Source organism: Parasphingorhabdus sp. (genome assembly GCF_036963805.1).
Taxonomy (GTDB): Bacteria; Pseudomonadota; Alphaproteobacteria; order Sphingomonadales; family Sphingomonadaceae; genus Parasphingorhabdus.
This window is the reverse complement of the sequence record NZ_JBALUN010000009.1, coordinates 1-54,001: the sequence shown is the minus strand read 5'-3', so window position 1 is coordinate 54,001 and position 54,001 is coordinate 1. Positions and strand designations below refer to the sequence as shown.

The window sequence follows — 54,001 nt, the reverse complement described above, 5'->3', positions numbered from 1 at the left end:
GCCGGTTCAAAAAGAAAACGCATGCGCCCTGAATCACTTATATCCGCCTTGGTTGTTCAGCTTCTAGAAATCCTGACAGGTGTATTTTTGCGTTTAGGTTTCCATTTAGTCTAGGGAGAGACAGTATGAAGCTATTCGCTCCGATCCTCATCGGCTCGATTCTCGCCTTAGCTGGCGTCGCCTATGCAGGCGAAAAACGCTCGAATGACGATAATTATGTTATCGAGACAGTTGGCGATGCTAAAAGCTGTATCAACCGCTCCCAGATTCGCTCGACCAATGTCATCGATGACCAAACAATTGATTTTGAAATGAATAATGGCGACATATACCGAAATGAATTGCCCAATAAGTGCAGCGGCTTGGGCTTTGAAAAAGCATTTTCCTATAGCCCGTCGAACAACCAACTCTGCAGTGTTGATATTATACATGTGCTCAGTAGCTCCGCAGGTCGGCTTGATACGCGCGCGGCATGCGGTCTTGGGAAATTCCAAAAGATAACAAAGACCAAGTTGGAAAAGACCAGCAAGTAAAATAGACCCACTATCTTCCAAATTAGTGATTGGCAAAGCGGCATCCCCGCTGCTAAGCGCTTTTACTTGGCAGATATGCCTCAGCACCCGTAGCTCAGCTGGATAGAGCGCTGCCCTCCGAAGGCAGGTGTCAAGCTGAGAGCTGAAAATAGAAAGGAATTTTTTTCGTTTGTTTTACGTAACTTACAGGTTTTGGCCATATTGTCTTCACACCGCCAAAATTTCCGCGTAAGCACTGCGTAAGCAGTATGCACCCGTAGCTCAGCTGGATAGAGTGTCGCCCTCCGAAGGCGAAGGTCACAGGTTCGAATCCTGTCGGGTGCGCCACAGCTTTTTGATTTCGGTTCTATGGCCAACTTTCCATTTCTAGTCGATGCGAAAAAATCCAAGACTCTCATCCGCAGGATGACAACACGGCCCTGAAGATGCGCGGGTTGCTGTCCAGACACTAACCTGACAGGGGCGCTTTTTAGTCATGAAAGGGGGTGTGGCTTTGGACGGTCACCAGCTATCGATTGGGTTCCTGAAACACCTTGCAATTGTGGTTTTTGGATGGCCATTTGGAGTTCTGAAATCAATGCCGAGAGTAGGAACGAATTGGCTAAGCGTAAACCTAAAGTGATCAAGACAAACAGCAAAATGTGGACCGTTTTCGGACAGTTTGGTCGACCACTTCGGGTGCACAACCAGACGTTCTTTCTGTCTCGCATCAAGTCTTTCTGTAAGCACATCGGAACTTTTTCACTCCAAGTCCGACATTCGCTATCGAAATGAGATTCTATGTCGGAACGGCGCAGGCGGATTTCGCAAAATTCGTGCCAGGAAAAAACCCTCTTGATGAAACGAACATTGAATAGCTTGGTTTAACCCCTATCATCTACGATCTAGTTTCATGAACCCGCTCCGAAACCGCGGTCAAACTCAGAAAGTCCTGTACAATGCTGGCGTTCAAAAAATTCATTTTTCGACTGCCCGAAAGAATATGGTTTCGGGCATTGTTGTTCTGCCTGGCCGCAATTGTCGCGGTGGTCGCGGCCAGGTGGATCGGTCCGCTCATTCCCTATAATTATGATCTGGAGCTCGCGAGCGGATCGGTCGGTGATTTGCTGACGATATTGGCGTCGAGCATGCTGGCGGTGATCGCCTTTTCCGTTTCGATCATGATTGCCGCCTATAGCTCCGCAACCAATACGGCCACGCCGCGGACCATTACGCTGATGCTGGCCGACGACCGATCACAGAATGCTCTGTCGACTTTTCTGGGAACCTTTCTGTTCAGTATCGTGGGCATCATCGGATTGTCTGCGAATTTCTATGGTGACAAAGGCCGTGTTCTGCTGTTTTTCGCGACTATTGCGGTGATCATCATCATTACGGGCACGCTGATCAGCTGGATCCAGCAGCTGTCGACCTTTGGACGAATGCGCGACCTGATTGAACGGGTGGAAAAGGCGGCATCAAAAGCGCTGAAATGGCATGGTGAAAACCCTTACCTGGGCGCGGAACCAGCGGTGGCTGTACCGGAAGATGCGGTGGCTGTGAGCTGCGAGACGGCAAGCGGGCTGGTGACCACAATTGATATGGCCGCGTTGCAGGAAGCAGCAGACAAGCATGACGTGACGGTTCATCTGGCAGTGTATCCCGGCCAACTGATTTATCCCGCCCGGGAGCTGCTCTATCTGGAAGGGGGCGAACCGCTCGAGATTGATCCACAGCCATTCCGGGACACAATCCTGATCGAACGCGACCGGAGTTTTGAACAGGACCCCAGATTTGGTCTGGTTGTGCTTTCCGAAATCGCATCCCGCGCGCTGTCACCCGCAGTGAATGATCCGGGTACTGCGATCGCCGTCATCAACAGTGGCCTGCGCTGTTTTGAGGCTTTCGCCGAAACGCGCGCGGAACTATCAGATCCTGATGTTCGCTATTCCAGGCTGCATTGTGCTGAAATCGAGCTCACCAGCTTGTTTGATGATTTTTTCACGAAGATTGCAAGGGACGGACGCGGCAATATTGAGGTGCAACAGCGAATCCAGCTGGTATTGCTCGCGCTTAAAAGTTCGTGGCCGGAAATATTTTCTGACACTGCAGACGATACCAGCCGCGATGCACTGGTGAGAGCCGAGAGTTCGATCACGCACGAAAAGGACATCAATGACCTGAAAGCGCGATCAAGGAAGGTTGTCGGTGCCAATAAATAGCAAAAGGGCCAACCGAATTGCTCGATTGGCCCTCCTCTAGTTCCCCAAAAGGGAAATTCTGAATTATTGTGCGAGAACGCCTTCTTCTTCGTCGGCTTTCTCTTCAAGAACATCGGCCTTGTCTTCCAGCGCTTCGGCTTTTTCTTCCATGGCTTCTTCGCCAGCTTCGGTCGGAGCTGCATCCGCGGCGGCTTCCGCCTCATCGGCTGCTACTTCAGCTTCCTGCGCTTCTACTTCCGTTGCTGTTTCTGCGCCGCTTGTGTCTTCTTGCGCACATGCGGTCAAAGCCAGAGCTGCTGCCGTCGCGGTGAAAATGGTTAGTTTACTCATTTTGTATTCCTTCATTCCTAGATGAAGAGACAACAAATTGCCCCTCTGCAATCACCAACAAGCGACGTCCGGCATGGTTCCAAAATAGTCTAGGGATGCAATTTACCACTGCACCGAAACCGACGGGTCAATCCCTGCCCGGCAGAATTTCATTATCCGGTTCCCCGCCATGGAGCACCGAAATATCACCAGTGGGTTCGAGGATGATACCGTGAACATCGGAAATCTTGAGCGCGTTTGCCTCGCGCATTTTCCCGAAAAGATCGTCTCTGGTAATCCTTGCACAGTCCATGTTGTCTTCCAGAAATTCCCCCTCCCTGAACAGCCAAACGGGATCATTGGATATAGCGTCTTTGGCGCTATCCGATGCCCTGCGAAATTTGCTGATGACAAATTGGGCAAGCAGCAAGGCACTGATTCCGCCCACTGCCTGCAAATAGCCCGGCCAGGAACTAGCCGTCATCGCGGTCGCCAGCAGTGATCCGATTGCCACCGTCGTTACAAAATCGAAGGCGGTCATTTTGGAGAATGAGCGCAATCCGACAACACGCACGTTGATCACTACCCAGACCAGCGCGACCGGTCCAAGGATTGCGATCTTGAGGATCAGGTTGATTGTTGTGTCATCTGAAAACATTTGGCTTTTTCTCCCCGATCTCCCGCAACAACCGACGACAGGCGGAATAGTTGCCACCGCATGACGTTTTGTTGGAACATATCATGAACATGTGATAATGCTAGCGGATGCCCAAAATGAATCGCGCCGAAAAGCTGGCGATCCTCGCGGACGCCGCAAAATATGATGCTTCCTGTGCTTCCAGCGGGTCGGTGAAGCGCAATAGTCTGAAATCCGGCGGTATCGGATCGACGACAGGCATGGGCATCTGCCACAGCTATGCGCCGGATGGTCGCTGTATCTCGCTGCTCAAAATCCTGATGACCAATTACTGCATGTTCGATTGCCTCTATTGCATCAACCGGACGTCGAGCAATGTCCGCCGCGCGGCGTTCACCGTGCAGGAGATTGTCGATCTCACGCTGGATTTTTACAAGCGAAATTATATCGAGGGGCTTTTCCTGTCGTCGGGGATTATCCGCAGTCCGGACCACACGATGGAGCAACTGGTCGAGGTCGCACGCAAATTGCGGGTCGAGAACCGGTTCTGGGCAGCACGGCGGCACATTGCTTGATCGGGAAAAAGATCACGCTGTCGCGATATCGCGGGCAGTTTTTCGATCTGGAGGACAATCAGAGATTGCTGATCACCGTCCATCCCTCCTATTTGCTCCGTATTCCGGACGCGGCGGGACGGAAAATCGAATATGAAAAATTTGTCCGTGATCTGGCGCTGGCAAGAGCAAACCCCCTAACTTGAGTCTGCTGGTCATAATGTTCGCGAATATTGCGCCCTGACGCCGTTTTCCTGGAACCTTTTCCATCCCCATTCGTTGATGCACAAGCTATCAATGAAAGGAACTACCAATGGGAAATACCAGATTTCCGAAAGACAGCCTCGTGGTGGTCGCCACCGGCGCGGGCGCGAAGATGTTCCGGAACACCGACAAGACCGGCGATGTAAGTCTCAAATCAGAGGGTGAACTGGAGCCGAAGGATTTGGCGTTAGAGGGACCCTCTGGTTCCTATGTTCCGGAATCCTCTCAGCAGGAGACTGATGAAGCGACCTTCTCGAAGCAGTTGGCGCACCATCTTTACAATCGCGCGCATGACGGAGATTATGATCATCTTGTTTTCGTCGCAGACCCCGATACGCTCGGCGAAGTACGTCCGGTTTTACATCAGGAAGTGAAAGACAAGATCATTCTTGAACTCGACAAAACCCTGACCAACTCGCCGATCGATCAGATTGAGAAATCCCTCCGCGCGGCGTGACGAAGCTAGCGCACCCCAAACCCCCAACAAAAGGAAAACTAAATGACTGATATTTTTATTCGTCTGAAAGAAGACCATGACAAGCATCGCGAGATGCTCGAGCGTGTTGCCGATACGAGCGGCGACGCCAAGGAACGGCGAGAGGCATTCGAAACACTTCGCATAGACGTGTCCGCGCATGCCAATGCGGAGGGGCAGTCTCTATATGCCGAAATGCTGGGCCGTCCGGAAATGCAGGATGAAGGCCGCCATTCGGTTGCCGAGCACAAGGAAATCGACGATTATTTCGAAGAATTGTCCGACAAGGATTTCGACGATACCGGCTGGCTGACGCGGTTCAAGACGCTGAAACATCGGCTGGAACACCATATGGAAGAAGAAGAGAATGATATCTTCCCGGTGGCGAAAAAAGGTTTGAGCGAGGAAAAGGCCAGCGAACTTCTCCGGAAGTTTGACGAGCGCAAACCGGCGGAAATGGACAAGGTCGCGTAGTACCTTAAACAACACCGCCGCACGCTTGATGCAACGAAATCAAACGTGCGGCGTTGATCAGGCATAACCAAGGAGATGCTATCATGGCAAAACGCTATATTATCAGAACCCTCGCAGCCGCTGCCGTATCAGCCGCTGCGAAAATGATCATCAAGAAGATACAGGAAAATCGGAAAGACGGTGACGAGCGTGTCGACGAAGACAGTTACACGACGGCTTATCCACCGCAGACTGCCTGATTAAAGCCAAACGAATAAAGGCTCCCGGCCCGTTAAAGGCCGGGAGTTTTTTTATGTCAATTGGTACGCATCGCCCTCAATCATTGGAAGCGAGTGGGATCTTCTCCTTGAAAGTATGCGTGATGTACGGGAACGGAATTTCAATGCCTGCATCGTCAAGCGCTCGCTTGATGTTGCGGACCACCTGATCGCGGCTGTCATGCATCTCGCGCTGCCCGGATCCGGACCACCACCTGACCTTGTAGTCCACCGAACTTGAATTGAACTCGCAGGCGAAAACATCAATCGTTCTGTTCGTGTCCACGACTTCGGTTTCCTCAACGGCTTTTCTGATGACTGCCTGCGCGTTTTCCAGATCGGTATCATAGGACACGCCGACAACGACATCGTGGCGACGCTGGTCCTTATCAGTGAGTATCTCAACCGGATTTTTAAAAAGGATGGAATTCGGCACGATGTTCAATTCATTGGATAGCTTGCGAACATGCGTTTCGCGCAGCAGTATCTTTTCAACCCTACCTTCAATATCGTCACATTTAATATAATCACCGATGCGCATCTTTTCGCGCAACATAATCAGAATTCCGGCGAGGAAATTCTCGAAAATATCCTGGAACGCGAAACCGATAGCGACGGTACCGATACCAAGCCCGGCAACAAGACTGCCCGGCGTCAATCCCGGAAGCAATATCGTCAATGAGACCAACAAGCCAACCGTCCAGATACTGATCCGGACGAGAGTGTCGATCAATTCCTGGAGAGAGGGCCGCATATTGGTCTTGGCAGTGATGCGATCTGCGATTTTGCTCGCAAATCGGGCGATGATCCAGGTCACAATCAGGAACAGGATCGCAATGACAAGGCTGGGCATTAGCTGGACCAGCCCCTCCCACATGGATTTGAGCTGCTCAATCAGGATTTCGAGCGTGTTTAGTGATGTGTCTACCGAGTTTTCCATTCTCGACATACGCTGGAACCAGATATTGGTTCCGTTCCGTATCTGATATCATCATAAAAAACCCCGACAGCGAGGCTGCCGGGGCTAAGTTTGTGATCCAGGTAGATCACCCACAATGTGGTTATAGTTTGCTATACAGCAGCAGCACTACCTTTTGGTCCAATAAAGTACCATAAAATTAGTCCGACTAGCGGAAGGATCAGGATGATCGCGCTCCAGATAATCTTGCTTCCGACAGATGACCCGCTACCCCAAACGCTCAGCAGCGCCCAGATATCCAAAGCAAGGATGACTAAACCAATAATACCATATTCGATGTTAAATTCCTTTCATTCGTGGGGTTTTGCGCGGTTGGATTACGCAGCGTCTTCCAGTTGATCGATCAGCCGGCCATCAGCGCGGAGTTCGCCCTGATATTTCTTCAGCAAAGCGCGCGCGGACGGGCTCAGGTCATCGTTTTCCAGTGCGTCTTCAAATTGTTCGCGCAGATGTTTTTCGCCATTGTCGACCGCTTCGATCGCGGCATTGTCATTGTCCTGCACCGCAGCACGGATTGACAGAAATGTCCTGTGCATGTTCGCCAGGATCGAACCATCGTCATCAGGCGTTCCGCCAAGTTCGACAATGTGGTTGCGTACATCAGCAGCCATCGCACGACGTGAGGCAGCACGGCGCCCAAAAAGTTGCTTAAAAGCCGGGCGATCAGCTACTTCGGCGGCTTTTTCATAGCCGTCGGTTGAATCGATCAGCGTTTCCAGAACGTCGTTCAGGATGGTGTTGGTTTGTTCGTTTGTCATAATGTCCTCTTTTTTTGGAAGTCTACCCAATCAACCGCCAGCCCCTATGAGCGTTCCCAAATATATTTTATTTTTGACCCGGAACTTTTCTTTTGGAAGAGCGTTAGGAACAAATTCGGGAGGCGCGTATATTCAACAAATTTCCAGATTTTTTCATGTTCGCCGCGGCAGTTGCGATACTTGGCGCTCCTACTCAAAAGCTTGCCGCTCAAGTTGACGCGGAAGAGGCAGCAGCACCCACGCAGCCAGCGATAGACGCGGAAACTGTTGGGGAAGATGATGAGGTTATAGCCGAGCGCCTCCGGGGAATTTTTGGCGAGATTGACGGTTTTGACAATATCAGGGTCGCGGTCGATTCCGGTGTGGTGCGCCTTTCCGGAACGCTCGAAGATCAGGCTGCGATAGACCGGGCCAGCGCTATTGCGCAGCGCGTGTCCGGTGTTGTCACTGTCGAAACTGATTTCGAACGCGATTTGTCTGTCGGCTCCAATGTCGAGCCGGTTGTTGATGATCTCAGCAGCAGTTTCGACCAATTTCTTGCTGCGCTGCCGTTGATAGGTGTTGCACTGCTGGTGGCAATACTGGTTGGATTATTTGGCCATTTCATCGCCTCGCTGAAATCGTTCTGGCAAAAGATCACGCCCAATGTCTTTCTGGCCGAACTCGTTGCCAGTTCGGTGCGGGTGATTTTCATTGGCCTGGGGATATTCATCGCACTAGACATACTCGGGGCGACTGCCGCGATTGGCGCAGTACTTGGCGGTGCCGGCGTTATCGGCCTCGCGGTTGGCTTCGCGCTGCGCGATACCGTAGATAACTATATCTCCAGTATCATGCTGAGCATCCGGCAGCCATTTCGCGCAAACGATCATGTCCTGGTCGGTCAGCAGGAAGGTCGCGTAGTTCGTCTGACGTCCCGCGCGACGATATTGATGACGCTTGAGGGCAATCATTTGCGCATACCCAATGCAACCGTCTTCAAAGCCGAAATACTAAACTATACCCGCAACCCGCAAAGGCGTTTTACCTTTGAGCTGGGCGTGGACGCTGATGATGACCCGGCCGCGGCGGTCGATACGGGCCTGCGCGCGATTAACGGTCAGGACTATGTGCTCGATGATCCCGAAGCCACGGCGGAAATCAGGGAAGTGGGCGATTCCAACATTATCATCGCTTTTCACGGCTGGGTGGATCAGCGCGAAAGCGATTTCAAGAAAGCACGGGGCGCGGCAATCCGCGTAACGAAAAATGCGCTGGAAGATGAAGGTTTTGCTCTGCCGGAGCCGATTTACCGGCTGCGTTTTGACGGCGGGTTACCTGATCAGGTAGTACAAAGATCTGGCTCCAAAAAGGGTGCCTCTGCCCCCAAACAAACGAAACCAACCGCGTCCGAAACCGATTTCGACGTTTCACCAGAAGATCACGTCGAACATCTGGTGGATTCCGAACGATCCGGGCAGTCCGAACCAGATTTGCTGGACAATAACCGCCCGGTTGAGTGACGGTATCGCCCCCTAACCTATGTTAGTGTAAAATGTAAAATCCTGTGCTAGCAGGCGTTACGGTTTAGCATGGCATACCGTGCGCTGGGTGTAAGGAAGTATCGGTTGTCGCAAAATTCCATCAGATCGCTGGTCTACATCAGCACCGCCAAGGCGGGCCTGCAAGAGGCTGACTTCTTGAAAATTGTTGAATCCGCCCAGCGCAATAACGAACTAAACGAAATTACAGGTCTACTCGTTTTCAATGGCACCAATTTCATGCAGCTGCTCGAAGGTGCGCCGGAAAGCGTGAACAATTGCATGGCGATCATTGCCAATGATCCGCGTCATAATGGTATCGTCATTCTCTCCAAAGACGGCAAACCAGAACGCGAATTTCCGGATTGGCATATGGCCAACATATTATTTCAATCTGGCAAAATTTCATCGGATAATCCGTTGGATAAGATACTTGGTCGCAAAGATGTGAGCAACGAAACGAGCGAGATTTTCAGAAATTTTTGCAGCCTGGGTTTGCCCACGAATAACGTGATGAAACCGGAATGATGGCATTTATCGGTTGTGACTGACATTCATTGAGTGGAAATTTTTCTGCTTTGCCTCTATGGAACTTTCTTCTAGGACATGTGTTGACTTCACATGAGTTTAGTAAAACGAGGCAAAATTGTCGGATCCAACCAACAAAGATGAACAACCTGGGCAAGCGAAGCAGGACGAAGAGCAAGATATGATTCACGTTGAAGCACAGGAAAGATTGGGAGCAGGTCTGAAGACCATGTATCACAACGTGCTTCAGGAACCATTGCCTGAGGACATGCTCGCCTTGCTGGACAAGCTGGACGACAGCGACAGTTCATCAGGTTCCGGATCCCCATCGAATGAGTGATCACAAGCAACTCAGCGCTGCAGATTTCAAGAAGGAACTGGCAGAGACCATCCCGCACCTGCGTGCATTTGGCCGCAGCCTGTCCGGCAACGCCGATCTGGCAGATGATCTCGTGCAAGACACTTTGCTCAAAGCATGGGCGGCGCGCGAGCGGTTCAAGGCAGGTACTTCGATGCGGGCCTGGACCTTTGTCATCCTGCGCAATACCTATTTTTCCAATATGCGGCGGAAGAAGTTTACCGCCAACTATGATGAGATTGTGGCCGAACGGATATTATCTGCGCCTGCTCCGCAGCAGGACCCGCTCCACCTTGCCGATTTGCAGCGTGGGTTGATGGAACTTTCTGATGATCAGCGCGAAGCAATTATTTTGGTCGGCGCTGGCGGATATGCTTACGAAGAGGCCGCAGAGATTGCTGGCTGCGCTATCGGAACGATGAAAAGCCGTGTTTCACGTGCCCGAAAAACGCTTGCAGGCATTTTGAAAAATGGCCGTTTCACTGCAGCGTCCGAAGGTGAAATAAATCCCACGGAAACCGCTTTGGAAAATATCATCGGCGCAGTTGATGAAATCGTCTCGGAAGTGCCCTGAAATCTCGATTATGCGGCTTCCGTCTGTTGGGAGAAGAATAGCGCTTGGCTGATGGCTGCGCGAATTGCATTTGATTGAAAAGGCTTGGTGATTAGGAAAGTTGGTTCCGGCCTCTCGCCCGTTAGCAATCGCTCCGGGAAAGCGGTTACGAAAATGACCGGAACTGAAAACTGATCCAATATATCTTTAACGGCATCAATGCCCGAGCTTCCGTCGGCAAGTTGAATATCGGCGAGCACCAATCCGGGTTTTGCTTTATCCACCGCCGCTAGCGCAGCTTTGTGCGTAGTTGCTGTGCCGCAGACATTATGTCCAAGCTCAGTAACGATCTGCTCCAACTCCATAGTAATGAGCGCTTCATCCTCGATGATAAGGACATCGGTGCGCATTTCGCGATCAATCTCGGCAATCGCTTCTTCCATCAATCCATTAATTGAATTTTCCCCAATATTGGCGATGTCGGCGACATCGAAAAGAGAGAATCCTTCCAGCGCGGTGAGCAAGAGGATTTGGCGGCTGATCGGAGGGATGGTCGTCAGCTGATCGTCGCCACTACCGGCGTCATCAACTTCAGAATACGCATTTGAGCTTTCCCAGATACGTCCGAAAATTTTGTAAATCTGCACGCGAATATCGCCACTGGTATCGATTGAATCCGGTTCGGCGATAATGGCTTCCAATGTTGCTTTCACATAGGAATCCCCGCTTTTTTGATTTCCGGTTAGCGCGCGCGCATAGCGGCGCAGATAAGGCAATTGCGGGCGAAGGGTTTCGGCTAGGGACATTCAAATTTACTCCGTGATGGGAAGCATACGCATCAAAACAAAAAGGGTTGCAAGGGAAGAGTCGATTATTTTTCACCAAATTCGCGTCTTTTGGGAACGATTAAACCCATTGCTCGTTGAAGCTATATGCAATCAAAAAAGGAGAAAACAATGTCCGGCAATTATTCCGAAGAATTAGGAGCCGTAAAGAAAGATATGAACTCGTTGAAGCAGGATTTTTCCAATCTGGTGAAATCTGTCACTGCTGACGCCAAGGAAAACGCTGCAGAGCTCCGTGCAACAGCAAAACAGAAAGCTGGAGAAGCGAGATCTAATGCTTTCGATGCTGGCTCCAAAGGAAAGGCAAAAGCGCGCGAGGCGGTTCGAGAAAATCCAATGAGCACATTGCTGGTGACGGCAGGTGTAGGCTTGATCGTCGGCGCCCTGCTCGCTCGCAGATAGATCGCAATTTAAATTATATAGGCAATTAAAAAGCGGGGCTGAAACCCCGCTTTTTTGTATGCTTGTGAAATGATTTTAAGCTATTTTCACAGTTTTGTTTTCACCCAGATCGGGCTTTTCGTCGGTGATCTTGGCTTTGGCCAGTTCCCAGCTTTGGACTATTGTAGAAGATGGCGATGACCAATATTCCGCTATTTCCGGTTTAAAGCAAATAGCAGAAACTTTTTGGTCATCCTTCTCGCATTGCAGCCATGCTTCGGCCCATGGTCCCCATAGGTCATCAATCTTATCTTGATTGCGGATCGTTTTCGCGCTGCCGGAAATCGAGATATATGTCTCCTTTTCCGGACAAGCATAGGTCAGGTTGGCCGTGCCATCTTTTGAAATTTCCCGTATCTTTTCAGATGCGGTTTCGGTCAGGAACCAGATTTCGCCAGTATCACGATGCAATTTGCCGGTCATCGGACGGCTTCGCAATTCAGCGTTATTCTCCGTCACCAGCATGGCGGTTCCGACATCGTCAATCATGTCATAAAGTTCTTCGAGATTCTCTTGGGTCATTGCGGACTCCTTGTTGTTCATTTTCACTCGGGGTTCATTCAAAAGAACGCACCGAAGCCTTGTTTGTTCCGAAAAATTGCAACAAATCTGCTGGTTCGCAGTTAGGATAAGGACGCCAGAGAAATTAGGCTTGGCGTAGCGGACAATTGGCGATTAAAAGGTAAATTATGCATTCTGGTCAGCAAGCTAAACCAAAGCGATCTTCAGTTATCGAAGAAGAGCGACTGAAAACACTTCGGCATTACAACATTATGGACAGCGCCCCAGAAGTCGCATTTGACCGAATCACGAGGCTTTGCGCCGATATTTTCAAAGCACCAATGGCATCCATCTCATTCGTTGATGCCGACCGGCAATGGTTCAAGTCGGCAGTGGGCATCAAATCCGAATCCACCGCAAGAGACATTTCCTTTTGTTCACATGTAGTGGATGGTCAGGAACCGTTGGTCGTTGAAGACACAGCCAAATCCGGTTTTCGCGACAACCCGTTGGTGATTGGTGAGCCCTATATCCGCTTCTATGCGGGTGCACCGCTCATTGCTCCCGATGGGATGGTGCTGGGCTCATTCTGGATTGGAGACACTGAACCGCGAGCCAGACCCACCGATTCTGAAATCCAACATTTGCGCGACTTTTCTGACCTGGTCATCAGCGAGATGGAATTGCGCCGGGAAATGGCGCTTCGGGAGAAAGCCCAAAGACAAGCGGCACAGAATCGAACCGATCTCGAATTGACGCTTGCACTCAGCAACACCAGCAGTTTTCGAATTGATCTTGAAAGTGGCCACATAGAATGGGGCGGGGCATATATGAAGATATGGGGTGAAGATGCCGGAGAAAAATTGGCTGATTTGGATAGCGCCATGGCCCGCATTCACGAAGATGATCGAGATGCGGTAGTGACTGCAATGAGCGCAGCGGCTAACCTCGGAGAGAAATATGAAGCAACATTTCGTATTGTGCTCCCATCGGAGGAAATTCGCTGGATTGAAGGATTTGGAGATCATTTGCTGGTTAACGGCAGGCCTACCTTAACGGGTCTGAACAAGGATGTTACAAACTCGGTTCAGACGGAAGACCAGCTACGCCTTCACACCCGAGAATTGCATCACCGGCTGCGGAATCTGTTTTCTACGCTGCAGTCAATCATGACGCTGACCAAGAAATCAGCAACCTCGATTGATGACTATATGGAACGTATTTCCAGCCGATTGCGCGCCTTGAACCGGGCGCAGCAGATATTGCTCGACACCAATTTCGTAACGGGTTCGTTCAAGGCGTTGGTCAATGATCTGTCACAGACTTATCCTCGCGTTAGTGTGTCAGGCCCGGACCTCACAATTCCCGAGAATGCGATGGTGTCACTGTCGCTTGTGCTAAATGAACTTGCGACCAATGCGGCGAAATATGGAGCGTTGGCAGAGCGTGATGGTGAGGTAGACATTAAATGGGATGTCGAAGCAGGAAAAGAAACCGAAATGGTTAAGTTGATATGGCTGGAAAAGGGCGGTCCATTGATTACCGAATCTCCTTCTAATAGCGGCTTTGGATCTTCGCTCATCGACCACAGCATTACCCGCAATTTGCATGGCAGCATTGAACGGGACTGGACGCCGGACGGTTTGGTCTGCACGGTGACATTTCCCAAACCGAACGGAACCACATAATGGCCAAAAGGGCGCTGCTCCGCCGCATCTCATTTTACGCGGACCTTGATGAGGTGGTGCAGGATGGGGTTATGGGCTTAGAAGGGAAAGAAAAACGCTTCGACCGCAATCTGGATATCGTTGACGCCGGCCAACAGATGGATAGCGTTCTGGTCATCAAACAAGGCTGGGCCGTGCGGTATAAAACCCTGGAAGACGGACGCCGGCAGATATTGAACGTGCTTCTGCCAGGCGATATTTTCGATTTGCAGGTGCTGGTTGCAGCCGAAGCTGATCACTCGGTTCTCTCGATAACCGAACTGGAGACCCTGTCGGTGGAACCTTCCGAATTCCGGCGATTACTGACCGAATCCGGTAAATTGACTTTGGCTTTCTGGTGGATGCAGGTTCAGGAAGAGGCATTTCTGCGCGAACAGATCGTGCGCAATGGACAGCAAACCGCGCGCGAGCGGATTGGTCATTTCCTTCTCGAACTCCACCGGCGGATACAGATCATCGACGAAGGCACGCGCGATGGCTTTCGCATGCCGCTGACACAGACTGTCATTGCCGACGCGCTGGGCCTGACTCCAATCCACACCAATCGCGTTCTACGGCAACTGGAAAAGGATGATTTGCTCGATCGAGAAAAAGGCTGGATCGTCTTTCGTGATGCCAGCCGTTTGGCAGAAATCTGCCAATTTGATCCCAGCTATTTTCACCTCGACGCTTTCCGCATGCGACTGGGTAGAGAATAATCGAAAAATATTGGAACCGGTCTCCTTTTCTATCGTTGGTCGCTTGAACCAATGAAAGGGAGTTCGAGATGAAAAAGATTTCTATTGCAGCAACTGTGATTGCCGGACTGGCACTGACCGCATGTGAAGCCGAAGTGACAGATGAAGGCGAATTGCCGTCCATGGATGTTGATGTTTCTGCAGATGCTGGCGAGATGCCAGAAGTTGATGTTGAAACTGCAGATGTTGAAGTTGGCACAAAAGAAGTGACCGTTGATGTGCCGGACGTTGACGTAGAGATGCCGTCCGAAGAATAGTTTTCCAGATCCGCATCCAGGAAGGCCGGGCAATGCACCCGGCCTTTTTTATTGCAAATTTCATAAATTTAGACCGGAAAATTTGCAGGCACGACGGGAGGTCAGGAGTGCGGCAAATTTTCCGGTCTTTCTAGTTCAGATGGGGCATTTATTCGGGGGTACTACCTCATCTAAACAAACTACTCGGCAACGTCCCATTCGTTCCAGATTTATCAATACAAACTAAATATTTTTTGGATTTTTCTCCTCCGTATCGAGAGATTCAGTCCGCGAACTAGGGTACTTCAACAAAATCTGCTATAAGTGAAAAACACATTAGAAGGCATCGCTTTCATCGGGATATCGGAATTCGCATCATCAGCGCGCTGGATGATGTGGGCATCAAAATCGCCTCCCCTTAAGGAAATTGACAATCATTTTGAAGGCAAGGAAGTGGTCAATCTGAACGGTGATACTGTTGGTGAAATCGAGAATAGTATCCGGGTAGAGGAAGGCGATCACGCCGGAACTTATGCACTGATCGATATCGATGGCCTGCATTTTTATTGCTATTCTAGCGTACAGCGCGATGAGGTTGGAATTCCTCTCGACGACTTGCTTTGATGGATCGCGGAGAACCGATCATGCTTTCGACCAAAGGCGAAGATACTGCGCAACACGGATGCGCCGGGTGGAGAATACCATGAAGAAGTGGATGTGCTCTTCAGACTGTCCTGATCGCAAACACAACGACCATCAAAAGAAAGACCGTAGTTTTGCCAGCGAAACAGCGGGCTATGCTATCGTAAGAGGTTGACCGAGGCCCTATCCTCCGCTTTCCACTTCCATCAACCATAATCCGAAGACAAGCAAAAGGCTGGCTGTGCTCATTGCCATAGCGGTCGCACGCAGATTTGCGCCGGGCAATGGTTCGGAGCTATGCGATTCCAGTCTTTCATGAACCGCGCATCCGTTTTTCTGTGCCGCATAAAATATGAAAACACCGATCAGGATGAATGCAGTAGCGATCCCGCGTGGAAGCCAGAAGGGCTGTAACTCGCCAAACAGGGCATTGAAACCAAGTCCGATTCCGACAGCGGCCAAGCCTGTTCGCATCCATCCGGCAAAGGTTCGTTCATTTGCCATAACCGTCCGGTCTTCTGCGAAATCTGTCCGTTTCTCCGCCAAATCGGTTCGATCATCAGCAAGATCCGTCCGGTCTTCGGCAAGATCTTCATTGTTCTTTGATCCGTCACTCATCGAAAAATTCCAAAATCGAGACTATTCGAAGCGATCATTGCCAAGCCTGTCGGCGCCAATCACGTCTGTTGTGATTTTCCGGTGCAGCCTGGCATCTTCCTGCGACGAATGTAAAACTGAAACATCGCCAGTCGTTTCCGCGATGACCGCTGTAACCTGAGAAAAGCTGAAAACGTTTGCTTCTCGTAACTTAGCCATCAGATCGCTTTCGGTCATCTGCGATTTTTTGAGCTGATCAAACTGAATTTCATTGCCGATCATGATGAGGCGCGGCTTGTTGTCAGCCAGAGCCTCTATGCCGGAAAACCGGCTGCGCAATGCTGCAAATCCGATCTGGATAGCGAACAACATCACGAGGGCCGCTGCACCATTTGCGACTGGCGGGTCTTTTGCAATAACCACTGATGCAATGACGGAGCCGATCGCAACTGTGATCGCAAAGTCAAAGCCACTCATTTTGGAAAAACTTCTGATCCCGGCCAATCGGGTCAAAGCAACTAGAACTACATAGACAAGGATCGCCGACAAGGCGATCCATAGGACATTCGTAACCGGCGCGCTAAGCCATGGCATTATCGATATCCTTCACATCAACACATATCGAAAGGCGAGGAAAATTGAAGAAATCAGGCACTCTTGGCCTTATCACTGTCAGTGCCTTCAGCGTTCTTTTCTTGATAGTTTTTTGATGATGGTTCGAACGGCAACGGACACGATTGCGGCCGCAGCAGTCCTCCAAAAATAGCGCATGACGGATTTCCTTTTCATGATGATCCAACGCAGAGCCCAACAACTGGTTCCCTCAAAATATTCGGACGGTTTGATACGGTGATCGGAAAGGTCGTATTACCCCAAACGTTTGAACCAGCCGCGCTTGGTTATGCCCGCAAACATCTCATCGGGGCTTTCCGGATCCAGTATCTCGTTGTCGGCGAGCCATTTCTCGGTGTCGTCTAAGTTAGGCACCTGGTAATCACGCAATGTGCGGCCCGGTTTCCGGGATAGCTGAATGGTTTCCATCAGCGAGCCTGTCTGTTCAAATTTCTCGGCAATGTTCTTTTCGCTGGAACCCAGATGTTCGGCCAGCAAACCGTTCCGAATGCGAGAAATTTGTTCGCGCGCGGCACTGCCTTCATCATCGTCACCAGCATCAATCACCAGGTCGCACTCGGTATCGAGCCCCATTGACCGGTTGTTGATATTCGAAGAGCCGATCCTGATGACCTGATCGTCGATGATCACGATTTTGGCATGGACATATATTTCTTCGCCAGCCTCGTTAACCGGATGATACAAACGGAGCCGGTTAAACCTGTCCCGCTTCTGCAAGGCTGCGAAAATCCGCGCTCTGGCAGTGTCCATGACCTGTTCTTCCAGCCACCCTTCCGATGAAATCGGGTTGAGGACAACAATTTCTGGGCCATCCTGTTCCTGCAGCCGCTCGGCGATGGCAGCCGCAATATGACGCGAGGCAAAATACTGGCTTTCAGCATAGATTATGCGCTTTGCGGATCGAATCAGGTCGATATAAAGCTGCTCTATCTCGCGGACATCCTCCTGATCATCCATCTCCGGCTGCGTGCGCGCAATACCGATATCGACCTCTTTAAAGTCAGGCTTCAGATCGTCCGGCCAGCAATCCTGCGAACCGTTGGCTTCAATCATATCCTTTCCGCCTGCCTTGTGCCAGCGAGACTGCGCGAAGGATGCGAGCGCCGTTGCGACAGGCCCCTGGACCGCCAGCGATGCGTCATGCCATGGACTGTGATCTTCGCCGTTTGGCTGTTTGCGGTAGCGGTGCCCGGGTTCATGCGTCCGCGTGTCCCATCGCCCAGCTGTCACGTCTATGCCGCCGCAAAAAGCGACGTCATCATCAATCGCAACGATCTTGTGATGCTGGGCCGCACCCGTAGGATGCTGGCCATCGAGTTTCAGATGGATGCGGGGGTGGAACTGCCATTTTAGAACCTTGAAGAACATCGAACCGCGCGCGAAAGATTTGATTGCCCCGACATCCCAGCGCAATATGTATATCTGGAGATCGGGGTTTCTCGCGACCAGCCAGTCGATAAAATCACCAACCTTCAGCGGTCCCTGCAAATCCTTTTCGGTATCGTTCATTTCTACGCGGGTATCAAAATCCCATCCCGCTAGTATAATCCGCCGCTTTGCCTTCGCCATCGCGTGACGCAAATACCGGAAATAAGCTTCTCCATCGACAATGACGGAGGCCTGCCGAGCCTCTTCTACTCGCCAGCAATTCTGGCCCGGCTCTAGTTGCAATCTTGTGATATTGGCCTCTTTCAGGGCGCTTTTCGCCACTCTCTGATCCCAACGCCTAAAACGCTAGCGGGTTCCAAAGGCCTGAAAAACAGACTGGATTCCAGGTGCATTGTGCTTGTCATATAGTAACGCCAAGGCGGACGATATATTCAAACAATAGAACGCGATTGACCCCTCCGTTTTTACCAGTTCCGCTCCGACCGATTTCACCAGTGCCTTCGCTTTCTTATTTTCGTGCAAGGTTTGGATGTCGAGCATGTCTATATCTTCCATGAGACAACGCAGAAAGACCGTGGTCATCAATATTCTTCCTGAACCCTGTGCTTGATACTCATCGAGCACCGCGATGGAAAATTCGCCGAAACGATCATCGCTACTCTCTCTGATCGCGTGAGCTGCAGCAAAGGCCTTTTGATCCGGATGATCCATATCAATCATCCCCCATGCAATATGATCACTCCCATCGGCGGCGGCAAGTCTTTCTACTACCGAAGGCGGGGCCTCCTTGAAGCCGGAAAAGAACCGCAAATAGCGCGACTGATCGGATAGTTCGCGGATACCCTCGTCAATATTCTCTTCGTCATCAGCTCGGATTGCACGCAGACAGATATTCCGGCCCGATTTGAGCGTCGTTTCAATGGATTTTGGAACGATCAATTCTGAAACTTGAAGCTTTAGTGCCATCTTGGCTCCACATCGGTTTTTTTAATCAGGAACTTCCACCTTCTAAACACGTTAGTCTTTCATGCAAAGCTGTAGAGGAATATGAATGACCAAACACAAAGCCAAGCTTTACCGGATGGTCATGGAAAAACATGTCTGTCCTTATGGCCTGAAATCAAAGGACCTGCTCGAACGCAAAGGTTTGGAGATCGAAGACTACCATCTCAAGACACGCGCAGAAACCGACACATTCAAGGAAAAACATAACGTCGAGACGACTCCACAAACCTTTATCGACGACGAACGAATTGGCGGATTTGACGATCTGCGGATATTTTTCGGCAAGGACAGGCCAGAAGAAGCCGAGAACGACATCAGCTATCAGCCGGTGGTTGCGCTATTCGCAATGATGTTCCTGATGGCGCTGGCTGCGGCCTTTGTTGCGACCGGGCAGTGGCTTTCAATACTTACCGCAGAGTGGTTTGTCGCCTTTTCGATGTGCGGACTGGCTTATCTGAAGCTGCGCGATATCGAGAGTTTTTCGACCATGTTCCTCAACTATGACCTGCTTGGTCAGCGCTGGGTACGATATGGCTATCTTTACCCGTTTGGAGAGGGGCTGGCCGGGATATTGATGATCGCGGGAATAGCAATGTGGCTGGCCATTCCCGTCGCTCTGTTCATCGGAACCATTGGCGCGGTGTCGGTGATCTACGCTGTTTATGTACAGAAACGTGAACTGAAATGCGCCTGTGTCGGCGGTGACAGCAATGTTCCGCTTGGCTTTGTGTCACTCACCGAAAACCTGACGATGATCGGTATGGGGCTATGGATGCTCTACAAAATTTTTTATCTTTCATGACCAATGTCGGTCCGTTTCCCGCACATCGCCTCTTCCAACAAGTCCCCGATCCTTTGCGATGCCTCGATGACCTGCCCATCATCCAGATGCGCATATCGCGATGTAGTTGTGATATGCGCGTGACCAAGGAGCTTTCCAATCATTGGCAGCGTCTCCGAGCGCGCTGCGGCATGGCTTGCAAAACTGTGCCGCAGATCATGAAGCCTCACGCCAGGAAGGTTCGCATCCTCCTTAATCTTCACCCAGAACGAACCCATGCTACGGATAGGTTTGCGGGTTCTCGGATTCCAGAATACTTCCGGATGACCCTTTCGTCTGGGAAGGCAAGTTAGCAACATATGCGCCTCTTCCCCGAGCCAGACCGTGCGCGGTCCCGTCTTGCTGTCGGTTAATACCAACCGCCTCCCCTTCACTTCCGACCATCGCAGACCGGTAATTTCCGATTTGCGGCAACCAGTTAATATCAACAGATAGATGATTACCGAATGAAGCGGATAGGTTTTCCGCGCTGCATCAAGCGCATTGCCGAGCCGCTCCAGTTCCTGATCAGACAGGAATCTTTCAAATTTACGGCGCTTGTTGATGCGGACAAATGTACAAGGATTGCTGCCTTCTTCCCGCAGCCCCCATTCCTCGGCTTTGTTCAGCATAGCGCGAAGGATATCAAGACAGCGGTTTCCAGCACCCGGCCCGCCGCGATTGGTGACATAGTTAAACCATGACACCACATCTTCTTCGACAATCTCATCCAGAAATTTCCCGGTAAAGGCATTGTCGAGATAGGCTGTTCGATAGTTGGTCTGGGTCTTTCGGGTTGAGGGCTTCCACTTCGGAGACATGGTTTTCCAGTAGGATTTGAGAAAGTCTGCAAACAAGGGCACCTTGCGTTTCTTCATTCGTTCATCAGCAGGGTTTTGTCCGCTTTGCGCCCGGATCAACACGCGCCGTGCAACGGTCATCGCCTGACGGCGATTGACGATCTTGGCATTGCCGATGGTTACGGTCCGGGTTCTGCCCTGCATCAACGCCTGGACGATATAGACCTTCCGCCCGCTGTCATAGACGCGAACACCAAAGCCCGGCAACTTGTGCGACCAGCGGGTTTTTCTAAGGCATCCCTTCTTCCGGCAATTGCCAGTCAGACTGATATAGCTGTGGCCGAGTTCTTCTGCGACAATGTCTCTGAGTGTTAGCGCATTCATGATGCCATCCCCAGACATTTGGCAATAGACCCGGACACACGAGATGCAGCATCGGCAACAACTTCATCCGAAAGATGCGCATAGCGGGCTGTGGTTTCTGCGAGCGCATGACCAAGCAGCTTGCCGATCACCATCAGCGAGATATTATCGGCGATGGCTATCGAGGCAAAACTATGCCGCAAATCATGCAGCCGCACATCGGGCAAAGCTGCATGATTTCTTATTTTCGGCCAGAAGTTTCCGAGGTTGATTGGTGCATCTGCATAGGGCGCTGGAAAGACCAGTCCTTTTGCTTTGGGATTTGGGATGCTGTGGATGACAGCAAGGGCCTGCTTGTTGAGATAAATGATCTTCGCGCCTGTCTTGCTGTCGGGCAACATCAGCCTTGGCGATTGTACCCACTCCCATCGCAGGTTTTCAATTTCACCGCGCCTTGCGCCAGTGAAGATCAGCAGCCTTATTGCGCTAACTGCATCCGGTCGTGTGTTTTCAAAATCCAATAGAGTTGACGCCAGTCTTCCAAACTCGCGTTTGGTCAGAAAGCGCTCCATGCGCGTCTTCTTGTAGCGCGGTGTTCCCTTGCAAGGGTTTGAACCTCTCGGGCGCAATCCAAGCTGTTCAGCATAGGTCATCATCACCGCAAGCACCGGCAATGTCCGGTTGAATGCTCCAGGCTTGGCGGCAAATCCGTCACGCCAGAACAGGATATCGCTCTTGCGAAGCTCATCGACTCTATGGCCGCCAAAAGCATCACAAATATCGCGAAAGATGGCGGTCTTGTTTCTACTCTGGGTGCTTGGTTTCCAGTGCCGGGCATAATCTGCCCAAAAGCGGTGCGCATAGTCGCGCATCAGGGGCGATTGTTTCTTTTTGCCTGCACTGGACGAACCACTTGCGGACAAACCATCCAACGCAACCTTGAGGAGTTCGGCTTTGGCATGTCGCCGTGCCTCATCTGCGCTGACTTTACCCACCTGGCCAAGCGATATTCTTCGCTGCTTCTTGCGCTGGCGCAACATGACAAACCATGTCTTGCGGCCCGATGGGAAAACCCGCAATCCAAAGCCCGGCAGGTCCTTGTCCCAATATTCAGTTTCCTGGGCTTTTGGTTTTCGCCTCGCTACATGACCATTGAGGCGGATGGAGGTTTTTCGTGGCGAACCAGATCGCTTTTTCGAAACGATTCGAAGATGGTTTTGGGCATTATCTTGTGGTAGCGAATAGCCATTGGAGAACATCGGAAATTACTCCTTGTCGGGGAGCAATTTCGATGCAAAACCAATGGTTTATAAAATCTTACTGCAATGCAATTGCGTACGGTGTGCGCATTTAAGCCGGCTTATTCAACCGCTTAGCCTTCTTAAACCCGCGGTCGCTCGCCATAAACTTGGCCAGCATCGGACCAACCAGTCGCTGCGGAGCAATATCATCACCGCCCTCGCCGCTCATGATTGCCGCATAAGCTTCAAGATCCCGATGCACCGATGCGGGCAGTTCGACCTGCATCTTGACCGGCTTGTCATCAATCAGCGACTTGAGGCGAAGATCAGCCATATACGCTCCTTCAAACTCTATAGGGTTCCAGAACCAAGTCGCGACTGACTATCACGCGGACAGGAAAGCCTGATTTGATGGTGATAGTCGGCGGCACCGTCAATTGCCGCGCGACAATTTCTTCGCCGGTGCGCCCGGCGGTGTCAGACACGCCGTCCCTTATGGCGCGCGCAATATCACTATCACCGGCAGACCCGGCTTGCGATCCCACCGAAAGCAGCGTCGACAATCCAGCAGCCAGCGCAAGCCGGTCAAAATGATGATCAACCCCATCTTGCAATCCGGCAAAGCCCTGCGCATCGCTCGCAGATAGCTCATCGAGGATAAGCGATTTGCCGTTGGGAAGCAAAAGCCGCGTCCAGACAATAGCGAGCCTGTTTTGTCCAAAACCGACATTGCTTTTATAGCTGCCCACCAGTTTTGCGCCTTGCGGGATCAACAAAAGATTTCCGGTCAGACTATCAAAGATATTCTGTGTTATTTGAGCCGTCACCTGGCCCGGAACGTCGGAGCGGATGCCGGTCACCAACGCTGCAGAGATGATCGAGCCTGATTGAATGAGGAATGGACTGGCTGGCTTTTGCAGGCGATGATTGCTTACAGTCTGCTCGTTTGCCCGTGCATTACCGCTACTGGTGTCAACAGCGGGTAGAGATGGCGATGCCGCAGACGCCGCCTGCTGATTACCCTCCTTGCTTTCTGTAAATAACCGGCTCGCCAAAACCGCATCTTTTTGCCGCTGGCGTTCCGCAATCGCAGAATCAACCGGCGGCGGTGCTGACTCAGGCGGCGGCAGTTCATATTGCGCGCCTGCATCCAATATCGGTTTGCCCAGATCACCAGGCAGCGGCGGGCCTAATTTGGGAATGGCCGAATAATCCTTCGGTAGTGCCGCCAAGCTTTCTGCAGACGGCTTCTGGTTCGTGGCGAAAAGCTCACCGGGGCCAATACCGCCTTCACCAGACTGCAAGGCAAATATGGCCGCAGCGCCGATGATGATCGAAAAGCCGCCGCCAAGCGCAATCAACGCCTTGCGCGACAACCGCGTTACCGGGATATGCTCGGGCCTAAGCCGCAATAACGGTTTTGATCTGAGGTCGGCTTTCACATCATCGCTGCCGCCATCTGGCGGGGATTCAAGCTCTTTATTCGCTGCATCCGTCATCGCCGGTTCGCTTTCTTGCGGCGCTTGATCCGGACTATCTGCTGTTTCTTTGCGCCCAAACGCAGCTCGGCAACATCAAAAAGCCGGTCCACAATCATGTGATTGTTCCGCACGCGGTAGTTGACCAGTTCAGCATTTCCGCTTGCGCCGAGCACAAATAGCGGCGGCAGCTCGCCCCTGCCGACACCGGCAGGAAAAGTGATAAAAACCTGCCGTCCGTCGTCAAAGGCACGGATCGGCCGCCAATCCGGTTTGTCACCGCTGATCTTGTAAGAAAAATTGAGATTATCGAGCGACAATCCTGCAGCAACGGGTTCCATCGATCGCGCCCAGCCCGCGCCATAAGTCAAAGCACGCAGCTCATCTTGCGGATAAGTCCAGCTTACCGATGCCATATAGGCTTTGGGCGTGGAATTGAGTTCCAGATGATAGGTGCGCCGGTCAGTATTGATAATGAGATTGGTCGAAAGACGGCTTGCCACTGGCTTCACCAATATATGCACGCGGGCATTTGCGCCGCTGCCGCTTATCGTATCGCCGATAATCCAGCGCACGGTATCGCCTGCCGCCACCGGTCCTGATCCAATAAGCCGTTCACCGGGCTGCAGCGCGATATCGCTAATCTGTCCGGGCGCGGTATAGACCTGATAAAGCGATCCTTCGGCCCACGGATAGACCTGCACGGCATTGATAAAGCCCTCGCCTGCTGGCTGGACGCGTGCTTTTTTGTTCGCGCGAGTGATCCGGTCAACCGGCGAAATCAGTTTGCGGCGCGCTTTCTCGCGCGCCAATTTTTTCAACTGACCGGGCAATATTTTAGGCAGGACTACAGCCTGCGGTGTTGGCGGCGGCGGAATGAGCAGCCGCGCTGCGGTCATTTGTGTTGACTGCGTTGGACCGGTCCTATCGCTGCCATGACCGCAAGCAGAAAGTGCCAAGGGCAGAATTATTGCACAGGAAAGCAGTTTATGTGGGGACGTCATATTCAAAGCTCCTTTGACCAGTTGAGGGCGTGGACAAATATGCCCAGCGGGTTTTTGCGGATATCTTCAGGGGTGCGCGACGGCTGGATATGGATGGTCGCAATCGCGCTCCAGCGTTCTGTGCGGCTCAGTTGGCCATTGTCATAATGGCGCTCGGTCCATGCGATCCGGAAGGATTTATCCGATGCGCGAATAACACTGGCGACCTCGACAGCAACTTGATGCTCGCCAATTTGCGCGAAAGGATCGTTGGCCTTGGCATAGTCGTTAAGCGCCAGGGCGCCCTTATCAGTCACATAGTCATAGGCGCGCAGCCAGTTTTTGCGCACAATGATCGGATCGGCAGAAATAGAGCGAACCTGCTCGACAAATTGCGCCAGATGCCAGGCAATCTGCGGATCGGTCGGTTCATAGTCAGCCGAGGCCGGTCCGGCGGCGCGAGCCTCGCCCAATTTGTCGACCGTCACCACCCAGGGAACAACGGTACCCTGCAGCGATTGATAGACTAGCGCGGTGCTTGCACCCGCTGCCAAAGCCAAACAGCCAAAGGCCATAAGACGCCAGTTTTTAGCCTGCACGCGGGCCGATCCGATCCGGTCATCCCAAATCTGGCCTGCACGCCGATAGGGCGTTTCGGCTTCGGGCGTGGTCGCGTATCTAATTGCAGAGCGTTTGAAAAAGCGCATCAATCTTCCTTCACATTGACTTGGGTGGAACTGCCGCCGCTATCGGATGAACGCACGGCATGGGCGGCCAGCGTCGCGCCGCTTTTCATATCCTGCGCACGGTGCATTTTCTTGGCCCATTGGGGCTGACTTTGGTCTGGCGTTGATGATGCAGCCCCCTGCCCATCGCTAGCTGGTCCGCTGGCGCGGGATTTTCCATCGGCAAAACTGCTCTTGATGCTTTGGCCAGCTTTGCGCAGCGGGCTGGCTGCCTCGGAAGCCGCTGCCTTTGCGCCGCCTGCAATGGCTGCGCCGGTTTTGCCGCCTGATGCCGCTTTTGCACCGGAAAACCCGCCCGATGCCGCGCCGGAAACAGCAGCCGCCTTTTTAACGCCGCTCATCGCTGCGCCGCCAGCCATTCTCGCGCCGGCAGCACTTGCAACGCCTGCCCCTGCGACCGCGAGGCCGGTGCCAACCGCAGCGCCTGCGCCCAATTGCGGACCACCCGATATCAGGCCGTTGGCAATGCCGGGGCCAAAGAGCGCGAGGCCGAGTATGGACAGCGCCGCCAAGATCAGCACGGCTGCATCTTCCAAAGTCGGCTGTTCGCCCGCAAATCCCGCTGTAAACTCACTGAATATGGTCGTGCCAATGCCAACGATGACGGCGAGCACTAGAACTTTGATGCCGGAGGCCACAACATTACCCAGCACACGCTCGGCCAGAAAAGCGGTTTTGCCAAACAGTCCAAAAGGAATGAGGATGAATCCGGCAAGCGTTGTGAGCTTGAATTCTATCAGCGTGATGAAGAGCTGGATGGCGATGAAGAAAAAGGCAATCAGCACGATAAACCAGGCCAGCAGCAATATGACGATCTGCACAAAATTCTCGAAGAAGGATACATAGCCCATCAATTCGCCGATGGATTCGAGCAGCGGCCTGCCAGCATCCAGGCCGACAGCAGCGATCTTGCCGGGCTGGAGCAAATCGGCAGCGCTTAGAGCGCCGCCGGTGGCCTTGAGGCCCAGTCCAGCAAAACTGTCAAAGATGATGTTGGCGAGCGCGTTCCAATTGCCGATGATGTAAGAAAAGGCGCCGATGAACAGTGTTTTCTTGATCAGACGCGCAAGGATGTTGTCGGGCTCACCGAAGGTCCAGAACAATGCGGCCAGCGTGACGTCGATGACGATTAGTGTGGTCGCGAGAAAGGCGACCTCGCCCTGGAGCAAACCAAAGCCGCTATCGATATAGCGCGAAAAGACATCCAGAAATCTGTCGATGACACCGGTCGATTGCATAATGCTATTCCTTGTTTCGATCGGGAAGATCGGAGAGCAATTCCTCTGATTTTCCAAAGAAGCGCTGCCGGTTTAATGTCCAGGCGCGGCGGCATTTGGTGTCATCCATTGCTTCCATGTGCGGCAATGCCGAACAACGGCGCAGTTCGACAGAAATTGGATCAGGCGGGGCCGACCGGCGGCTATCAGTATTGCTTGCTTCCTGAAATTGGGCCGTGCGGGAGAAACCGGCGACAACGCCAACTACAAGCGCCAGGCCCGCCATTCCCATCAACATACGCTTCAGCAACGGATGACGTTTTTCGTTCACTTCCGAAACAGGCGAACGGTTGAGTTTTGATAGCTATTTTCGCTACCGAGAAAGCGTTTGAATTGCTCGCGTGCCTGTGCTTTTGCGCTGGCTTTCGCTGCGGCATCCAGTATTTGCGCGCGGCCATTGGCGGCTAGCAACGCCGTGAGGTCGGTAAGCTGCTTCAACTGCAAAGCCTGCAACTGATTGCCGGCTTGGGCGGCCTGCAATGCGCCCGCTGATCCCTGGCTGCTTGTTATCAAATCATTCGTCTTCGCGCGTGTCAGATCGATTGATTGTACAATGCCCGCCTGCACGCGCAGCGCATCCTGAAAGCCGCCAATGCTATCGCTCCAGCGTTCACGCGCCAGCTCGACCAGCTTGGCGTTCGAACCGGTCAGACTGGACTGGCTGTAACGTTTCGAAAAAGCCTCATCGACCTTCTGGACATCATAGGCAATGCGCTGCGCGTCTTTGAGGAGGCCCTGTGTTGCCTGTACCGATTTATCGACGTCGGCCATAACCGACTTCGGCAATTTCTTGAGATTGGCCGCTTCGTTGAGCAGCGATTGTGCTTCATTTTGCAGCGACTGGATCTGGTTTCTGATCTGTTCGAGCGCGCGCGTCGCCTGCAGCAGATTTTGCGCATAGTTGGTGGGATCATAGACAATCACTGCGTGCGCTGGCGCAGGTAGCATGACTGGAACCGTCAAGGCTGTGGCTGCCATCAATGCGATGCAACGGGTGCGAAATTTACAGATTTTCATTTCAATTCTCCTTGGGGGTTAGGGTGGGTAGTAGGTCGGCGGCCCAGTCGAGCGACTTGTGGCGCAGCCACGACGCGGCAAAGGGAGCCGGGTCATCACGCGACAGGATTTCGGACATGGCGGCATGATCTGTTTTGGAAGAGCTGGCGCAAAAGGCGAGTGCGACCGGGCCAAGCCCTAGATCAAACAGCCGGTTACCATCGCGGCTCTGGGCATAATAATCGCGTTTGGGCACGCTATGCGCCGTCATCTCAATCTGGCGATCATTAAGACCAAAGCGGCGATAAATTGCAGTGATTTGCGGTTCCAGCGCCCGGTCATTGGGCAAGAAAATCCGCGTCGGACAGCTTTCGATCAACGCGGGCGCGAGACTGGAGCCGTCGATATCGCTGAGCGACTGGGTTGCAAACACCACACTGGCATTCTTCTTGCGCAGGGTTTTGAGCCATTCGCGCAATGTCGCGCCAAAGCCGGTATCAGCCAGCGCTAGCCAGCCTTCATCAATGATGATGAGTGCTGGATCGCCGGTCAGCGAACATTCAATCCGGTGGAATAGGTAAGATAATACAGCGGGGGCAGCAGCAGAGCCCATCAGACCCTCGGTTTCGAAAGCTTGCAGATCGGACTGGCCCAACCTTTCTTCGTCAGCATCGAGCATTTCACCCCAGCTTCCGCCTAAACAATAGGGCGCGAGTGCCTGTTTAATCCGCTGGTTCTGCAAGAGAATAGAAAGCCCAGTGAGGGTGCGTTCCTGCACCGGCGCGGATGCGAGCGATTGCAGTGCCGTCCAGATATGATCCTTGACATCGGGATCGATAACGACGCCTTCATGCGCCAAAATCGATGCTATCCAGCCCGCTGCCCAGGCGCAGGTTGCAGCCTCGTCAATATTGCGCAGCGGCTGCAAAGTTATCGGACTAGCCTGCTCGGTAATGTTTCCGCCAAGATCCTGCCACTCACCGCCCATCGCCAGCATCGCAGCTCGGATCGAGCCGCCAAAATCAAATGCGAATATTTTTGCGCTTTCATAACGCCGGAATTGCATCGCGATGAAGCTAAGCAACACGCTCTTACCGGCGCCGGTGGGACCAACGACCAGCATATGACCGACATCGCCAACATGACCGGAAAAGCGAAATGGCGTCGAACCTTGCGTCTTTGCCAGAAATAGTGGCGGCGCGCTTAAATGTTCATTGATCTCTGGCCCGGCCCAGACAGCAGACAGCGGCATAAGATGCGCCAGATTGAGCGTCGAGACCGGAAAACTGCGCACATTGGCATAGACATGGCCGGGCAGGCTCCCCATCCACGCTTCGAGCGCGTTGATATTTTCCTTGATGCAGGTGAAATCGCGCGACTGGATGATTTTTTCAATCTGCGCCAACCGCGCATTGGCACCCGTAGCAGTATCACCCGATACCGTTATGGTAATGGTGATATAAGCCGCGCCAACATAGTCAGCGCCGAGTTCCTGCAGGGCCTGATCGGCATCTTCTGCCTTGTTCGCGGCATCGCTATCGAGCAAAATCGAGGCCTCGTTGGTCATCACTTCCTTGATGATCGCAGCCACTGATTTGCGCTTTGCAAACCATTGACGCCGGATTTTACCGAGCAGCCTTGTGGCATCGGTCTTGTCGAGACAAAGCGCCCGCGTCGACCATCGGTAGGGAAAGGCGAGCCGGTTGAGATCATCGAGCAATTCCGGCGTCGTTGAACCCGGAAACCCGACCACCGAAAGCGTGCGCAGATGTTTGTTGCCGAGCTTGGGTTCCAACCCGCCGGTGAGCGGTTCATCTGCAATCAGCGCATCGAGATATATTGGTGCTTCTGGAAGACGCACTTTCTGATGCTTTGTCGATATGCAGCTATGCAGGAAAGACAATGTTTCTTCATCATCCAGCCAGCGCGCCTCGGGCATGAAGGTTTCGATAAGACCGAGCAGTTGCTGCGTGCGATCAGCAAAGGTTTTGAGATGTTCGCGCCAGTCAAACTGGCTTTCTTTCTCGCGGCCTTCATAGAGCCAGGATTCTCCGGCCGCCTTTTGATCTTCGGGTGGCAGCCATAATAAAGTCAGCACATAATCGGATATGAAATGCGCGCCCTCTTCTTCAAAACCTGCGCGGCGTTCTTCATCGACAATCGCAGATGCGGCGTCGGGAAAGACGCTTACCGGATAATCACCAGCAGGCAGCCGCTGCGCTTCGACAAATATCGCCCAGCCCGAACCTAACCGGCGCAGTGCGTTATTAAGCCGTGCGCTGGCGCCGACCAATTCTGCCGGTGTTGCGCTATCCAGATCCGGCCCGCGAAACCGAGCCGAACGCTGCAAGCTGCCATCCTTGTTGAGCACAATACCGGGGTCGACCATCGCAGCCCAGGGGAGGTAATCTGCGAGCAATTTTGGTTTGCGGGCATATTCTGAGAGATTGAGCATCTCCATCAAACTCCTAGATAACTGGGGTAACGGGGATGACGGCGGACAACATCGACAAATTGCACGTCGCGTTTGGCGGCCCAGACAGAGGCGAGATGACCGATTAGGCCAAATGCAAGGCCCACCAGCCAGAGGCGAAGCCCCAATCCCAGAGCCGCCGCGATGGTACCATTGGCGATGGCGACGGCTCTGGGTGCACCGCCGAGCAGGATGGGCTCGGCGAGCGAACGGTGAAGGGGCACCGTTAATCCGGGAAAATCAGGGGAGGAGTTTTCCATCAGATTACGGCCCCTCCACCAAAGGAGAAGAAGGAGAGAAAGAAGCTGGATGCGGCAAAGGCAATCGAAAGACCAAAGACGATCTGGATCAGCCGCCGAAAGCCGCCCGCCGTATCACCAAAGGCAAGCGTTAATCCGGTTATGATAATGATGATCACCGCCATGATCTTGGCAACCGGACCTTGAATAGACTCCAATATAGATTCCAAGGGCGCTTCCCACGGCATGCCTGAACCCGATGCATAAGCGGGCGTGGATATTGCGATCAATGTCGTGGCAGCGATCGCGTATGAAACCAGGCGTGATTTTTTAATTGTCATGGGATGGTTCTCCAATCGGGGTGAGTTGATAGTCGCCGGCGTCATTGAGGCCGGTTACTTGGCTAAGCTCGACCAAACGGCGCTGCGATCCACGCCCGGCAAGCACGGCGATCAAATCGATGGTTTCGGCGATGAGCGGGCGCGGCACGGTAATAACCGCTTCCTGAATCAGTTGCTCCATCCGGCGAAGCGCGCCCAAAGCCGAACCGGCATGGATGGTTCCAACGCCGCCCGGATGTCCCGTGCCCCAGGCTTTGAGCAGGTCGAGCGCTTCGGCTCCCCTCACCTCGCCAATGGGAATGCGGTCGGGCCGCAAACGCAATGCGGAACGGACAAGGTCGGATAGTGAGGTCACGCCATCTTTGGTGCGCAGCGCGACCAGATTGGGCGCGGCGCATTGTAGTTCGCGGGTATCTTCAATCAGCACCACACGGTCATCGGTTTTGGCAACCTCTGCGAGAAGCGCGTTGACCAATGTCGTCTTCCCGGTGGAAGTTCCGCCTGCGACCAGAATGTTTGCGCGCGATGAAACACTGTCACGCAACGCATCAGCTTGGCTATCGGTCATGATCCCAGCCACCACATAATCATCGAGACTGAATACCGAAACTGCGGGTTTGCGGATGGCAAAACAGGGAGCTGCGGCGAGCGGCGGCAATAAACCTTCAAACCGCTCGCCGCTTTCGGGAAGCTCTGCCGAAATACGCGGCGATGCAGCATGCGCTTCCGCACCGACATGATGAGCTATCAACCGGATGATACGTTCGCCGTCGGCTGCGCTCAAAAAGGAAGAGGTTTCGGCAAGGCCTGTATCCAGCCGGTCGAGCCATATCCGGCCATCCGGGTTGAGCATGATTTCCACGACTTGCGGCTCAGCAAGCCATTCGGCAATTTCTGCGCCCAAGGCGGTGCGCAGCATGCTGCCCAATCGCGATGGCGTTATAGAGATGACTGCGTTGGTTTGCATGAACCCCGTCTCCTGATTGCAGCTGCGGAAATGCAACTGCGTCGGTGGGGTTCAGCTAAAAAGCAGCTTTTTAGGGTAGTTCAACAATCATAAGGGCGTAGTAGTGCTGCATCGTATAAAGACTTGTCATGGTGAAGGCTGCGTTAGCGAAGGTCACACTGACAGCCGGAACCGACGACGAATCAGCATGCCTCCGCTTAAGCAACCTTGTGATGACTGTTTCCAAAATCTATCCGCGAATGGCTGAAAGTGGGCCGTGAGCGGAATGTCCGGTTTCGACCACCATGGGCGCAAAAAACCGACATTGCTACAACTCAATTCTTCAATGCATCTGATTGGGCCGTTCGCAGTTGGTTGATAAACTCAATCAGGAAAGCGGTGGTCAAGCTGAACAGGATAAGGCCGTTCGCCGCGATCAGGCCGGAGAGCAGACGCCATTCCTTGCCGATTACTATGTCGCCATATCCCAAAGTGGTCATGGAGACGACCGAGAAATAAAGTGCGGTTTCCAAATCACCGAATTGACCTAAGGCCAGAAACGCGGCAGCCCAAATCCAGACGGCTATGCTGATCGCTGCAAGCATCCACAAGACAATTGCCAGCAGTGAAATCATCAATTTCAGGATCTTGCTGCCCTCAACGAGCCAAGCGCCTGCTTTGGTAAGGCCGACTGTCGCAAGGCCGATAAAACCGACCTCTACAATGATGGTTGCGGAAATCAGGGCAGAACCAACAAGCAATTGCATTAACATTTTGTAGTAAATCTCCCCGACATTACTCTTAGCCCAATGGCCCTAAAGGATACATTGCTATATCATGTAAAAACAGGCAACCTTCATATTATGTGATCGCCAAAGCTGGGAAGGTATAGGCTTTTGAATATATTGAATAAACAGCCGTGGCTGAAGCCCGTTTTTGTTGCAATCGCAAGCTGCACCCTCTTGGCCTCCTGCTCTGGCGGAGAAGAGAAGAAGGATGAAATCGTCCGTCCGGCAAAACTGCATGTCGTTGCATCGGCCAGTGAGACATTCGACAATAGTTTCCCCGCGATTATAGAGGCCGGAAAGTCATCGACGCTCACCTTTCAGGTCAGCGGGCTATTGACCCGCTTTCCGGTCAGGGAAGGTCAGCAGCTAAGACGCGGTGCGGTTATCGCCCGGCTTGACGATCGGCGGTATCGCAATGCGGTTAACTCAGCCCGCGCACAATATGCTTCTGCGAACTCCGAGTATCAAAGTGCCCGAAGATTGCTCGAAGAAGACGCCATCGCGCGCATTGCCGTGGATCAACGGCGGGCGCAGCGCGACGTTGCGCAAGCGCAACTGGACAGCGCGCGCAAGGATTTGTCGGACACCATCCTACGCGCGCCGTTCTCCGGGATCGTTGCCGAAAAACTGGTGGAACAGTTTGAAAATGTCAGCCCCAATCAGGACATCGTCACGCTGCAATCGGTTGGCACCGTTGAAGCGGTCGTTAGCGTGCCGGCCAGTCTGGTTCCACGGCTGGCGAATAGACCGCCATCTGAATCCTATGTGATATTGGGTGCAGCCCCGGATAGAAAAATCCCAGGCGTATTTCGTTCGGTTACGACTCAGGGTGACACCGAATCCCAGACATTTCAGGTGAAGTTTGCGTTCACACCTCCTGCAAGCCTGTCGGTCCTGCCCGGCATGACTGGCACAGTCTTTACTAGCCGTGCGCTGCTGGAAGGGGAAAAGGCAGAGAATCAGGTCATGGTGCCGCTCGGCGCGATTCTGTCTGATGGCAAAAAGCGGTTTGTGTGGGTCGTCGATACAAAAAAAATGACCGTCAAGAAACGCGCTGTCGAGGTCAGCACAGGTGTTGGCGAGAGCGTTCCGGTTGTTAGCGGCCTGAAACAAGACGAGACCATCGTGGCGGCTGGTGCGGCCTACTTAAATGACGGCGACAAAATCCGTCCCTACAAGCCGTAGGGGGCGGGCAGATGGACCTTGCAGAATTTTCGATAAAGAACCGTTTGATCTGCTTCATTGTCATTGCGCTTTGTCTTGCGGCTGGCTGGTATAGTTATCAAAATATCGCGCGATTTGAAGACCCGGAATTTACCATCCGCACCGCCCAAATTGTAACGCAATATCCCGGCGCAACACCCGAAGAAGTAGCCAATGAAGTGACCGAGACGCTGGAAAGCGCAGTCCAGCAAATGCAGGAAGTGAAAGAGATACGTTCGGTTTCTTCGGCTGGACGGTCAGAGATAAGCGTCGATATTCGCTATCGTTTCTCTCCTGAAAAATCGGACCTGGCGCTGATCTGGAGCAAGCTACGCAACAAGGTGAATGATGTCCAGAACAGGCTCCCGCCGGGCGCTGAACCATCTCAGGTCAATGATGATTTTGGGGATGTTTACGGGCTTTACTATCTCGTCACTGGCGACGGGTTTTCGCCAGCCGAGCTATATGAATATGTCAGAGCACTGCGCACCGACCTGCTTTCCGTTGAAGATGTCGCCAAAGTCCAGCCGCTGGGCATGCGGCAAGAGGCAATCTATGTCGAAATTTCCCGCGAGCAGGCCAATGCGCTGGGCGTCTCGGTTGATCAGATTTACGGCGACCTTGCCAAGCAAAATTCGGTTGTGCCTGCTGGAGACATCAAACTCGGCGACCGCCGCCTGAAATTTCAGCCAACCGGCGAGATACAGTCTGTTGATGCGATCAAGAATCTGGTTGTTTCAACTGCTACGTCTGGCCGCATTGTTTATCTTCGCGATGTTGCAAGCGTTACACGGGACTATGTCGATCCGCCGAGCATGATTATCCGCTTTAACGGCAAACCGGCCATCGCGATTGGCATTTCCAATATTTCTGGCGCGAATGTCGCCAAGATGGGTAAGGGCATTGACGCCAAGCTCGAAGAGACAAAATCGCTGCGCCCTGTCGGCATCGAAGTGCATGAATATTACCATCAGGGGAAGATAGTTGAAACGGCAGTCGCCGACTTTGCGATCAATGTTGTGGTTGCCCTGCTGATCGTTCTTGTGACGTTATTCTTCTTTATGGGATTGCGCTCTGCAATTGTGATCGGTGCTGTCCTGCTGCTCACCATCGCAGCGACGCTGGGCACCATGTATTTCATCGATATTCCGATGCACCGCATCTCGCTCGGCGCGCTGATTATCGCGCTGGGTATGCTGGTGGACAATGCGATTGTGGTGACCGAGGGTATATTGGTCGGCACGCAGCAAGGGCAAAAGAAGCTCGATATTGCCAAGGATATTGTCAGGCGCACCAGATGGCCGCTGCTGGGCGGCACGCTGGTTGGTATTATTGCTTTCGCGCCTATTGGCTTTGCGCCGGGGTCGACGGCTGAATTTACGGGAGACCTGTTCTGGGTCGTGATGGTCTCGCTGCTGTTCAGCTGGATTTTTGCGATTACCGCCGTGCCGCTCTTCGCCGATATTCTCTTCCCCGAAGCGAAAGATGGCGAGATCGAGGAAAAACCGGAGCATCCTTTCTTTGTGCGCTATAAGAAATTCATGCGCTTTGTGCTTGGCAAGTCCAAGCTAACTGTGATGGTTGTGGCTGGATTATTCGTGCTCTCGGTATTGAGCTTCAGCATGGTGAAACCCGGCTTTTTCCCACCTTCAACCTCACCTCAGATTGTTGTCGATTTCTCACAGCCTGAAGGAACTGCGCTGGCCAAGACCGACGCGCAAATGGCGAAGCTGGAGACGTTCGTATCAAAACTGGATGGCGTGAAGGACGTCCAGACCCTCGTGGGCATGGGAACTCTGCGCTACATGCTGGTCTATAGTCCAGAGTCACCAAGTTCCGCCTATGGCCAATTTCTGATCAAGGTCGATGACTATGATCTGATCGCAGGTATCCTGCCCAAGATACAGCAACATATTGATGCCAACTATCCCGATGCACAGGCGAAGGTATGGCAATTCCAGCTTGGCCCCGGCGGCGGCTCGAAAATCGAGGCGGAATTTTCCGGACCTGACCCCACTGTCCTTCGCCTGCTTGCAGACAAGGCAAAGGCCATCATGGCCAAGGATGGCGGCGCGATTTCCATCAAGGATGACTGGCGGCAACCGGTGAGCGTTATCCAGCCGGTTTATAATGGCGAAAGCGGCAGGCGGCTGGGTGTTTCACGCGAAGACCTTGCCAATGCGTTGCGCGCCAATTTCTCTGGCCGCGATGTGGGCGTCTATCGCGATGGCGATCAGCTGATCCGTATCATCGCACGTGCGCCAGAGCGTGAGCGGCTGGATGCAAATGCGCTGCGCGGTATTCAGATTACCAGCTCCACGACTGGCAAATCCGTTCCGATACTTGAAGTGGTCGACAGGTTTGAAACAGTCTGGACCAATTCGCGCCTGCGCCGTGTGGACCGTGTCTGGACGATCAATGCGCAGAGTGACCCGCTACCCGGCGAATTGGCGGGCGAATTGCAGGAACGACTGCGCCCCGACATAGAAGCCATAGATTTGCCCGAAGGCTATAGCTTCAAATGGAATGGCGAATCTGGTGATAGCGCGGAAGCAAACGGTAGTCTGGCAAGCACATTGCCAATGGGTTTCCTCGCCATGGTTCTCGTCGTTGTAGTGCTATTCAACGCGATCAAGCAGCCGCTGATCATCTGGTTGACTGTTCCGCTGTCGCTGATCGGCGTGGTGTTCGGACTATTGGCAACCGGCACCGCGATGGAGTTCATGGCTATCCTTGGGCTGCTATCGCTGTCCGGGCTGCTGATTAAAAATGCCATCGTCCTCGTGGACCAGATGGATTTGGAGATACGAGAGGGCAAACCGCGATTTGATGCAGTGATTGACTCCGCTACCAGCCGTGTCCGTCCAGTGATGATGGGTTCGCTTACCACGGTGCTTGGCGTGATCCCGCTTTTCTTTGATGCCTTTTTCAAATCGATGGCCGTCGTACTGGTCTTCGGTCTTACCTTCGCGACGCTGCTGACGCTTGTTGTTGTTCCGGTCTTCTACTCCATGTTTTTCCGCATCAAAGCGGAAGAGAGTGCAGCATCATGAAACAGTCCGCTTTCTCGAAATCTTTCTCGCGCTCTGGCCTCGCCGCGCTGACATTGGGGGCGCTGGCCGTTGGTGGATGCGCCACCATCAAACCGGCGACAGACGCGGAAACGGCCACTTCGGCGCAAGCAAGCTTGCCGGTCCAACCAGCCGACTGGACTTCCATCCGCGAGAAGGTCGGCGACGTCCGCCCCGGCTGGATCGCAGAGTTTAACGACCCGCAGCTTATGGAACTTGTGGAAGAAGCAATGGCGAACAACCGCAATTTGCAAGCGGCTGCAGCAAACGTCCGCCGCGCCCGCGCTGTCATACGTCAGGCCGGCTCGGCAAAGCTTCCCTCGGTCGATGCGTCCGGCGGTGTTCAGCGCAACCAGTCGTTCGAAAATAGTGGCATCACATCATTCTCGGCCGGGCTTCAGGCCAATTGGGAAATCGATGTCTGGGGGCGTATCGAAGCAGGACAGCAAGCGGCAATTGAAAGCGCGCGTGTTGCAGAGGCGGATTATCTCTTTTCGCAATATTCGATAGCGGCTGCCGTTGCACAATCCTATTTTCTGGTGATCGAGGCCGAGCAGCAGGTTGAAGTCGCGCAGGGCATTGTTGATGCACTCACGGAAATCCGCCGTATTGTTCGCTTGCGCTATCGCTATGGCTTTGCATCAGCTTATGACGTTTCGCTGACGGAATCCGATTTTGCGACCTCGGTGGATACGCTGCAGACGGCCAAGAATGGCAAGCTGGAAGCCTTACGCGCACTGGAGGGGCTGTTGGGCCGCTATCCCGGCGCAGATTTGAAAACACCGAACGCGCTTCCTGCTGTTCCAGCGCCACCCGGCGAGGGTCTTCCTTCCGAACTATTGCAGCGAAGGCCAGATATTATCGCGGCGGAGCGCAATATCGCTGCCGCGATTAACAATCGGAAGGTATCAGAAGCTGCGCGCTTGCCCAGCTTTAGCCTCACCAGCACATTAGGCACATCGTCAACCGATTTGGGCAATATTCTGGACCCGGCCAATATCGTCTGGACGCTGGCCAGCAACATTCTCGCGCCGATCTTTGACAATGGCAGAAGGGATGCACAGGTCGATATTGCCGATGCTGATGTTGAGGCAACGGTCGCCCTTTATGCCGATGCCGCAATCAAGGCGTTCACCGAAGTCGAAACGGCTCTTGATCGCGGTGTTTTCCTTGGTCGCCGCCGGATCGCGCTTGAAACCGCTACTAAGGAAACAGAAAACGCTCTGCGCCTTTCCAACCTGCAATACAAGGAAGGCGAGATCGACCTGATCGACCTGCTTTCGGTGCAGCAGCGGCTCTTTGGCGCGCAAAGCAACTTACTGGCTCTCAAGCGCGCGCAGCTGAACCAGTATCTGGAAATCAACCTCGCGCTGGGCGGAAACTGGAGAGTGATTGCTCCTCCTGAGCCAAAGGATGAAGCGGTCGAATGAATTTTCTGGAAGGCAATATTATTGAGATTGACAGCTTCATTGCTCTCACGCTCGGCTTTGTTGTTTTGTTTGCTGGTATCAAGGTAACGGCCCGCAGCGCGTTCCTGCAAAAATACAATATCCCCGAGCCGGTTACAGGCGGTATTTTTGCCTCGATCGCCGCCTTGCTGATCTACGCTACAACCGGCTGGGAGCTTAGCTACGATCTCTATGTTCGTGATGTATTGCTCATCTATTTTTTCACGGCCATCGGCATAAATGCCCGGTTTGCGCAGCTTCTATCCGGCGGCAAACCGCTGCTGCTCTTACTTGCGTTAACGCTAGGCTACCTCGCTATTCAGGATATTGTTGGTGTGGCCAGTGCATTGGCAATCGGTCAGCCTGGCGGCATAGGTGTGCTTGTTGGTTCTGCTTCGCTCGCGGGCGGGCATGGAACGGCGATTGCCTGGGCACCCGCCATTGCCGAACAGCAAGGCATAGCCAATGCGCTCGAAATCGGGGTTGCTGCTGCGACAATCGGCCTGGTGGTTGCAAGCCTGATTGGCGGACCGATAGCCAAATTCCTGCTTGCCAGAAACAAGCTGGAATCGACGGAAGACGGCGATCTGCTGGTCGGCGTCGAATATGCAAAAGAGGATACGGCAACAGTTACCCATCTGGGTATCATGAGCTCGATGCTGGTCATCCATGTCGCCATGATATTTGGCTATATGCTCAATGAGGCTCTGATGGCCGCCCAATTGAAGCTACCGCTTTTCGTGTCCTGCATGATGGTCGCCATATTGATGACAAATAGCGTCCCGGCGCTTTTCAAAAACATCTCCTGGCCAGCCGAAAGCCGCGCGCTTGCTGTCATTTCGGATTTCTCGCTAGGGCTCTTCATTGCCATGTCGCTAATGGGGATGCAGCTCTGGGCTGTGGCCGATCTGGCGGGGCCTTTGTTTATCCTGCTGTTTGCGCAGGTGGCTGTTGCAGTGCTCTTTATCCTGTTCGTGGTTTTTCCGGTGATGGGCCGCAATTATTTTGCCGCCGTTTTGAGCGCTGGCTTTGCCGGTTTCTGCCTTGGTGCAACGCCAACCGCCATTGCCAATATGTCCGCCGTTGCCAAATCGCACGGTCCGGCCCCCACGGCCTTTATTATCGTACCGCTGGTCGGTGCATTCTTTGTCGATGTCGCCAATTCGTTCTTGATACAGTTTTTTCTGTCAGTGTGATCCGGCATTTTTTTAGGAGGAAGATATGAGAAAATTTAGTGCAGCGCTGGTAGTAGGCTCCCTTTTTCTGGCGGGGTGTGCGACCACTGGTCGTATTACTACAGATAGCGACCCATCCCAGAATTTCGCCGCCTATAGGACATTCGCCTGGGCCGGGGAGGAACCCATGGTCTCTTTCGGTAACCGCAATATCCCGGCCATTGTGCAATCTCGGGTGGCGCAGTCCATAAAGAGCGAACTCACAGCGCGAGGTTATCAGTTTACCGATGATGTCAAAGCGGCCGATTTTGCCGTTTCCTTTACAATCGGCACAAGAGACGGAACGAAAACCACCGAGATTCCGGACTATTTTTGGCAGAACCGACTCGATTGGGCTTGGGGTAACCCCCATTTCCCGACAATACAGAGAAACATCACACCGACACGAACCGTCGTCAGAGACTATACCGAAGGCACGCTTTCGGTGGACATATATGATGTAGCACGCCGCAGCCCTGTCTGGCACGGGAAAGGAACGAAGACATTGAGCAGCAGAGAATTGTCCGGCGAACAGGAAACCGCAGCAGCCGATGTACGCGTTATTCTGGCAAAATTTCCTCCCCAGTGAAAAAAAGGATAACAATCGTCCATGGCCAAAGCGAGCAACGAGATATTCAGCCTGTTGAAAGACAGTCTTGATGAGGCACAAAATTCCGTCCGCGCCTATGATACCAAGGCTCAGATTGTGGGTGTCGGGTATATTTTCGCGCTCAACGTCATCGGGCAGATTGGCAATGCCCTGACGCAAGACACCAATATTGGCCTCACCAATGTCGTTATCGCATGGCTGATTGTCATATTGCCAATCGCATTGTTCGGATATGTTCTATATCCTGCGCGCAAGACGGTCGGTTCCGATGGGCAAGAGGAGTACCGGACGCATGTATTCTTCCTGCATCCCGAACGCTATGGCTCGGCGGAGAATTTGATCAAAGCTGCCAGAGAATGCGATCCAATTGACGAGGTTGCCTATGAGCTTTTGAAAATATCGGAACTGCGCGAAAGCAAGCGCAAACGCTTCGTTCGCGGCCTTGTGGGCGCGGCTGCTGCCTTTGCGTTGTTATTTGCCAATCAGATTTATCTGGCGCTTGCTGCCGCCTGATCAATGCGACATCTGCTCTTTCAGCACATCCAGCACTTTTGCGTCGGGCGTATCAACGCATTTGGTCATGGTGGTCACAATCGCCACCTGAATGTCCCGTGGTTTTATTTCCGATTTTCCCTGCGTGCCCATTACATAGCCGTAAAGCATCGTCATAGTGAAAGCGCGGTCTTCTTCGGCGAGCGTCACAACATCCCAGCAGGTTAAAGCTTTCAGATCGACAGACTCGGCCGAGGAAAGGCCATATGGGTTGGCTTCTTCCGTTTCCTCCTGCGCTTGCAAGGGTGAGATAAACAGGGCCGATGCGGCGATTGCGGCGGCCATGGATTTGTGAAAATTTGTGAAATAAAACATGATCAATATCTTCCTCCGCGCATACATGCGTCCAGTTCCAGTCTATAAAGGCGCGCCGCCCGGCGCTGTTTCTTTTTCGCATTGCCGCGCTTGATGGCACCGACAATGGCACCAATTGCCGCGCCGCGCCGGACATTGCGTTTCCGTTTTTTCTTGTCCTTTTCGAAAATCAGTCCGCCGATGCCCGAAACTGCGGCACCTCTGGCAGCACCATCCAGGACTCCGCCGGGAAGATACCGATCTGGCACCGGTCCGCGATAACCGGAAATCGCCGCCGCGCGTTGCTGGCAATAGCCATAGCGGTCAGGCGCATATTGTGCGGATGCGGATTGCGCAAAAATGCCAAAAGCTGCAAATGTAGCTGAAAAGGCTGCCCATCTAGATGCAATCATATCGCTGTCTCCCTTTCTTGCGCCGTCCAAAATCAACTGCCGAATTTGCGCCAAGTGATCACAGCGGCCTCTTTCACCTTATCATACCACAAGATAGGAATAACCAATGTCCTGCAATCTTCCGACATTCTAAGAGGTGATGACCATTACTGGTTGTTCGCAGGCAATTGCCGATACTCGCCGCTATTTCAATTCTGCCTCAGTCCGGTTAGAGCTTCTGAATGCGCGATCCGTCAGTAAAACCCCATACAGATGTCGTATCATTGACCGCAGAATTTTTGGCCGACGTCGGGCGCTGCCTGACGTTTTCGGGCCTTAACACGCTTTGCCTGCGCACAGCTGCCAAGCTGGAGATCAAGGCGATGGCTTACCATCACCTGCCGCATATAGGTGCAGGTGAGAATGTCGGCGTGAATGTTGTATGTCTGGGCCTTCCAAAGGAGCTTGTCGAACGATTTGAGGCGGCGAGTTCGATTGGCATCGACCCGACCATTCAACTGGTCATGTCGGGCACAAAGGCACAAAAATGGCGCGAAATTGAATATACCAGTCGCCTGAATGATGAAGAGCAAGCTTATCTCGACTACGCTGCGAGCAGGGTAGATGATGGAATAAACGTGCCGGTCTTCGGCCCCAACGGGCGAAACGGTTATGTGTCTTTGGGCTTCAAAATAGGCCGATCGGTCATCGCTGATAGCGAAATTCACTTGATTCAAAGCTGCTGCCAATTCGCCCATTTGAAATATTGCGACCTGCTAATGCAGGAGCTTCCTGACCCGGCCAAACTATCGCGACGCGAAAAAGAAATCTTGTCATGGGTGGCGCAAGGCAAGAGCAACGGAGTGATAGCCGACATTCTGGGTCTCTCGGAAAGCTCGGTTATCACCTATCTCGAACGCGCCTTCAGGAAACTGGAAGTGGACAACCGTGTAACCGCCGCCCTGCGCGCTTCGTCGCTGGGTAAGCTTGATCATTTGAAGTGAGGTTTTTGAGCGGTGCCTTATGTCGGCTTTCGGGATCTAGCGGACTCCATCGGAAGGTCCGAAACTAGGGCGCAAAGCGGTCATAGAATACGGCCGAACTGAAATGCAGCAATCAATCGGTCGCTGTGGGTGCGGTTTGTCGCTCAATATCTCTTGCAACGCGGTTATGTCCGCCAACGCGCTCACCAAGCGCCGCAATGAAATCCGCATGACGGGCTTTTCCCGAAATCTTCGCCGCCTTCAATTCACTTTCGGGCAAAGGCGGCGTGGTGGTAAGCCAGAATTGCACAAAGAGCGATATCGCCTCATTGGCAATCTCGACATCGCGTTCCAACCGTTCGAGCTGACGGGACATCCGGTCCAGCCGCCGTGTCAATGCGGCTTCCATTCGTTCGCTGCTGTCCGGCGACAAGAAGGACGCAAGCGCAGTTTCAACGACCAGCGCCTGTGTAACCCGTTTGCGCGCTGCATAGTCAACAAGATGCGATGATAGTTTCGGCGGCAGACGAATGGTATGTTTAATGCGCATTTCTTCGCTCCTACAGATCGATGCCATCATTGGGATCGAGACTGGCAGCGCGCGCCAAAGTGAACGCGCGCCTCTGAACCAAGCTGTCTTCACTCTCCGGTTCACTGTCATCAAAGGCAAATTCGGATTTCGGTTCTGACTTGGGAACAATATCATCATGATCGGAGAGTTCCGGGTTGCGCCGGATAGCGCCATCGCTGTCAGCCTCTTCCTCACTCAGTTCCTCATCATCCATGAACCATAGTTCCGGTTTGGGCAGCGATGTCCAATCATCGCCATGCGCGGTGCATTTTTTCGGTGATTCAGCTTCCGGCGGCGGCGAAACCCGCCCCTGTAACGCGGGATCAGTGTAATATTTGGTTTTCTTGGCCCGTATCGGGGGCAGCCCCGATAGCATCACAATTTCATCATCGGGCGGAAGTTGCATGATCTCGCCTGGCGTCAGCAATTGCCGGGCGGTCTCGGAGCGCGATACCATCAAGTGACCCAGCCAAGGACTGAGCCGGTGGCCGGCATAGTTTTTCATGGCGCGCATTTCCGTGGCGGTGCCGAGCGCATCAGACACCCGCTTGGCGGTGCGCTCATCATTGGTCGCAAAGCTCACCCGCACATGGCAATTGTCCAATATCGCATTGTTGGGGCCATAGGCTTTTTCGATCTGGTTGAGAGATTGGGCAATCAAGAAGGCTTTTAGTCCGTAACCCGCCATAAAGGCCAAAGCGGATTCAAAGAAATCCAGCCGCCCCAATGCCGGAAACTCATCGAGCATCAATAGTAAGCGCTGCCGCTTCACGCTCCCGTCCAGATCCTCGGTCAGCCGCCGCCCGATCTGATTAAGCACCAACCGGATGAGCGGCTTCGTCCGGCTAATGTCAGACGGCGGCACAACCAGATAAAGCGTCACCGGATTATCACCGTCGACAAGATCAGAAATGTTCCACTGACTGCAGCGCGTAACCTGCGCCACAACAGGATCGCGGTACAGTCCCAGGAAGGACATGGCGGTCGATAACACGCCTGACCGTTCATTCTCCGACTTGTTGAACAATTCACGCGCAGCGGAAGCCACAACCGGATGCGGACCGGCACCTCCCAGATGCGCGGTACACATCATTACCTTGAGCGTTGCTTCAATAGGTCGTTTGGGATCGGACAGGAATGTCGCAACACCGGCAAGCGTCTTGTCGGGTTCGGCATAAAGAACATGCAATATCGCGCCCACCAATAGAGCATGGCTGGTTTTCTCCCAATGATTGCGCCGCTCTAGCGAGCCTTCCGGATCAACCAGGATATCGGCCACATTCTGGACATCACGCACTTCACTCTCACCGCTTCTGATTTCCAGCAATGGATTATAGGCAGCACTATCTGCATTGGTGGGGTCAAACAGTAGAACCCGTCCAAAACGCGAACGGTAGCCAGCAGTCAGCCCCCAATTCTCACCTTTGATATCGTGAACGATGGCGCTGCCCGGCCAGGTCAGCAATGTCGGCACAACCAATCCAACGCCTTTTCCCGAGCGTGTTGGCGCAAAACAAAGCACATGCTCCGGTCCATCATGGCGAAGATATTGGCCGCGAAAGCGCCCCAGCATAACGCCGCTTTGCTCAAATAATCCTGCGCGCGCTAAATCTCTCCGGTCAGCCCACCGCGCCGATCCATATGTTTCAGCGCGTTTGGCTTCCCTCGCGCGCCAAACAGACATGGAAATCGCAATAACAATCGCAACGCCGGCCCCTGATATAGCGATGCCCCCGGCCCGCAAGAATATGTCGGGTGCATAAGCCTCAAAAGCAAACCACCACCACAAAAAAGCAGGTGGAGGGTAAATCGAATGCCCCATGATAGCGAACCACGGTTCGCCAAGTTCAGGCTGATACCCCAGTCTTGAGGCAGCATATTGCGTGGCAGCCCAAACACTGAAAATCATTACACTGAATACCGCCAGTATCTGCCCCCAAAGGATTTTGGTCATGCAAATTCTCCAGAAAGCCGTATCCTTCTGGCTCGAATTGGCCATTTACAAGATTTGTTTGTCGAGCATCCGGCGGTGGCGCATCATGGCGCAGAAAAACTGGCAGGAGCGAAATTTGACTTTGTTTGAATGAGATATTCTGCAAAGATAGCTAGATATTTTGATATCATTTATGATATTTTTAGGCCTTAAAGAGCATAATATCGATCATATATGATATTGTTGTTGCAAAATTAGCGAATCTCATGTTAGAGACGTACATACTTAATATCACATATGATATTAAAAGGCGCTAAAACATCAATTTCATATCAGGAGTGATATTATGAAAATCGACTATTTAACTCCCGAGAAAGAGGTATTGGCTGAGTTGGGCCGCAGACTCGCACATATCCGTAAGCAATTCGGATATTCGCAAGCCGAGCTAGCCGAAGAAGCCGGAATCGGGGTTGCCACAATCCGGCGAATAGAGACCGGGAAAGCCAGTCAAATAGAGTCCTGGATTAAGTTGATGAAGTCACTGCGCATGACGGCACATATCGACTCATTACTGCCAGAGAAATTCAACTCTCCCAAAACCGAGGCGTTGTCGAAAGGGAAACGCCGTATCAGGAAAAAATCCGACCTGAAAAAGCCGATTTGGGGAGATGAGCAGACATGACTACAGCCACCGTCAAACTATGGGGAACTGATATCGGCTATATTTCAATGGATGCCGATGAAAGATTTGCGCGTTTTGAATATGACCCTGAGTTTGCAGAAATGGGCGTTGAGCCGGCTCCTTTAATGATGCCGGTCAGAGCGCGGCATATTTATCAGTTTCCAGACCTCAATCCGCTAGCATTTCATGGAATGCCTGGTCTGGTTGCCGACAGCTTACCCGATAAATATGGACAAAGATTGATCAATATCTGGCTTGCTCAGACGGGCCGGAAAGCCGAAGATTTCAACGCCGTCGATCGCCTCTGCTACACCGGCAAAAGAGGTATGGGCGCATTGGAATTTGAGCCGTCGGCACAGCCGTCGGCAACCCAAGACAAGCTGCTTGAGATAAAAGACCTTACCGAACTCGCATCAATGGCATTTGCCGACAAGGAGGCACTTGATACGAAACTAACAGAAGCAGGCGGAGAGAATGCCCTATTCGACATTTTGAGCGTAGGCACATCGGCAGGCGGCGCGCGCGCAAAAGCAGTCATCGCCTTCAATCCAAAAACCAAGCAGGTGCGTTCGGGGCAATTGAATCTACCCGCTGGATTTGAACATTGGCTCATAAAATTTGATGGCGTCGAGTTTAGCGGAGATTGGGGCGTCGCCGATCCCAAGGGCTATGGCCTGCTTGAGTATAGCTATTATCTCATGGCTAAAAAATGCGGGATCGACATGATGGAAAGCCAGATCTTCTCTGAAAATGGTCGCAATCATTTTATGACACGGCGATTTGACCGCGATGACATGGGCGGTAAGAGTTTTGTTCAAACGCTCGGTGCATTGGCACATTATGATTATTATGAAAGCGGCGCCTATTCCTACGAACAGATATTTATGGCCATGAAGCGTTTGAACATTTCGAAACCGTCTATTGAAGAACAATTCCGCCGCGCCATTTTTAATGTGGTGGGATGCAACCAAGACGATCATGTCAAAAACTTCGCCTTCATGATGGACAGGAAAGGCCAATGGGATGTGTCGCCCGCCTATGATCTATGCCATTCAGAGGGCAGCAATTTCACTAAATTTCATCAGCTAAGCATCAACGGGAAAACGTCAGATTTCGTCCGCCAAGACTTTAAACATCTCGCCGAATATGCTGGCCTTCCGCGTGGACGTGAAAACCAGATACTGGAAAAGACCATAGAGGCATTTTCCACATGGGGCGATGTTGCAAATGAACTTGATATTCCCAAAAATCTGAAGGAGTGGGTACTCAGAACGATCAGGCTCAAATTTGAATGACATAATATCGTCAAACTAACGGCCGAGTCCTTTCTGCCTCCCCGCTGACCAATCCACACGCCCGCCCGGCATCATCTGCCCCTGAACCGGCTTGCCCAATTGCTTCTCAAGCGCTGGCCGCCAGGGCACCAATTCAAAACTCTTGCCGCCTTCGCTGACGCTTTCGATCATCGCGAACCGTCCTGATGCCAGTTGCAGACGCTTGGAATATTTCCCGCTCAAATATTCACCCTGCTTGGTTGGTCGATATTTAGAGCCTGTTTCTTGCTCAATCTTGGAAGCCGTTTTGCCAAGTTCTCGATCTCGAAGCGTCGCAATTAAATTTCGCGCCAGCGTGATCCTACCGCCGTGTTTCTGCGCAAGCCCCTGCTCGGTCAGAAATTCAACCCGCCGCTCCATTGCACCGGCAACTTCCCGACCAAAACCGCCGCCTAGATTGTCTTGTGATTTTCCAACAAGCTGCCGATCAATCCATGTCGCGCCATCGGCAGTGACCTGCGATGCAAGATCAAAATCAGATCGAACAGCAAGCGTTCGCGCCCGTCGCCCCTGCCCATCTTTCCAATTGCGCAGTTCAACCATGGCTCCAGATGCTGCGTCACCCGTTACTTCCAAATTGCCAAAACGCAAATAATGACTACGTCCGTCAACGCCGTCGATAATCGCGAAGGCCTCGCCTTTCAATTCATCATGAAGTCCCCGCGCCACAAACTTTCCGACGACGGACCTTCCCGGCGCCTCTGTTAAAGCAAAGCGCGACACATCCGGCGGGCGACCGGATCGCTTCATCGCCTTGTGCATGGTTTTGATGATGTCGCCGCGTGTTCCAAGATCGCGAAGCGTGTCTTCCATATGGTGTTCAAAGGACCAACGCGCCGGACCATGCTTCGTCGCCAAGTCCATTTTTTCAAGATGCTGGGCGCGTCCGCGCAATGCGTTCTGGAAATTCTGATCCTGTTGAAATTGTCCGGGCCTCAAATCGGCAATGCCCTCGCCCACCGATGCGCGCCGCGTCAACGCGTGATCAAGCTTCGTCCATCGCTCGGCTGTGATTTGTCGTTTCAGATCAGCTTCGATTTCCAGCTCGCTTCGCGGCCCGAGTTCCAGCGATACGCGTTCTTCGGTCCGTGCTCTCATGCCGTGGCTGATATAGCCCCGGGAAATCACAAGATCCTTGCCGGTATCATCAACGCCGCGCACCAATATGTGAACATGCGGATTGTCGGTGTTCCAATGATCGACGGCTTGCCAATCGAGTTTGGTGCCAAGATCGCGTTCCATGTCACTCATCAGCTCGCGGGTGAGCGCGCGCATATCTTCCAGTTGCACTGCATCTTCCGGTGATACCATGAAGCGGAAATGATGGCGATCATCGGCACAGCGCTCAGCAAAGTCTTTGGAACGAACCTCATCTCCGGCGCGATCAAACATCTTGGCGTCTTCGCCGTCGCGGCCAACACCATCGCGTTGAAGATAACTGATATGACGTCCAAGCGAATTGCCGCTAGCGGAGGAATGGCGAACAATATGGGTCTTGATGACAACGCGCCGGGCGAAGGCCGTATTTCTGGTAGCCAATGCCGCTGCTGACCCCCGTCCAAAGCTGCTACCGCCTGTCTTGCTAAAACGGGACCGTCCGACGCTCCGGCCAGATCGATTTGCTGCGCGCAAAATCTGTTCCACAAAACTGGCAGGTCGCTGCCGAGCTTCGCGGCGTGATTTGCCTATACGCGGTTCGAAGCGATCTTCGCGTAGGGTCATGCGCCGTCTCCAAAAGCATTGATATCATTGACATATCCAAGGGAGCCGCCGCACCCCTTGCGAGAGCGCCGCTCAAAAACCCGCAGAAAACCAACCATCATAGAGCAGCCGACGGCGCTCCTTTTATCTTGCCCTCCAAATTTTTTGATGCAGCATACAGAAAACCATACGCTTTTCTTCGCCAGAGTCTGTTTTGAGAAATTTGCCATCACTCTGGCGCTGACGCGCCGGAGACCGGAACAAAAAGGCCTTGGCCCTGCAAAAGATCATCCTTCGGATGTGCTCCTTTTGCGCCAAGGGCGCTTATATTTTCTTGTTTCCCATCTGCTACCGGCCTGCTGATAAACAGGCCAGACTGTGCTGGCCGCACAGCGTTCGGCTTGGCAATGGAGGAAGAATTTGCAGCAGCAAATGATGACCCGCGTCCGATACGCGACGTGATTTTGTTGACATAATTGATGGTTTCGAGGGGGAGTTTGCGCTTGCCGGAGACCCACGCGGAATAACGACCTGGCCCCGCGTTATAGGCAGCAAGGCATCCGGGATATCCAAATTTATTATACATTTCGCGCAGATAAGCGGTTCCCGCCATGATGTTTTCGCGCGGGGCATAGGGTGCATTTTTGAGGTTGTAGCGTCGGCGCAAAACGCCCCAAGTTGCTGGCATGATCTGCATCAAACCGCGTGCACCTTTGTGCGAAACAGCACCAACCTTGCCATTGCTCTCAGCACGAATGACTTCAACAATCCAGCGTTCTGGAATTGCAAAGCGGACAGATGCTTCACGGATGATTTCTTGCAGGCCAGCCTGCTTCGAAACGGCCTTAGCTGGCGCAACCGGAATGGTTTGAGCTTGCAAAGAGGTGGGTTGGAGAACGCCAAAAACAAACGACCCAATCGTGATGGATGACAAAAGAACACTCATCCTACTCACTTTGGTAAGTCCAAATAGGATAAGCACGGCCCAACAATCCGGATGCAGGCAGTGGGCCGAAATAACGGCTATCGAGGCTGGAACCAGACGGTGACAGCAGGAATATTTCATCTTCGCCTACAACCCGGCAGCCCTGCCAGATGGGCATTTCGCGACCAAAGCGGTCGTGATTTTGGGCAATGGCAATTGGCTGGGCACGGTAGGAAATTATGCTGCCACTACGGCAGTAAAGACTCCCCTTTTTTGAATCCACTGACTTCAAAAGCGGCAAGCCTTCGGGCAAATAGCCGCGCTTTTCCATCCACGCCGCAAGCATTGGAGGTGGCTGATAGGCTGCAATATGACCGCGCCTGACATGTGATGATGGGATGACAATATATAGCCCCTCATCCATGCTTGCGCTGGCATTCCAGATCATAATTTTAGGTAGCGACAGACTGCTTACGCCAACCAATACGAGCGCGATAAATGTCAATTTGGCAGTTCGCGAAAGTGGCAAGAGAGCGGGCATCTTCATGCCTCATATTCCCTGCGCTCGGTCCAGACCTTGTGCCTGACGGTGGTATAATCACGCGGGCTATCGCCGCTCGAAATACGGGATTGGACATGGCTCCAATGATCTGGGCAAACGTCTTTTGCAGCAATGCCAAGCGCTTCTATCGCATCAATATGCTCAAAAACCCTTTTGACCCGGTGCCAAGCGGTGAGGTGCAATAGCGAACGCACATTGCCCTTCACGCAGCGAATATCAAGCGCCTCGCCGTCCTCGCTCACGCATTGCAAAATATCCAACGCGGAGAATACCGTGCCATAATCATTCGATTTCCAGCGTACCAATGCGAAGATATCGCCTTGTTTAAACTGCACAGTCTTGCGTCTTCGGTCGGTGATGGTCTCACTGGATGGGTCGCCAAAGCGAAGCCAATATTGGATGCGCTTTTCAATCCAGATGAGGCGAACTTGCACGGATATTGGATGGGGATCGTCAGCCATCGTCCTTGCCCTCCAGACGCTTGGCGGGATGAACAGTGCCAATGCCGGGGTCTGATGTAGAACTGCGCGTTCCGCGATCCGCCCAGCTTTGCAGATCTTCCAGCGCATAGATAACGCGGCCTCCGACCTTGCGGTAAGTCGGCCCGGTTCCATAGGTTCGGTGCTTTTCAAGGGTGCGGCCGGAAAGGGCGAGGAAGCGCGCTGCTTCCGGCGTTGTTAGATATCGCTGCGGTGGATTATTGACTGACATTATTGCCTCTTGCGTAGCTTGGGTAACAAGAGGCGATAATGGCGAAGGGTTAGAGGTCCGAGGAAGGGACGTTTATTGCGGGGTCGATAATCGTCCCCCTGCGGATACTAAGCGGTAGCGGACTGTTGAAACGGATTTAGAAGTTTTCGATATCCTTCATCGGACAGATATTTGCCGCGTTTGAGCAATCTGCGGACATGCGCGCGTTCGCTGCTATCGGACCATTCGCGCAAGGATATTTTTTCATCATAGAGGATTTCGGCAACCGAACGCCTGCTCGCATCAGATTTTTGCGCATCGATCAGTTGCAAAGCATCGGTCAAACGTTTGCGTTGCTGTTCCGTGAGCCGATATGGAGATGGGTAAGGTCCGGCATTTCTGCCCTCTATGTGACGCCAATATCGGTAAGCAGCTTTGAGTTTGGCTGTGGTATCGCAGCACATCGGTATCACGATCTGATAGCCATCACTGCCCGTCTTTTTCCAAATCACATAATGATCGCCATTCTTATCTGAAAGGAGGATATTTCTGAAGATGCTGCCTTGATGCTCGGCTACGACATTGTCATGTTCCAGCGCGGGTCCGTGAACCTCCAGACTGAGTGGATGAAGTCTTTCATCCCATAGCGCTTTCGCTTCACTGGCTTTAAGGCTCGGATCAAAGGGCACACAGAGCCCCCAACGGGTTGCTACTTCCTTGAGGATTTGCTCGTCATCACCCGCTCGAATGTAGTTGGCGATATATGCAGGATTGCGCCGCAAGAATTCCTGCGCGAAATCGGGGCGCTCATAACCACTAAACTGATCACCATAATCTGGTGACCTCCAGTCTTCGGTAGTTCCCATCACGAAACCCCTTGGATAGCTTCCAAAGCTGAAGAAGGGAGCGACCTTGCTATAATGCCCTTGGTCAACTTTCTCTCAAACAAGACTGCAATTACTTGCACTATTCGGGCAAAAAATCAAGTTTGACTAAGATTCCGTAACGGGAACCACCCGTCGTTGCGCTAAATCAGGCGATATGTTCACTCATTGTTTAGCAAATGCGCAAATCCGGAACGGGAAATCCAGATGGCCCGCGCCAGATGCTGCTCAAACATCTCTTTTGACAACTCGGGGCTATCAGATGGGTCAATCCCGAAAATGACCGAAACAACCTCTTTCCAGTCCGCACCTTCCTTGTCGGCGTCGAGCAATCTTAGATAAGTCACCAGATGCTGCTCGTCATAATCGGTCAGCGTTTCTGATGCTGGCGGGCATGTTTGAAATGCATTTTCAACCATCGCAGATATCCGGTTCCCCAATCCAAAATTGACCCTCGGATGCAACTCCAGTGAGATCAATAACCGCCATGTTCAATATAGCAATCCGCTGTGACGGCAAGCAATCACGCATTGCGCGTATTATAATACGTAGCATGAAAATGCGCGATTGTCTTCAAGCTATTCCATGGACATTCGCATTATTTTGGGAGCTAACACCCGCCGCTTTCGCCGCGAACGGCAATTGAGCCAGGAAGCTCTCGCAGAAAAGATCGGCGCTGATCGCGCCTATGTCAGCGCCATCGAGCGCGGTTTGCAGAATATGACAATAGTGCGTGTTTCGGAACTCGCGATCGCGCTTGATGTTGCTTTTGTCGAGTTATTTGGGACACCAAAGTCAAACGACTGAACAGCAAAAAAGCCCCGCCCGAACGGTTCGGGCGGGGCTGAAATCAGCAGGCTTATTCGCCGCTGGCCTTACGGGCGCGTGACCAGATCAGATTATAGGTCTTGCCATCTTCGTCATCGAACAGATTTGCGAAAATCGGTGCGGTGAAGCTGGGATCGTCGAGCTTGACCGAAAGATAGCCTCGGCCTTCGCTCGAGGTCTTGGTCCAGGCGGCTCCGATTTCTGCGCGGCCCACAAAAACCCGGTGGGTCGGTGCGTTTTCATTTTCACTTGCATCTTCGGGAACGATGGTGACGTTCTTCTTCTGCAACATCACGGTGACGATTTCGCCGCGATAGTCGTTGCCTGTCTTTTTGAATGTTCCGATATTAGCCATGATACTTCTCCTTGGTTTGGTCGAACCCGCGCTCATTCGCGGCCTCGATGGCTGATTTCAGGCAGGGGCTTGAACCGATGCACCCGCAGGGCCGAAACGAAGTGGAGGACGGTGCAGACCGGGGTTTCTTGTTTCCGCGAGGAATGCGCGCCAGCGCAGGGGAAGAAACTTTGGGCTGCACCGTTGCAGCTAGGGGCAAGAGGCGCAGCCGTCCCCTGCCAATCAAAGCCATTTAAGAGGACGTGAATGAGTGCTTTTGGCTAATAGTTCCAAGGAGATTTGGCGAATATCTGAGAGCGTTCAATGTCAGGTTTATAGACTGCGGCCCAGATGGCGCGATCTGTTTGCTGAACGGAATGATCCCCCATGCTGATGCTAACGATTACAGGAAGCGCGCTGTCCCAAGTTCGGTGATGGACAAAGCCAATCGGGCAACCGGTCAAAAACCGCCACGACCGCCGCAGGAATTTCGGGCAATCGGCGCTTCGCAGCGCACTGGTTTTGCGAGCCTGTTCGTTGGTGGCGATTGCTATCCCAACAGAAAATTACTGTGCTGCTCCGCCGCATGGCGGCTGCACCCGCGCCGCTGCCCCGTCCGGTTCTGCCGGACGGGGCTTTGCGGTAATCTGGGAGCGGGCGACCAACAGCCGCCCGCTTACGTTTCAAGCCGCAATCCGCTCTTCCTCGTCTTTAGCTGGCGCGGTTTCGGCAGCATCCTGCGGCTCCGGCTCGGATGGTTCATCCTCTTCCATCATCCATTTCGCGCGCTCGGCAGCGGCAACCGTGCCGACACCGCCGCGCTCCGTATAAGCCGATGGCGGAAAGGCCATCCAGCGCGGAAGCCAGTTTTCCTGTTTTGCGCGGCCATTCTCGCCGGTCAGATGGTCACTGATAATGCCCTTCACCGTCTTGGTTTTTTCGCTGGCATTGGCAGCAGCAATGCTGGCTCCGCCAACCTCTGCTAGAAGCGCGGTCAGGACTTCACGGTCACGGACAAGGTCCATGAACGCATCATCCGCTGTCCAGTAATCCGCCATCTCAACATCAAGATGGACACCCAAGGTTTCGACAAGATCGCTGCCAGCGGCCAGCGTTTCTGCCATGACCACACCCAATATCTCCATG

65 protein-coding genes, 1 tRNA gene and 2 pseudogenes (1 of these 68 cut by a window edge) are annotated in these 54,001 nt (G+C 52.8%); 30 read left to right on the top strand and 38 right to left on the bottom strand.

Annotated features, from left to right (window positions below; translation table 11 throughout):
- The 4 genes from nth to V7676_RS15865 form a co-directional block, all read left to right on the top strand.
- Positions 1-32 carry the 3' portion of an endonuclease III gene (gene nth, locus V7676_RS15880; protein ID WP_335660588.1) on the top strand. 607 nt of this gene lie to the left of the window's left edge, so only the last 32 of its 639 coding nucleotides appear in the window; its start codon lies beyond the left edge, outside the window; it ends in the stop codon at positions 30-32.
- Positions 33-125: 93 nt separating this feature from the next.
- Positions 126-533: a hypothetical protein gene (locus V7676_RS15875; protein WP_335660587.1), complete on the top strand. Its 408-nt coding sequence runs from the start codon at positions 126-128 to the stop codon at positions 531-533.
- Between the two features lie 250 nt (positions 534-783).
- Positions 784-860: transfer RNA gene (locus V7676_RS15870), tRNA-Arg, on the top strand.
- A gap of 611 nt (positions 861-1,471) precedes the next feature.
- A complete protein-coding gene (locus V7676_RS15865) occupies positions 1,472-2,734 on the top strand; it encodes a DUF2254 domain-containing protein (protein WP_335660586.1) in 1,263 nt (420 codons plus the stop codon).
- Positions 2,735-2,797: 63 nt separating this feature from the next.
- Here V7676_RS15865 and V7676_RS15860 read toward each other — a convergent pair whose 3' ends face one another.
- Together V7676_RS15860 and V7676_RS15855 are read right to left on the bottom strand one after the other, a co-directional pair.
- Complete coding sequence (locus tag V7676_RS15860) at positions 2,798-3,064, bottom strand: hypothetical protein (protein ID WP_335660585.1); 267 nt, start codon at positions 3,062-3,064, stop codon at positions 2,798-2,800.
- Between the two features lie 127 nt (positions 3,065-3,191).
- The gene (locus V7676_RS15855) at positions 3,192-3,701 is read right to left on the bottom strand and encodes a DUF421 domain-containing protein (protein ID WP_335660584.1); all 510 of its coding nucleotides are present in this window, start codon (positions 3,699-3,701) and stop codon (positions 3,192-3,194) included.
- A gap of 107 nt (positions 3,702-3,808) precedes the next feature.
- On the opposite strand from V7676_RS15855, the pseudogene V7676_RS15850 reads away from it, so the two are divergent.
- The 5 genes and pseudogenes from V7676_RS15850 to V7676_RS15830 all read left to right on the top strand — a co-directional run.
- A pseudogene (locus V7676_RS15850) lies at positions 3,809-4,228 on the top strand (putative DNA modification/repair radical SAM protein); the annotation flags it as partial.
- 23 nt (positions 4,229-4,251) lie between these two features.
- Entirely contained in the window at positions 4,252-4,440 is a 189-nt protein-coding gene (locus V7676_RS15845) for a hypothetical protein (RefSeq protein WP_335660583.1), read from the top strand.
- Positions 4,441-4,547: 107 nt separating this feature from the next.
- Positions 4,548-4,955, top strand: coding sequence for a host attachment family protein (locus V7676_RS15840; RefSeq protein ID WP_335660582.1), 408 nt, complete (start codon positions 4,548-4,550; stop codon positions 4,953-4,955).
- A 42-nt stretch (positions 4,956-4,997) separates the two neighbouring features.
- The gene (locus V7676_RS15835; RefSeq protein ID WP_335660581.1) at positions 4,998-5,447 is read left to right on the top strand and encodes a hemerythrin domain-containing protein; all 450 of its coding nucleotides are present in this window, start codon (positions 4,998-5,000) and stop codon (positions 5,445-5,447) included.
- Between the two features lie 83 nt (positions 5,448-5,530).
- A complete protein-coding gene (locus V7676_RS15830) occupies positions 5,531-5,686 on the top strand; it encodes a hypothetical protein (RefSeq protein ID WP_335660580.1) in 156 nt (51 codons plus the stop codon).
- A gap of 76 nt (positions 5,687-5,762) precedes the next feature.
- On the opposite strand, the gene V7676_RS15825 is transcribed toward V7676_RS15830, so the two are convergent.
- The 3 genes from V7676_RS15825 to V7676_RS15815 form a co-directional block, all read right to left on the bottom strand.
- Positions 5,763-6,653, bottom strand: a complete 891-nt coding sequence (locus V7676_RS15825; RefSeq protein ID WP_335660579.1) for a mechanosensitive ion channel family protein — start codon at positions 6,651-6,653, stop codon at positions 5,763-5,765.
- A 122-nt stretch (positions 6,654-6,775) separates the two neighbouring features.
- Positions 6,776-6,925 carry a PLDc N-terminal domain-containing protein gene (locus tag V7676_RS15820; protein ID WP_335660578.1) on the bottom strand — a complete coding sequence of 50 codons (150 nt, stop codon included), beginning with the start codon at positions 6,923-6,925 and terminating at the stop codon, positions 6,776-6,778.
- A gap of 75 nt (positions 6,926-7,000) precedes the next feature.
- Positions 7,001-7,441, bottom strand: a complete 441-nt coding sequence (locus tag V7676_RS15815) for a ferritin-like domain-containing protein (RefSeq protein ID WP_335660577.1) — start codon at positions 7,439-7,441, stop codon at positions 7,001-7,003.
- A gap of 155 nt (positions 7,442-7,596) precedes the next feature.
- On the opposite strand from V7676_RS15815, the gene V7676_RS15810 reads away from it, so the two are divergent.
- From V7676_RS15810 to V7676_RS15795, 4 genes are all read left to right on the top strand, one after another.
- Entirely contained in the window at positions 7,597-8,943 is a 1,347-nt protein-coding gene (locus V7676_RS15810; protein ID WP_335660576.1) for a mechanosensitive ion channel domain-containing protein, read from the top strand.
- A 105-nt stretch (positions 8,944-9,048) separates the two neighbouring features.
- A complete protein-coding gene (locus tag V7676_RS15805) occupies positions 9,049-9,489 on the top strand; it encodes a BLUF domain-containing protein (protein WP_335660575.1) in 441 nt (146 codons plus the stop codon).
- A 118-nt stretch (positions 9,490-9,607) separates the two neighbouring features.
- The gene (locus V7676_RS15800; RefSeq protein WP_335660574.1) at positions 9,608-9,829 is read left to right on the top strand and encodes a NepR family anti-sigma factor; all 222 of its coding nucleotides are present in this window, start codon (positions 9,608-9,610) and stop codon (positions 9,827-9,829) included.
- A complete protein-coding gene (locus V7676_RS15795) occupies positions 9,822-10,421 on the top strand; it encodes a sigma-70 family RNA polymerase sigma factor (protein ID WP_335660573.1) in 600 nt (199 codons plus the stop codon). Before V7676_RS15800 ends, V7676_RS15795 begins: the two co-directional genes overlap by 8 nt.
- An 8-nt stretch (positions 10,422-10,429) precedes the next feature.
- On the opposite strand, the gene V7676_RS15790 is transcribed toward V7676_RS15795, so the two are convergent.
- Positions 10,430-11,206 carry a response regulator gene (locus tag V7676_RS15790; protein ID WP_335660572.1) on the bottom strand — a complete coding sequence of 259 codons (777 nt, stop codon included), beginning with the start codon at positions 11,204-11,206 and terminating at the stop codon, positions 10,430-10,432.
- A gap of 150 nt (positions 11,207-11,356) precedes the next feature.
- Here V7676_RS15790 and V7676_RS15785 point away from each other — a divergent pair, with 150 nt between their 5' ends.
- Positions 11,357-11,647, top strand: a complete 291-nt coding sequence (locus tag V7676_RS15785; RefSeq protein ID WP_335660571.1) for a DUF883 family protein — start codon at positions 11,357-11,359, stop codon at positions 11,645-11,647.
- A 75-nt stretch (positions 11,648-11,722) separates the two neighbouring features.
- Here V7676_RS15785 and V7676_RS15780 read toward each other — a convergent pair whose 3' ends face one another.
- Complete coding sequence (locus tag V7676_RS15780) at positions 11,723-12,208, bottom strand: pyridoxamine 5'-phosphate oxidase family protein (RefSeq protein WP_335660570.1); 486 nt, start codon at positions 12,206-12,208, stop codon at positions 11,723-11,725.
- 251 nt (positions 12,209-12,459) lie between these two features.
- Between V7676_RS15780 and V7676_RS15775 the strand changes: the two genes are divergently transcribed.
- From V7676_RS15775 to V7676_RS15760, 4 genes are all read left to right on the top strand, one after another.
- Complete coding sequence (locus tag V7676_RS15775; protein WP_335660569.1) at positions 12,460-13,875, top strand: sensor histidine kinase; 1,416 nt, start codon at positions 12,460-12,462, stop codon at positions 13,873-13,875.
- A complete protein-coding gene (locus V7676_RS15770) occupies positions 13,875-14,612 on the top strand; it encodes a Crp/Fnr family transcriptional regulator (RefSeq protein ID WP_335660568.1) in 738 nt (245 codons plus the stop codon). Before V7676_RS15775 ends, V7676_RS15770 begins: the two co-directional genes overlap by 1 nt.
- Before the next feature lie 68 nt (positions 14,613-14,680).
- Positions 14,681-14,908, top strand: a complete 228-nt coding sequence (locus V7676_RS15765; RefSeq protein ID WP_335660567.1) for a hypothetical protein — start codon at positions 14,681-14,683, stop codon at positions 14,906-14,908.
- A 303-nt stretch (positions 14,909-15,211) separates the two neighbouring features.
- A complete protein-coding gene (locus V7676_RS15760; protein WP_335660566.1) occupies positions 15,212-15,511 on the top strand; it encodes a hypothetical protein in 300 nt (99 codons plus the stop codon).
- A 201-nt stretch (positions 15,512-15,712) separates the two neighbouring features.
- Here V7676_RS15760 and V7676_RS15755 read toward each other — a convergent pair whose 3' ends face one another.
- The 4 genes from V7676_RS15755 to V7676_RS15740 form a co-directional block, all read right to left on the bottom strand.
- Positions 15,713-16,147: a YidH family protein gene (locus V7676_RS15755; protein ID WP_335660565.1), complete on the bottom strand. Its 435-nt coding sequence runs from the start codon at positions 16,145-16,147 to the stop codon at positions 15,713-15,715.
- Between the two features lie 21 nt (positions 16,148-16,168).
- Positions 16,169-16,720 carry a DUF421 domain-containing protein gene (locus V7676_RS15750; RefSeq protein ID WP_335660564.1) on the bottom strand — a complete coding sequence of 184 codons (552 nt, stop codon included), beginning with the start codon at positions 16,718-16,720 and terminating at the stop codon, positions 16,169-16,171.
- A gap of 273 nt (positions 16,721-16,993) precedes the next feature.
- Positions 16,994-18,469, bottom strand: a complete 1,476-nt coding sequence (locus tag V7676_RS15745; RefSeq protein WP_335660563.1) for a phospholipase D-like domain-containing protein — start codon at positions 18,467-18,469, stop codon at positions 16,994-16,996.
- Between the two features lie 24 nt (positions 18,470-18,493).
- Positions 18,494-19,114, bottom strand: coding sequence for a GNAT family N-acetyltransferase (locus V7676_RS15740; protein ID WP_335660562.1), 621 nt, complete (start codon positions 19,112-19,114; stop codon positions 18,494-18,496).
- 85 nt (positions 19,115-19,199) lie between these two features.
- Between V7676_RS15740 and V7676_RS15735 the strand changes: the two genes are divergently transcribed.
- The gene (locus tag V7676_RS15735) at positions 19,200-19,955 is read left to right on the top strand and encodes a MauE/DoxX family redox-associated membrane protein (protein WP_335660561.1); all 756 of its coding nucleotides are present in this window, start codon (positions 19,200-19,202) and stop codon (positions 19,953-19,955) included.
- Here the strand turns inward: V7676_RS15735 and V7676_RS15730 are convergent.
- From V7676_RS15730 to V7676_RS15665, 14 genes are all read right to left on the bottom strand, one after another.
- Positions 19,943-21,157, bottom strand: coding sequence for a tyrosine-type recombinase/integrase (locus V7676_RS15730; RefSeq protein ID WP_335660560.1), 1,215 nt, complete (start codon positions 21,155-21,157; stop codon positions 19,943-19,945). The genes V7676_RS15735 and V7676_RS15730 overlap by 13 nt on opposite strands.
- The gene (locus V7676_RS15725; RefSeq protein WP_335660559.1) at positions 21,154-22,395 is read right to left on the bottom strand and encodes a tyrosine-type recombinase/integrase; all 1,242 of its coding nucleotides are present in this window, start codon (positions 22,393-22,395) and stop codon (positions 21,154-21,156) included. The genes V7676_RS15730 and V7676_RS15725 overlap by 4 nt, the downstream gene beginning before the upstream one ends.
- A gap of 91 nt (positions 22,396-22,486) precedes the next feature.
- Positions 22,487-22,711 carry a DUF2274 domain-containing protein gene (locus V7676_RS15720; protein ID WP_335660558.1) on the bottom strand — a complete coding sequence of 75 codons (225 nt, stop codon included), beginning with the start codon at positions 22,709-22,711 and terminating at the stop codon, positions 22,487-22,489.
- A gap of 10 nt (positions 22,712-22,721) precedes the next feature.
- Positions 22,722-23,876: a TrbI/VirB10 family protein gene (locus V7676_RS15715; RefSeq protein ID WP_335660557.1), complete on the bottom strand. Its 1,155-nt coding sequence runs from the start codon at positions 23,874-23,876 to the stop codon at positions 22,722-22,724.
- Positions 23,873-24,859, bottom strand: coding sequence for a P-type conjugative transfer protein TrbG (gene trbG, locus V7676_RS15710; RefSeq protein ID WP_335660556.1), 987 nt, complete (start codon positions 24,857-24,859; stop codon positions 23,873-23,875). Before trbG ends, V7676_RS15715 begins: the two co-directional genes overlap by 4 nt.
- Before the next feature lie 2 nt (positions 24,860-24,861).
- Positions 24,862-25,545 (bottom strand): conjugal transfer protein TrbF, encoded by a 684-nt coding sequence (trbF, locus tag V7676_RS15705; protein ID WP_335660555.1) that lies wholly within the window; start codon positions 25,543-25,545, stop codon positions 24,862-24,864.
- Positions 25,545-26,822, bottom strand: coding sequence for a P-type conjugative transfer protein TrbL (trbL, locus tag V7676_RS15700; protein WP_335660554.1), 1,278 nt, complete (start codon positions 26,820-26,822; stop codon positions 25,545-25,547). The genes trbF and trbL overlap by 1 nt, the downstream gene beginning before the upstream one ends.
- A 4-nt stretch (positions 26,823-26,826) precedes the next feature.
- Positions 26,827-27,132 (bottom strand): putative entry exclusion protein TrbK-alt, encoded by a 306-nt coding sequence (trbK-alt, locus tag V7676_RS15695; protein ID WP_335660553.1) that lies wholly within the window; start codon positions 27,130-27,132, stop codon positions 26,827-26,829.
- Entirely contained in the window at positions 27,129-27,878 is a 750-nt protein-coding gene (trbJ, locus tag V7676_RS15690) for a P-type conjugative transfer protein TrbJ (RefSeq protein WP_335660552.1), read from the bottom strand. The genes trbK-alt and trbJ overlap by 4 nt, the downstream gene beginning before the upstream one ends.
- Before the next feature lies 1 nt (position 27,879).
- Complete coding sequence (gene trbE, locus V7676_RS15685) at positions 27,880-30,312, bottom strand: conjugal transfer protein TrbE (RefSeq protein ID WP_335660551.1); 2,433 nt, start codon at positions 30,310-30,312, stop codon at positions 27,880-27,882.
- Positions 30,313-30,317: 5 nt separating this feature from the next.
- Entirely contained in the window at positions 30,318-30,590 is a 273-nt protein-coding gene (locus V7676_RS15680) for a VirB3 family type IV secretion system protein (protein WP_335660550.1), read from the bottom strand.
- Positions 30,590-30,910 carry a TrbC/VirB2 family protein gene (locus tag V7676_RS15675; RefSeq protein WP_335660549.1) on the bottom strand — a complete coding sequence of 107 codons (321 nt, stop codon included), beginning with the start codon at positions 30,908-30,910 and terminating at the stop codon, positions 30,590-30,592. The genes V7676_RS15680 and V7676_RS15675 overlap by 1 nt, the downstream gene beginning before the upstream one ends.
- The gene (trbB, locus tag V7676_RS15670) at positions 30,900-31,877 is read right to left on the bottom strand and encodes a P-type conjugative transfer ATPase TrbB (RefSeq protein ID WP_442955455.1); all 978 of its coding nucleotides are present in this window, start codon (positions 31,875-31,877) and stop codon (positions 30,900-30,902) included. The genes V7676_RS15675 and trbB overlap by 11 nt, the downstream gene beginning before the upstream one ends.
- Before the next feature lie 314 nt (positions 31,878-32,191).
- Positions 32,192-32,629: a potassium channel family protein gene (locus tag V7676_RS15665; protein ID WP_335660548.1), complete on the bottom strand. Its 438-nt coding sequence runs from the start codon at positions 32,627-32,629 to the stop codon at positions 32,192-32,194.
- Positions 32,630-32,752: 123 nt separating this feature from the next.
- Between V7676_RS15665 and V7676_RS15660 the strand changes: the two genes are divergently transcribed.
- From V7676_RS15660 to V7676_RS15635, 6 genes are read left to right on the top strand one after another with little or no spacing between them, the layout of a single operon-like run.
- Positions 32,753-33,829: an efflux RND transporter periplasmic adaptor subunit gene (locus V7676_RS15660; protein ID WP_335660547.1), complete on the top strand. Its 1,077-nt coding sequence runs from the start codon at positions 32,753-32,755 to the stop codon at positions 33,827-33,829.
- A gap of 11 nt (positions 33,830-33,840) precedes the next feature.
- Positions 33,841-36,900, top strand: a complete 3,060-nt coding sequence (locus V7676_RS15655; RefSeq protein WP_335660546.1) for an efflux RND transporter permease subunit — start codon at positions 33,841-33,843, stop codon at positions 36,898-36,900.
- Positions 36,897-38,348 (top strand): TolC family protein, encoded by a 1,452-nt coding sequence (locus V7676_RS15650; protein WP_335660545.1) that lies wholly within the window; start codon positions 36,897-36,899, stop codon positions 38,346-38,348. Before V7676_RS15655 ends, V7676_RS15650 begins: the two co-directional genes overlap by 4 nt.
- Complete coding sequence (gene gltS / locus V7676_RS15645) at positions 38,345-39,562, top strand: sodium/glutamate symporter (protein ID WP_335660544.1); 1,218 nt, start codon at positions 38,345-38,347, stop codon at positions 39,560-39,562. Before V7676_RS15650 ends, gltS begins: the two co-directional genes overlap by 4 nt.
- 25 nt (positions 39,563-39,587) lie before the next feature.
- Positions 39,588-40,169: a DUF4136 domain-containing protein gene (locus V7676_RS15640; RefSeq protein WP_335660543.1), complete on the top strand. Its 582-nt coding sequence runs from the start codon at positions 39,588-39,590 to the stop codon at positions 40,167-40,169.
- 21 nt (positions 40,170-40,190) lie between these two features.
- Positions 40,191-40,703, top strand: a complete 513-nt coding sequence (locus V7676_RS15635; protein WP_335660542.1) for a hypothetical protein — start codon at positions 40,191-40,193, stop codon at positions 40,701-40,703.
- On the opposite strand, the gene V7676_RS15630 is transcribed toward V7676_RS15635, so the two are convergent.
- Together V7676_RS15630 and V7676_RS15625 are read right to left on the bottom strand one after the other, a co-directional pair.
- Positions 40,704-41,057, bottom strand: coding sequence for an HdeA/HdeB family chaperone (locus V7676_RS15630; protein ID WP_335660541.1), 354 nt, complete (start codon positions 41,055-41,057; stop codon positions 40,704-40,706). It lies immediately after the preceding gene.
- Positions 41,058-41,059: 2 nt separating this feature from the next.
- The gene (locus V7676_RS15625) at positions 41,060-41,449 is read right to left on the bottom strand and encodes a hypothetical protein (protein WP_335660540.1); all 390 of its coding nucleotides are present in this window, start codon (positions 41,447-41,449) and stop codon (positions 41,060-41,062) included.
- 221 nt (positions 41,450-41,670) lie between these two features.
- Here V7676_RS15625 and V7676_RS15620 point away from each other — a divergent pair, with 221 nt between their 5' ends.
- Entirely contained in the window at positions 41,671-42,432 is a 762-nt protein-coding gene (locus V7676_RS15620) for a helix-turn-helix transcriptional regulator (protein WP_335660539.1), read from the top strand.
- Positions 42,433-42,544: 112 nt separating this feature from the next.
- Here the strand turns inward: V7676_RS15620 and V7676_RS15615 are convergent, their stop codons facing one another.
- Both V7676_RS15615 and V7676_RS15610 read right to left on the bottom strand, forming a co-directional pair.
- Positions 42,545-42,961, bottom strand: coding sequence for a CopG family transcriptional regulator (locus V7676_RS15615; protein ID WP_335660538.1), 417 nt, complete (start codon positions 42,959-42,961; stop codon positions 42,545-42,547).
- A gap of 10 nt (positions 42,962-42,971) precedes the next feature.
- On the bottom strand, positions 42,972-44,942 hold the full coding sequence (locus V7676_RS15610; RefSeq protein ID WP_335660618.1) for a conjugal transfer protein TraG: 1,971 nt from the start codon (positions 44,940-44,942) through the stop codon (positions 42,972-42,974).
- On the opposite strand from V7676_RS15610, the gene V7676_RS15605 reads away from it, so the two are divergent.
- The 3 genes from V7676_RS15605 (at position 44,935) to V7676_RS15595 (ending at position 46,892) form a co-directional block, all read left to right on the top strand.
- Complete coding sequence (locus V7676_RS15605) at positions 44,935-45,069, top strand: hypothetical protein (RefSeq protein WP_335660621.1); 135 nt, start codon at positions 44,935-44,937, stop codon at positions 45,067-45,069. The genes V7676_RS15610 and V7676_RS15605 overlap by 8 nt on opposite strands.
- Before the next feature lie 192 nt (positions 45,070-45,261).
- On the top strand, positions 45,262-45,597 hold the full coding sequence (locus V7676_RS15600; RefSeq protein WP_335660537.1) for a helix-turn-helix domain-containing protein: 336 nt from the start codon (positions 45,262-45,264) through the stop codon (positions 45,595-45,597).
- On the top strand, positions 45,594-46,892 hold the full coding sequence (locus V7676_RS15595; protein WP_335660536.1) for a type II toxin-antitoxin system HipA family toxin: 1,299 nt from the start codon (positions 45,594-45,596) through the stop codon (positions 46,890-46,892). Before V7676_RS15600 ends, V7676_RS15595 begins: the two co-directional genes overlap by 4 nt.
- Before the next feature lie 15 nt (positions 46,893-46,907).
- On the opposite strand, the gene V7676_RS15590 is transcribed toward V7676_RS15595, so the two are convergent.
- From V7676_RS15590 to V7676_RS15560, 7 genes are all read right to left on the bottom strand, one after another.
- Positions 46,908-48,653, bottom strand: coding sequence for a relaxase/mobilization nuclease domain-containing protein (locus tag V7676_RS15590; protein ID WP_335660535.1), 1,746 nt, complete (start codon positions 48,651-48,653; stop codon positions 46,908-46,910).
- Between the two features lie 208 nt (positions 48,654-48,861).
- Entirely contained in the window at positions 48,862-49,578 is a 717-nt protein-coding gene (locus tag V7676_RS15585) for a lytic transglycosylase domain-containing protein (protein WP_335660534.1), read from the bottom strand.
- Between the two features lies 1 nt (position 49,579).
- Positions 49,580-50,104, bottom strand: a complete 525-nt coding sequence (locus V7676_RS15580) for a S26 family signal peptidase (protein ID WP_335660533.1) — start codon at positions 50,102-50,104, stop codon at positions 49,580-49,582.
- Positions 50,101-50,580, bottom strand: coding sequence for a DUF2840 domain-containing protein (locus tag V7676_RS15575; protein ID WP_335660532.1), 480 nt, complete (start codon positions 50,578-50,580; stop codon positions 50,101-50,103). The genes V7676_RS15580 and V7676_RS15575 overlap by 4 nt, the downstream gene beginning before the upstream one ends.
- Positions 50,573-50,830 (bottom strand): helix-turn-helix transcriptional regulator, encoded by a 258-nt coding sequence (locus V7676_RS15570; RefSeq protein WP_335660531.1) that lies wholly within the window; start codon positions 50,828-50,830, stop codon positions 50,573-50,575. Before V7676_RS15570 ends, V7676_RS15575 begins: the two co-directional genes overlap by 8 nt.
- Positions 50,831-50,937: 107 nt before the next feature.
- Positions 50,938-51,675 (bottom strand): DNA -binding domain-containing protein, encoded by a 738-nt coding sequence (locus tag V7676_RS15565; protein WP_335660530.1) that lies wholly within the window; start codon positions 51,673-51,675, stop codon positions 50,938-50,940.
- Between the two features lie 179 nt (positions 51,676-51,854).
- Positions 51,855-52,112 carry a DUF2285 domain-containing protein gene (locus V7676_RS15560; protein WP_335660529.1) on the bottom strand — a complete coding sequence of 86 codons (258 nt, stop codon included), beginning with the start codon at positions 52,110-52,112 and terminating at the stop codon, positions 51,855-51,857.
- A gap of 166 nt (positions 52,113-52,278) precedes the next feature.
- Between V7676_RS15560 and V7676_RS15555 the strand changes: the two genes are divergently transcribed.
- Positions 52,279-52,500 (top strand): helix-turn-helix domain-containing protein, encoded by a 222-nt coding sequence (locus V7676_RS15555; RefSeq protein ID WP_335660528.1) that lies wholly within the window; start codon positions 52,279-52,281, stop codon positions 52,498-52,500.
- 52 nt (positions 52,501-52,552) lie between these two features.
- Here V7676_RS15555 and V7676_RS15550 read toward each other — a convergent pair whose 3' ends face one another.
- Positions 52,553-52,876, bottom strand: a complete 324-nt coding sequence (locus tag V7676_RS15550) for a DUF736 domain-containing protein (RefSeq protein ID WP_335660527.1) — start codon at positions 52,874-52,876, stop codon at positions 52,553-52,555.
- Between the two features lie 662 nt (positions 52,877-53,538).
- Positions 53,539-54,001, bottom strand: a pseudogene (locus V7676_RS15545) (chromosome partitioning protein ParB); the annotation flags it as partial.

Bases quoted from the DNA above. Each gene is read 5' to 3' on its own strand.
- V7676_RS15600 (WP_335660537.1), top strand. From the start codon at position 45,262: ATGAAAATCGACTATTTAACTCCCGAGAAAGAGGTATTGGCTGAGTTG.
- V7676_RS15585 (WP_335660534.1), bottom strand. From the start codon at position 49,578: ATGAGTGTTCTTTTGTCATCCATCACGATTGGGTCGTTTGTTTTTGGC.
- V7676_RS15665 (WP_335660548.1), bottom strand. From the start codon at position 32,629: ATGTTAATGCAATTGCTTGTTGGTTCTGCCCTGATTTCCGCAACCATC.
- V7676_RS15595 (WP_335660536.1), top strand. From the start codon at position 45,594: ATGACTACAGCCACCGTCAAACTATGGGGAACTGATATCGGCTATATT.
- V7676_RS15770 (WP_335660568.1), top strand. From the start codon at position 13,875: ATGGCCAAAAGGGCGCTGCTCCGCCGCATCTCATTTTACGCGGACCTT.
- trbL (WP_335660554.1), bottom strand. From the start codon at position 26,822: ATGCAATCGACCGGTGTCATCGACAGATTTCTGGATGTCTTTTCGCGC.
- V7676_RS15730 (WP_335660560.1), bottom strand. From the start codon at position 21,157: ATGAATGCGCTAACACTCAGAGACATTGTCGCAGAAGAACTCGGCCAC.
- V7676_RS15860 (WP_335660585.1), bottom strand. From the start codon at position 3,064: ATGAGTAAACTAACCATTTTCACCGCGACGGCAGCAGCTCTGGCTTTG.
- V7676_RS15865 (WP_335660586.1), top strand. From the start codon at position 1,472: ATGCTGGCGTTCAAAAAATTCATTTTTCGACTGCCCGAAAGAATATGG.
- V7676_RS15875 (WP_335660587.1), top strand. From the start codon at position 126: ATGAAGCTATTCGCTCCGATCCTCATCGGCTCGATTCTCGCCTTAGCT.
- trbG (WP_335660556.1), bottom strand. From the start codon at position 24,859: ATGACGTCCCCACATAAACTGCTTTCCTGTGCAATAATTCTGCCCTTG.
- V7676_RS15675 (WP_335660549.1), bottom strand. From the start codon at position 30,910: ATGACAATTAAAAAATCACGCCTGGTTTCATACGCGATCGCTGCCACG.
- V7676_RS15755 (WP_335660565.1), bottom strand. From the start codon at position 16,147: ATGAGTGACGGATCAAAGAACAATGAAGATCTTGCCGAAGACCGGACG.
- V7676_RS15785 (WP_335660571.1), top strand. From the start codon at position 11,357: ATGTCCGGCAATTATTCCGAAGAATTAGGAGCCGTAAAGAAAGATATG.
- V7676_RS15775 (WP_335660569.1), top strand. From the start codon at position 12,460: ATGGACAGCGCCCCAGAAGTCGCATTTGACCGAATCACGAGGCTTTGC.
- V7676_RS15825 (WP_335660579.1), bottom strand. From the start codon at position 6,653: ATGTCGAGAATGGAAAACTCGGTAGACACATCACTAAACACGCTCGAA.
- V7676_RS15635 (WP_335660542.1), top strand. From the start codon at position 40,191: ATGGCCAAAGCGAGCAACGAGATATTCAGCCTGTTGAAAGACAGTCTT.
- V7676_RS15750 (WP_335660564.1), bottom strand. From the start codon at position 16,720: ATGCCATGGCTTAGCGCGCCGGTTACGAATGTCCTATGGATCGCCTTG.
- V7676_RS15855 (WP_335660584.1), bottom strand. From the start codon at position 3,701: ATGTTTTCAGATGACACAACAATCAACCTGATCCTCAAGATCGCAATC.
- V7676_RS15555 (WP_335660528.1), top strand. From the start codon at position 52,279: ATGGACATTCGCATTATTTTGGGAGCTAACACCCGCCGCTTTCGCCGC.
- V7676_RS15625 (WP_335660540.1), bottom strand. From the start codon at position 41,449: ATGATTGCATCTAGATGGGCAGCCTTTTCAGCTACATTTGCAGCTTTT.
- V7676_RS15840 (WP_335660582.1), top strand. From the start codon at position 4,548: ATGGGAAATACCAGATTTCCGAAAGACAGCCTCGTGGTGGTCGCCACC.
- V7676_RS15650 (WP_335660545.1), top strand. From the start codon at position 36,897: ATGAAACAGTCCGCTTTCTCGAAATCTTTCTCGCGCTCTGGCCTCGCC.
- V7676_RS15630 (WP_335660541.1), bottom strand. From the start codon at position 41,057: ATGTTTTATTTCACAAATTTTCACAAATCCATGGCCGCCGCAATCGCC.
- V7676_RS15815 (WP_335660577.1), bottom strand. From the start codon at position 7,441: ATGACAAACGAACAAACCAACACCATCCTGAACGACGTTCTGGAAACG.
- gltS (WP_335660544.1), top strand. From the start codon at position 38,345: ATGAATTTTCTGGAAGGCAATATTATTGAGATTGACAGCTTCATTGCT.
- V7676_RS15605 (WP_335660621.1), top strand. From the start codon at position 44,935: ATGCAAATTCTCCAGAAAGCCGTATCCTTCTGGCTCGAATTGGCCATT.
- trbJ (WP_335660552.1), bottom strand. From the start codon at position 27,878: ATGAAAATCTGTAAATTTCGCACCCGTTGCATCGCATTGATGGCAGCC.
- V7676_RS15615 (WP_335660538.1), bottom strand. From the start codon at position 42,961: ATGCGCATTAAACATACCATTCGTCTGCCGCCGAAACTATCATCGCAT.
- V7676_RS15590 (WP_335660535.1), bottom strand. From the start codon at position 48,653: ATGACCCTACGCGAAGATCGCTTCGAACCGCGTATAGGCAAATCACGC.
- V7676_RS15680 (WP_335660550.1), bottom strand. From the start codon at position 30,590: ATGGAAAACTCCTCCCCTGATTTTCCCGGATTAACGGTGCCCCTTCAC.
- V7676_RS15780 (WP_335660570.1), bottom strand. From the start codon at position 12,208: ATGACCCAAGAGAATCTCGAAGAACTTTATGACATGATTGACGATGTC.
- V7676_RS15725 (WP_335660559.1), bottom strand. From the start codon at position 22,395: ATGTTCTCCAATGGCTATTCGCTACCACAAGATAATGCCCAAAACCAT.
- trbE (WP_335660551.1), bottom strand. From the start codon at position 30,312: ATGCTCAATCTCTCAGAATATGCCCGCAAACCAAAATTGCTCGCAGAT.
- V7676_RS15735 (WP_335660561.1), top strand. From the start codon at position 19,200: ATGACCAAACACAAAGCCAAGCTTTACCGGATGGTCATGGAAAAACAT.
- V7676_RS15570 (WP_335660531.1), bottom strand. From the start codon at position 50,830: ATGTCAGTCAATAATCCACCGCAGCGATATCTAACAACGCCGGAAGCA.
- V7676_RS15580 (WP_335660533.1), bottom strand. From the start codon at position 50,104: ATGAAGATGCCCGCTCTCTTGCCACTTTCGCGAACTGCCAAATTGACA.
- V7676_RS15765 (WP_335660567.1), top strand. From the start codon at position 14,681: ATGAAAAAGATTTCTATTGCAGCAACTGTGATTGCCGGACTGGCACTG.
- V7676_RS15835 (WP_335660581.1), top strand. From the start codon at position 4,998: ATGACTGATATTTTTATTCGTCTGAAAGAAGACCATGACAAGCATCGC.
- trbB (WP_442955455.1), bottom strand. From the start codon at position 31,877: ATGCAAACCAACGCAGTCATCTCTATAACGCCATCGCGATTGGGCAGC.
- V7676_RS15550 (WP_335660527.1), bottom strand. From the start codon at position 52,876: ATGGCTAATATCGGAACATTCAAAAAGACAGGCAACGACTATCGCGGC.
- V7676_RS15740 (WP_335660562.1), bottom strand. From the start codon at position 19,114: ATGGCACTAAAGCTTCAAGTTTCAGAATTGATCGTTCCAAAATCCATT.
- V7676_RS15790 (WP_335660572.1), bottom strand. From the start codon at position 11,206: ATGTCCCTAGCCGAAACCCTTCGCCCGCAATTGCCTTATCTGCGCCGC.
- V7676_RS15620 (WP_335660539.1), top strand. From the start codon at position 41,671: ATGCGCGATCCGTCAGTAAAACCCCATACAGATGTCGTATCATTGACC.
- V7676_RS15575 (WP_335660532.1), bottom strand. From the start codon at position 50,580: ATGGCTGACGATCCCCATCCAATATCCGTGCAAGTTCGCCTCATCTGG.
- V7676_RS15655 (WP_335660546.1), top strand. From the start codon at position 33,841: ATGGACCTTGCAGAATTTTCGATAAAGAACCGTTTGATCTGCTTCATT.
- V7676_RS15795 (WP_335660573.1), top strand. From the start codon at position 9,822: ATGAGTGATCACAAGCAACTCAGCGCTGCAGATTTCAAGAAGGAACTG.
- V7676_RS15830 (WP_335660580.1), top strand. From the start codon at position 5,531: ATGGCAAAACGCTATATTATCAGAACCCTCGCAGCCGCTGCCGTATCA.
- V7676_RS15715 (WP_335660557.1), bottom strand. From the start codon at position 23,876: ATGACGGATGCAGCGAATAAAGAGCTTGAATCCCCGCCAGATGGCGGC.
- V7676_RS15720 (WP_335660558.1), bottom strand. From the start codon at position 22,711: ATGGCTGATCTTCGCCTCAAGTCGCTGATTGATGACAAGCCGGTCAAG.
- V7676_RS15560 (WP_335660529.1), bottom strand. From the start codon at position 52,112: ATGGTTGAAAATGCATTTCAAACATGCCCGCCAGCATCAGAAACGCTG.
- V7676_RS15640 (WP_335660543.1), top strand. From the start codon at position 39,588: ATGAGAAAATTTAGTGCAGCGCTGGTAGTAGGCTCCCTTTTTCTGGCG.
- V7676_RS15565 (WP_335660530.1), bottom strand. From the start codon at position 51,675: ATGGGAACTACCGAAGACTGGAGGTCACCAGATTATGGTGATCAGTTT.
- V7676_RS15810 (WP_335660576.1), top strand. From the start codon at position 7,597: ATGTTCGCCGCGGCAGTTGCGATACTTGGCGCTCCTACTCAAAAGCTT.
- trbF (WP_335660555.1), bottom strand. From the start codon at position 25,545: ATGCGCTTTTTCAAACGCTCTGCAATTAGATACGCGACCACGCCCGAA.